Source organism: Paenibacillus sp. FSL R7-0026, assembly GCF_038004485.1.
Lineage (GTDB): Bacteria > Bacillota > Bacilli > Paenibacillales > Paenibacillaceae > Paenibacillus > Paenibacillus xylanexedens_A.
Window position 1 is genome coordinate 230,515 of record NZ_JBBORG010000002.1, and the last position, 57,671, is coordinate 288,185.

50 protein-coding genes and 1 pseudogene (2 of these 51 only partly in view) are annotated in these 57,671 nt (G+C 46.8%); 5 read left to right on the top strand and 46 right to left on the bottom strand.

The features are described 5' to 3' along the window. From MKY44_RS30000 to MKY44_RS30065, 14 genes are all read right to left on the bottom strand, one after another. On the bottom strand, positions 1-553 hold the beginning of the coding sequence (locus MKY44_RS30000) for a lipopolysaccharide biosynthesis protein (protein ID WP_091033833.1). It extends 824 nt beyond the left edge of the window; only the first 553 of its 1,377 coding nucleotides appear in the window; the start codon lies at positions 551-553; its stop codon lies off the left edge, out of view. A gap of 8 nt (positions 554-561) precedes the next feature. Beyond that, a complete protein-coding gene (locus tag MKY44_RS30005) occupies positions 562-1,467 on the bottom strand; it encodes a glycosyltransferase (RefSeq protein WP_341010163.1) in 906 nt (301 codons plus the stop codon). 43 nt (positions 1,468-1,510) lie between these two features. Then, positions 1,511-2,533, bottom strand: coding sequence for a glycosyltransferase (locus tag MKY44_RS30010; protein WP_341010165.1), 1,023 nt, complete (start codon positions 2,531-2,533; stop codon positions 1,511-1,513). Between the two features lie 11 nt (positions 2,534-2,544). Beyond that, the gene (locus MKY44_RS30015; protein WP_341010167.1) at positions 2,545-3,489 is read right to left on the bottom strand and encodes a glycosyltransferase family 2 protein; all 945 of its coding nucleotides are present in this window, start codon (positions 3,487-3,489) and stop codon (positions 2,545-2,547) included. Between the two features lie 21 nt (positions 3,490-3,510). Next, positions 3,511-4,581, bottom strand: a complete 1,071-nt coding sequence (locus MKY44_RS30020) for a glycosyltransferase family 4 protein (protein ID WP_341010169.1) — start codon at positions 4,579-4,581, stop codon at positions 3,511-3,513. A 34-nt stretch (positions 4,582-4,615) separates the two neighbouring features. Next, the gene (gene pssE, locus MKY44_RS30025; RefSeq protein WP_341010170.1) at positions 4,616-5,095 is read right to left on the bottom strand and encodes a PssE/Cps14G family polysaccharide biosynthesis glycosyltransferase; all 480 of its coding nucleotides are present in this window, start codon (positions 5,093-5,095) and stop codon (positions 4,616-4,618) included. Next, positions 5,092-5,550: a PssD/Cps14F family polysaccharide biosynthesis glycosyltransferase gene (pssD, locus tag MKY44_RS30030; RefSeq protein ID WP_341010171.1), complete on the bottom strand. Its 459-nt coding sequence runs from the start codon at positions 5,548-5,550 to the stop codon at positions 5,092-5,094. Before pssD ends, pssE begins: the two co-directional genes overlap by 4 nt. Continuing rightward, the gene (locus tag MKY44_RS30035; protein ID WP_341010172.1) at positions 5,547-6,923 is read right to left on the bottom strand and encodes an O-antigen ligase family protein; all 1,377 of its coding nucleotides are present in this window, start codon (positions 6,921-6,923) and stop codon (positions 5,547-5,549) included. Before MKY44_RS30035 ends, pssD begins: the two co-directional genes overlap by 4 nt. 34 nt (positions 6,924-6,957) lie before the next feature. Next, on the bottom strand, positions 6,958-7,617 hold the full coding sequence (locus MKY44_RS30040; RefSeq protein WP_341010312.1) for a sugar transferase: 660 nt from the start codon (positions 7,615-7,617) through the stop codon (positions 6,958-6,960). Between the two features lie 35 nt (positions 7,618-7,652). Next, on the bottom strand, positions 7,653-8,555 hold the full coding sequence (gene galU / locus MKY44_RS30045) for a UTP--glucose-1-phosphate uridylyltransferase GalU (RefSeq protein ID WP_338591940.1): 903 nt from the start codon (positions 8,553-8,555) through the stop codon (positions 7,653-7,655). Between the two features lie 187 nt (positions 8,556-8,742). Continuing rightward, on the bottom strand, positions 8,743-9,420 hold the full coding sequence (locus MKY44_RS30050) for a CpsD/CapB family tyrosine-protein kinase (protein WP_017690123.1): 678 nt from the start codon (positions 9,418-9,420) through the stop codon (positions 8,743-8,745). Then, positions 9,401-10,150: a YveK family protein gene (locus MKY44_RS30055; protein WP_074093909.1), complete on the bottom strand. Its 750-nt coding sequence runs from the start codon at positions 10,148-10,150 to the stop codon at positions 9,401-9,403. The genes MKY44_RS30050 and MKY44_RS30055 overlap by 20 nt, the downstream gene beginning before the upstream one ends. Positions 10,151-10,188: 38 nt before the next feature. Next, on the bottom strand, positions 10,189-10,947 hold the full coding sequence (locus MKY44_RS30060) for a tyrosine-protein phosphatase (protein ID WP_036611338.1): 759 nt from the start codon (positions 10,945-10,947) through the stop codon (positions 10,189-10,191). Between the two features lie 155 nt (positions 10,948-11,102). Then, complete coding sequence (locus MKY44_RS30065) at positions 11,103-11,507, bottom strand: hypothetical protein (protein WP_341010174.1); 405 nt, start codon at positions 11,505-11,507, stop codon at positions 11,103-11,105. 378 nt (positions 11,508-11,885) lie between these two features. Here MKY44_RS30065 and MKY44_RS30070 point away from each other — a divergent pair, with 378 nt between their 5' ends. Beyond that, entirely contained in the window at positions 11,886-12,254 is a 369-nt protein-coding gene (locus MKY44_RS30070; protein ID WP_047841965.1) for a helix-turn-helix domain-containing protein, read from the top strand. 97 nt (positions 12,255-12,351) lie between these two features. Here the strand turns inward: MKY44_RS30070 and MKY44_RS30075 are convergent, their stop codons facing one another. The 4 genes from MKY44_RS30075 to MKY44_RS30090 form a co-directional block, all read right to left on the bottom strand. Then, complete coding sequence (locus MKY44_RS30075) at positions 12,352-12,507, bottom strand: hypothetical protein (RefSeq protein WP_017690128.1); 156 nt, start codon at positions 12,505-12,507, stop codon at positions 12,352-12,354. Between the two features lie 230 nt (positions 12,508-12,737). Beyond that, on the bottom strand, positions 12,738-17,336 hold the full coding sequence (gene gltB / locus MKY44_RS30080) for a glutamate synthase large subunit (protein ID WP_341010175.1): 4,599 nt from the start codon (positions 17,334-17,336) through the stop codon (positions 12,738-12,740). A 672-nt stretch (positions 17,337-18,008) separates the two neighbouring features. Next, complete coding sequence (locus MKY44_RS30085; protein WP_341010177.1) at positions 18,009-20,291, bottom strand: YhgE/Pip domain-containing protein; 2,283 nt, start codon at positions 20,289-20,291, stop codon at positions 18,009-18,011. Between the two features lie 206 nt (positions 20,292-20,497). After that, positions 20,498-21,079 (bottom strand): TetR/AcrR family transcriptional regulator, encoded by a 582-nt coding sequence (locus MKY44_RS30090; protein WP_036611349.1) that lies wholly within the window; start codon positions 21,077-21,079, stop codon positions 20,498-20,500. Between the two features lie 382 nt (positions 21,080-21,461). Here MKY44_RS30090 and MKY44_RS30095 point away from each other — a divergent pair, with 382 nt between their 5' ends. Next, a complete protein-coding gene (locus MKY44_RS30095) occupies positions 21,462-22,676 on the top strand; it encodes a UDP-N-acetylglucosamine--LPS N-acetylglucosamine transferase (protein WP_036611351.1) in 1,215 nt (404 codons plus the stop codon). 275 nt (positions 22,677-22,951) lie between these two features. Here the strand turns inward: MKY44_RS30095 and MKY44_RS30100 are convergent, their stop codons facing one another. Next, positions 22,952-23,809: a cell wall hydrolase gene (locus MKY44_RS30100; protein ID WP_047841962.1), complete on the bottom strand. Its 858-nt coding sequence runs from the start codon at positions 23,807-23,809 to the stop codon at positions 22,952-22,954. Between the two features lie 130 nt (positions 23,810-23,939). Further along, positions 23,940-24,542 (bottom strand): RNA 2',3'-cyclic phosphodiesterase, encoded by a 603-nt coding sequence (gene thpR, locus MKY44_RS30105; RefSeq protein ID WP_341010179.1) that lies wholly within the window; start codon positions 24,540-24,542, stop codon positions 23,940-23,942. 207 nt (positions 24,543-24,749) lie between these two features. Here thpR and MKY44_RS30110 point away from each other — a divergent pair, with 207 nt between their 5' ends. Next, positions 24,750-25,706 carry a D-2-hydroxyacid dehydrogenase gene (locus MKY44_RS30110; RefSeq protein ID WP_341010181.1) on the top strand — a complete coding sequence of 319 codons (957 nt, stop codon included), beginning with the start codon at positions 24,750-24,752 and terminating at the stop codon, positions 25,704-25,706. A 341-nt stretch (positions 25,707-26,047) separates the two neighbouring features. Here the strand turns inward: MKY44_RS30110 and MKY44_RS30115 are convergent, their stop codons facing one another. The 5 genes from MKY44_RS30115 to htpG form a co-directional block, all read right to left on the bottom strand. Further along, a complete protein-coding gene (locus tag MKY44_RS30115; protein WP_341010184.1) occupies positions 26,048-27,025 on the bottom strand; it encodes a TRM11 family SAM-dependent methyltransferase in 978 nt (325 codons plus the stop codon). Between the two features lie 341 nt (positions 27,026-27,366). Then, positions 27,367-29,079: a methyl-accepting chemotaxis protein gene (locus tag MKY44_RS30120; RefSeq protein WP_253506252.1), complete on the bottom strand. Its 1,713-nt coding sequence runs from the start codon at positions 29,077-29,079 to the stop codon at positions 27,367-27,369. A gap of 285 nt (positions 29,080-29,364) precedes the next feature. Continuing rightward, positions 29,365-30,390, bottom strand: a complete 1,026-nt coding sequence (locus MKY44_RS30125; protein ID WP_436263228.1) for an MsnO8 family LLM class oxidoreductase — start codon at positions 30,388-30,390, stop codon at positions 29,365-29,367. 21 nt (positions 30,391-30,411) lie between these two features. Beyond that, entirely contained in the window at positions 30,412-31,827 is a 1,416-nt protein-coding gene (locus tag MKY44_RS30130) for a deoxyguanosinetriphosphate triphosphohydrolase family protein (RefSeq protein WP_074093901.1), read from the bottom strand. 701 nt (positions 31,828-32,528) lie between these two features. Next, positions 32,529-34,409, bottom strand: coding sequence for a molecular chaperone HtpG (gene htpG / locus MKY44_RS30135; RefSeq protein WP_341010186.1), 1,881 nt, complete (start codon positions 34,407-34,409; stop codon positions 32,529-32,531). A 1,229-nt stretch (positions 34,410-35,638) separates the two neighbouring features. Between htpG and MKY44_RS30140 the strand changes: the two genes are divergently transcribed. Then, a complete protein-coding gene (locus MKY44_RS30140) occupies positions 35,639-36,070 on the top strand; it encodes a hypothetical protein (protein ID WP_341010188.1) in 432 nt (143 codons plus the stop codon). A gap of 24 nt (positions 36,071-36,094) precedes the next feature. Here the strand turns inward: MKY44_RS30140 and nikC are convergent, their stop codons facing one another. From nikC to MKY44_RS30240, 20 genes and pseudogenes are all read right to left on the bottom strand, one after another. Next, the gene (gene nikC, locus MKY44_RS30145) at positions 36,095-36,994 is read right to left on the bottom strand and encodes a nickel transporter permease (protein ID WP_124117053.1); all 900 of its coding nucleotides are present in this window, start codon (positions 36,992-36,994) and stop codon (positions 36,095-36,097) included. Between the two features lie 136 nt (positions 36,995-37,130). Beyond that, positions 37,131-38,135 (bottom strand): ABC transporter permease, encoded by a 1,005-nt coding sequence (locus MKY44_RS30150; protein ID WP_341010190.1) that lies wholly within the window; start codon positions 38,133-38,135, stop codon positions 37,131-37,133. A 208-nt stretch (positions 38,136-38,343) separates the two neighbouring features. Then, on the bottom strand, positions 38,344-39,990 hold the full coding sequence (locus MKY44_RS30155) for an ABC transporter substrate-binding protein (RefSeq protein ID WP_341010313.1): 1,647 nt from the start codon (positions 39,988-39,990) through the stop codon (positions 38,344-38,346). 926 nt (positions 39,991-40,916) lie between these two features. After that, entirely contained in the window at positions 40,917-41,864 is a 948-nt protein-coding gene (locus MKY44_RS30160; protein ID WP_341010191.1) for a glycoside hydrolase family 25 protein, read from the bottom strand. Positions 41,865-42,232: 368 nt separating this feature from the next. Next, positions 42,233-42,721: a phage holin family protein gene (locus tag MKY44_RS30165; RefSeq protein WP_341010192.1), complete on the bottom strand. Its 489-nt coding sequence runs from the start codon at positions 42,719-42,721 to the stop codon at positions 42,233-42,235. Positions 42,722-42,867: 146 nt separating this feature from the next. Beyond that, a complete protein-coding gene (locus MKY44_RS30170) occupies positions 42,868-43,419 on the bottom strand; it encodes a hypothetical protein (protein WP_341010193.1) in 552 nt (183 codons plus the stop codon). 1 nt (position 43,420) lies between these two features. Further along, positions 43,421-44,038, bottom strand: a complete 618-nt coding sequence (locus MKY44_RS30175) for a hypothetical protein (RefSeq protein WP_341010194.1) — start codon at positions 44,036-44,038, stop codon at positions 43,421-43,423. Beyond that, positions 44,039-44,920 carry a tail fiber protein gene (locus MKY44_RS30180; protein ID WP_341010196.1) on the bottom strand — a complete coding sequence of 294 codons (882 nt, stop codon included), beginning with the start codon at positions 44,918-44,920 and terminating at the stop codon, positions 44,039-44,041. Next, positions 44,920-45,510 carry a YmfQ family protein gene (locus MKY44_RS30185; protein ID WP_341010198.1) on the bottom strand — a complete coding sequence of 197 codons (591 nt, stop codon included), beginning with the start codon at positions 45,508-45,510 and terminating at the stop codon, positions 44,920-44,922. Before MKY44_RS30185 ends, MKY44_RS30180 begins: the two co-directional genes overlap by 1 nt. A gap of 137 nt (positions 45,511-45,647) precedes the next feature. Further along, entirely contained in the window at positions 45,648-46,787 is a 1,140-nt protein-coding gene (locus MKY44_RS30190; protein ID WP_341010200.1) for a baseplate J/gp47 family protein, read from the bottom strand. 4 nt (positions 46,788-46,791) lie between these two features. After that, on the bottom strand, positions 46,792-47,247 hold the full coding sequence (locus MKY44_RS30195; protein ID WP_341010202.1) for a DUF2634 domain-containing protein: 456 nt from the start codon (positions 47,245-47,247) through the stop codon (positions 46,792-46,794). Next, positions 47,240-47,650 (bottom strand): hypothetical protein, encoded by a 411-nt coding sequence (locus MKY44_RS30200; protein WP_221819082.1) that lies wholly within the window; start codon positions 47,648-47,650, stop codon positions 47,240-47,242. Before MKY44_RS30200 ends, MKY44_RS30195 begins: the two co-directional genes overlap by 8 nt. After that, a complete protein-coding gene (locus MKY44_RS30205) occupies positions 47,643-48,629 on the bottom strand; it encodes an XkdQ/YqbQ family protein (protein WP_341010203.1) in 987 nt (328 codons plus the stop codon). Before MKY44_RS30205 ends, MKY44_RS30200 begins: the two co-directional genes overlap by 8 nt. Then, positions 48,626-49,259, bottom strand: a pseudogene (locus MKY44_RS30210) (LysM peptidoglycan-binding domain-containing protein). Before MKY44_RS30210 ends, MKY44_RS30205 begins: the two are co-directional and overlap by 4 nt. A gap of 56 nt (positions 49,260-49,315) precedes the next feature. After that, positions 49,316-50,998 (bottom strand): hypothetical protein, encoded by a 1,683-nt coding sequence (locus tag MKY44_RS30215; protein ID WP_341010205.1) that lies wholly within the window; start codon positions 50,996-50,998, stop codon positions 49,316-49,318. A 182-nt stretch (positions 50,999-51,180) separates the two neighbouring features. Continuing rightward, positions 51,181-51,615: a phage tail assembly chaperone gene (locus MKY44_RS30220; protein ID WP_017690174.1), complete on the bottom strand. Its 435-nt coding sequence runs from the start codon at positions 51,613-51,615 to the stop codon at positions 51,181-51,183. 176 nt (positions 51,616-51,791) lie between these two features. Continuing rightward, entirely contained in the window at positions 51,792-52,199 is a 408-nt protein-coding gene (locus tag MKY44_RS30225) for a phage tail tube protein (RefSeq protein WP_036611426.1), read from the bottom strand. Between the two features lie 222 nt (positions 52,200-52,421). Further along, positions 52,422-53,885 (bottom strand): phage tail sheath subtilisin-like domain-containing protein, encoded by a 1,464-nt coding sequence (locus MKY44_RS30230; protein ID WP_341010206.1) that lies wholly within the window; start codon positions 53,883-53,885, stop codon positions 52,422-52,424. Next, entirely contained in the window at positions 53,885-54,085 is a 201-nt protein-coding gene (locus tag MKY44_RS30235; RefSeq protein WP_017690177.1) for a hypothetical protein, read from the bottom strand. The genes MKY44_RS30230 and MKY44_RS30235 overlap by 1 nt, the downstream gene beginning before the upstream one ends. 162 nt (positions 54,086-54,247) lie before the next feature. Then, positions 54,248-55,171, bottom strand: coding sequence for a hypothetical protein (locus MKY44_RS30240; protein WP_341010207.1), 924 nt, complete (start codon positions 55,169-55,171; stop codon positions 54,248-54,250). A 433-nt stretch (positions 55,172-55,604) separates the two neighbouring features. Here MKY44_RS30240 and MKY44_RS30245 point away from each other — a divergent pair, with 433 nt between their 5' ends. Further along, on the top strand, positions 55,605-55,949 hold the full coding sequence (locus tag MKY44_RS30245) for a YfjL-like protein (RefSeq protein WP_341010209.1): 345 nt from the start codon (positions 55,605-55,607) through the stop codon (positions 55,947-55,949). Positions 55,950-55,953: 4 nt separating this feature from the next. Here MKY44_RS30245 and MKY44_RS30250 read toward each other — a convergent pair whose 3' ends face one another. Next, positions 55,954-57,671 carry the 3' portion of a DUF4127 family protein gene (locus tag MKY44_RS30250; protein ID WP_341010211.1) on the bottom strand. Its footprint extends 133 nt past the window's final position, so the window shows 1,718 of its 1,851 coding nt (coding positions 134-1,851); its start codon lies beyond the right edge, outside the window; the stop codon is at positions 55,954-55,956.

Sequence of the window (57,671 nt, forward strand, 5' to 3'; positions counted from 1 at the left end):
GCTGAATGCTCAGCATGCCCAGGCCCCATAACACAAAAAGCCCGCCTACATTAAACAGGGGGATCATTAACCGGATACCATTATATACAGCAAATTTCTCCCGACTCTGCGAGAGGGCTGATATGAGATTGATGACAATGAGTACCGGAACGGTAGCAATCGTATACCATCTGGATATCTGCACGACCTCTGGCGGAAAGCTGGAGAGCCAGAAAGGCAATCCAAACCAGGCCACAATGCCAATGATGATGCACACCGGAACTTGAAAAAGAAAGCTTAACCGAACATACTGTGCACTCTTCTCGGTTGCGCTCTGTTTGATGTTATAAATAATAGAAGTTGGTAGTCCAAATCCGACCAATCCGGTTAAGAGCGCAGGCCAGAATAGAATGGCCGAAAACGCACCCTTTCCCTCTACCCCGAACATGCGTGACGTCAAAATGGAAGACAACATCGTCAGTGTCATGACCAGCAGATTGGTTCCACTTGTCTGGAATATGGCACTCATTAAGCCGTTTCCTCTGAATACTTTGCGAAGTGCAACTTGCGCCATAGCGATCCTCATCCCTTACTGTTTTGACGAAGCGACCCAACAATCATGCCGTTTCTGTAACATACTTTGGCAAGCTGACGTGTGAACCGATCTGCATTATAAATGTAAATCAGTGAGGTTGTGATCCCCTGTGCAAGCTTAATGCCATGTTTGGCCGTACGCACAACACCACGATCCTGATCCCGAATGGCATCACTCACACCCTGCCAATAGATTCGGCGCAGAAACCAGTTCTTTGTCGTTCGCTCTTTGGCTACTTTATGTTGTACCGCGCCGTACGGCGTGTAATATACCTTGAACTTTGTCCGTATTCTTGCAATCAACTCACTCTCTTCACTGGAGAGAAGATTATTCCCCACTCTTCCAAGGTCCTCACGGAAGGGAGCCAGTTGATCAAAGACAGATAAACGAAAAGCCACATTTGCACCAAATGGAATATAAGGACTTTTCATTTCAGTGACTTCATCTGCAAAATCCAGAATGGTGAACAGCGACCTGTTCTCCGGTGGAATCCACATCGGCTCAGGCACTTCCCAGATCGGATCAATCTTGCCACCGACACAACCGATATTTTCATTCATCTCAAACACGCTAACGATCTGGCGAATCCAATCCCTGCAAGCAAAAGCATCATCGTCAAGAAACAGGATATACTCGCCGCGCGCCTCGTGAATGGCCCGGTTACGGGCTACAGACAAGCCTTGCTTTTCTTCCAACACATACCGGATCGAATGGTTCTCATGCTGCAAGATGGTTTGAAGCACGACTTCCCGTGTGTTGTCTTTTGAATTGTTATCAATGAGTATGATCTCATAGTCGCTGCTTGCGTAATTCTGTTGTATTGCACTTCGTATGGCCTCTACCGCATCATGTGCACGGTTATACGTACAGATCGCGACGGTTACCTTCATCATTTCATCCCCATATTTTTCAATTAGGTCCACTCGTTCATCTGCACTAACTGGAGTACAGGGTAAGTGTCCTTTGGGCAATCACTGGCCAATCCAGCCGCTCCAACGCTTTGACAAAACCACTGCCTTCCTGAAACTCCGATTGTTTTAACCGGATCATATTCATCGCTTTAAGCAATCCATCCGGATCAGAAGGTTCGTAGAGTACCGCACAATCTTCCGGCAGGTATTCCTCCAACAAGCCAATCCGTGGTGCCACCACCGGTTTACAGAAGGTCAATGCCAGAATTGCACTGCCTGAAGTTGCAATTTGCTTGTATGGAAGAATGATAGAATCAACTGCATCAAAATAGTCCGAATATTCATCATCTTCGATGAAATGAAAATGGGTATGAATATGTCCACTCTTGAGAAATTCATCTCCAAGATCATAGTCCTTCACCTTTTTACCGGCAATCAACAGATGGGCTTGTTCGGAATCCAGATCCTTGAATGCCTCCAGCAAATCATCCACGCCCTTGTACGGCGACACCTGACCGAAGAACGCATACACGTAACTATCCTCCGGGATGCCAAACCGGGAGCGGATATTCACGCCTTTTCCCTGATACACTCCCTTGTAATGTCCATGCGGAATAACCTCGATCCGGCTGGAATCAATCCCAAACGTCGAACAGATCTCCGAGATCAAGGGTTTACCCATGACAATCAGCTTGGAGCAATTTTGGACCAGTATTTTTCTCATCCAATAATCAAACCGCGTCTTGCCGCTGTTGTGTGGCCAGATGTTGTGCACCGTCCAGAACAATTTGGCCCCGCGCAAGCGTGCAAAACAAATCATCAATACATACAGAATGGATTTGATCACTGTTGTCAGCACGGAAGAACCTCTGTAATAGAAGCTGGGCCAATGAAAATGCAGCACATCATTTTTTTTCAGTTTGATTAGATCTTTTTTGGTAAACTGTTTCACTTCCCATCCCTTGTTCTCAATGGAATCGGATAACAGCTCATTGAATTTATTGTTCTCAATCATCTTGGGCAGCATATACACCGTCGGATTTTCCATCCAGGCACCTCTTACTTTAGTTTCATTCGCACAGGTTCCTCTGTATACGTTCCAACTGCGCGTCTTGCATGAAATCTCATTAGAAATCCTTGCATCATAATTTTGGTATTACGCTTGAGCAGCACCCAATCTTTCCACCAGGGATACAGCGACAGTGCTTTTTTCAAATAAACATTATTGCGAAGTGTATTTCTCGACCATTCGAGCATTCGATAATGGTGTAACTGACGGCGCTTCTGTTCCTTGGACATGTCATTGTAGTATTTCAAAATAATCTTGCGTTGGCCCTTGTACTTGGCCGTTGTAGAGGTTGAAATTCGTGGACCACTATGGATGTTGATATCCACCAGCGGTTCTTTCACATTCACGGCGATGTAGCCTCGTTTCAATATACGCAGATAAAAGTCATAATCCTGAGCGGATGTCAGATTTTCATCAAATCGAACTTCACGGGCCAGTGAGGTAAGTACCATGATTTTGGACGTTTCCCCAATCCAGTTGAATGTAAGCAGATCCTCATACCGAATAACATCGCGAGGTTCCACCGACAATTTCCGTTTGACCACCTGATGCTGCTCATTCGTGTATGCGAGATACTTGCTGCAAAAGGTGAATGATTCCTTTGTTCGTTCCAGCACTTCCGCCTGGGTTTTTATTTTGTCAGGCATCCATTCATCATCATCATCCAGGAAGGCAATGTACTTGCCATTGGCTTGGGATATCCCTACATTCCGTGCATGGTTGGCTCCTTTGGGATATGGAACCCGGATGTACCGAATCCGTGAATCTTCCCGGGTCCAAGCCTGACAGATCTCTGGCGTCTGATCTTCTGAACCATCATCCACAATGAAAATCTCCAGATACGGATGTGTTTGCTCACGTACACTTCTCAACGCATTTTTCAATAAATCGGCCCGGTTATGGGTCGTAATGATGCAAGATACCAAGGGGTTCATTTCATCACCTTTTCCTGTTCACTAGGATACCTTCACTTGAAGTGCATCATATATTCCTGACAATCTGCCTACGAGAAGATTCATATCGAACTTATCCGATATAATCTCTCTGTTATGTGAACCCATTCTCGCTCTAACCTCTTCATCCATGATGAGATATTCCAGCGCTGATGTCAGCCCGTGCACATCTCCCGGCTCGATTAACAGCCCATTATGACCGGATGTAATCACTTCGGGGATGCCTCCGACGGTGGTCGATATAATGGGCAAGCCACAATTCATTGCTTCAAGTATGGCCATAGGTAATCCCTCATGATAAGAAGGCAGGACCAGTAGATCCGCTTCCCGCATCAGCTTTTCCTTTTGCTCTCCGTTAATCCAGCCGAGTACATTGACACGATCCTCTATTCCATACTGCTGCACGATTGCTTTGACTTCTTCGACTTCGCCATCCCCTGCCAGATTAAAGGTAGCTGTAACGCCCAGCGCCTTCAATTGCTGAATGGACTGCAGCAGATCGTAGACTCCTTTTCGCTCACCCAGTCTGCCCATGAAGAGCGCATTAACGGCTGCCTGTTGTTCTTTGGCAAACGGTTCTTTAACAAAGACCCCGTTATAAAGAACCTCAATGGCTGTCTCCGGCACAATCGTAGCAAAGTATTCTTTCCACGTCTGGGACAAGACAATCAACTTGTCTGCCTGATTCAGAATGTAGTGACAATACTTGCGCTGCAGAGCAAATTGATTGTAGAAATCATCAAAGCTGGCCGCATGAATATGCAGAATGACTGACTTTCGAAACAACTTTCGTGCGGTTAGCAGAAATAGAGACTTCCGATAAAAGCTCCCGTTGTTTGCCATATGAATATGCACGATATCCGGCTTAAACGTGTACAGCTTCATCCAGAATTGAATGAATCCCCGTATAAAAATAAGCAGTCGTGAGAACACGCTGCCCGTGATATACGTTTCGACCCGCTGCATGGCGTACATTTCCGAGATGGAGGAATCCTCAATGTTTTTGATGACACTCACAATTCCACCCATATCCTTCAAGGATGATCCAACAACCAATACTTTTGGTTTCATCATAGACTCCTTTTTTCATCGTTAATCTTCAGACCACTTACAGACTATTCACGTAATTTTTAATGGATGAGATCAGATCAGACTGTTTTCTTACATAGGGCTGGAACGTCAGCTCCTCTATGCAAGGAACCAGTTTTTGCAATTCAGCCCGACTCTCCGCGACGGCCACATAGCCGTTATCCTGAAAAACCTTGGAGATCTCAAGCTGATGGTCATCCACATGCTCTCCCCATTCTTTCCGGCGTGGAATGACGATAACCGGCTTGCCCCGTTCGAGTGAATTCGTAATGGAGCCAACACCCGCATGAGAAATAATGCATCTGCTGCGCTCCACATATTCATTCATCTCTTCCTGCGTGAGGAAAGGAATCACAGTGAAATTTCGCGGCTGATACTCGGTATATCCGGATTGGGCAACAACCTCTTCTTCAATTATTCCGGCCTCAATCGCCTCATCAATAAGCTCAAACATCCGATTGAAGGGAAAACGCTGGGTTCCAACGATAGCAAATATCAAAATAAAGCCCCCCTGTACTTCGCATTGGGATAGCTATCCTGCAACGTTTCCCATTGGATGAAGAACTCATCCGAGATTTTGTACATCAATCTCCCGGTTGCGCTGGAGGAATAGATTTTGGCATAACTTTCGATATAAATCAGCTTGGCACCGAAGATTTTACCGATGAGGCAAAAAGGGTAGGTAGCTCCCGCCCCTGTTGTAATGATCACCTTTGGACGCTCACGCAGATATAGAAAGAACGACTTGATAATGTTAGCCACAAAGATTAGTAAGAACATCGCATTTTTACGCTCTTGCTGCATTAAGAAGTAAACTTTGCCCTGTGCCGAATCGACTTTTCTGCTTTTATTCTTCTCGGTAATCAGGAAATAATCATGTTCATCAACCGCAGGAATAATTTTGGTTAATTCATCAAAATGACCGCCTGTAGAACTGATCAAACAGACCTTCATGTTCTAATCTCCTTTGAAAAGGATACGTCCTTGGCTCGCTGTATCTGTATATCCACTTCTGCTTCAGCCCCTGACTTGGAATGGACTTCATTTCCCGTAGCATATAACGCGTTCAGGAAGATACAGAATGGAGCAATCAGATGAACCGTGGACAGGGTATTGTCAAAAAAGGAATAGGTCAGGAAACCGATAATCATACCGGCAAAATACAACCGGATCATACCGCCCAATCGGAAGTAAACAGCCCGGAACACCAGCAGCAGCGATAGAAACAACAGGATGGCTCCAACTAACCCGCCATCGTAATAAAAACGAATGTATTCATTATGCGGAACGACGAATCCAGAAAAAATACTTCCATCATTCGCTACGAGAGTTGAGCCCAGTCCACGTCCAAATATCGGATACTCATTTGCTTTGCCAATAAAATAATTCCAGGCTACATCCCTTCCCGATAAACCCTTGCTCTCTGACCTCATCTCATAATTGTCCCACTGTGCAATCACCATATAGGCCACAGCGACAACAAACAGAATGAGAGGAATAATGGCACTAACTCTGCCTTTGATGAAGGCTTTCAGTTGATCAAAAAGATAGACCAGAATAATCGGAATAAGCGCAATAAGCGGCCCCCTTGTTCCCGTCTGGACCAGAATGACCAGATGTGTCAAGGTAAGCATGTAATACAGAACAACCTGATGGCCTTGCTTGATCTGAATCAGACAGACACAGATCGAGATAAAACACAACATGGCCAGATGCGCGGCGATGTTAGCTCCCTGTAACCGGGTTACTCCCGACATCTCCAGGTTAGTAATGGACAATATGCCGGCGAGTTGCAGAATATAACCACCAGCAAGACTGAACAGCGGCAACCATGCGAGTACACGTATAATTCGTTGACTGATCTCTCTTGAAAAATGGGGCATCAGCAACAAAAAAGGAACAATGACTCCCAGAAAGGCCTTGAATGGATCGAGCGGACTAACCTTACTGGGCAGATCAGATAGAAAATAACTCTCCACAAATAAAAAACCAATCGCCAATGCAGGATATATCAACTCTTTGCGAATACCAAAGCGTAAAAAAAGAGAGACGACAAAACCCAGAATCGCCAGCTTATAGAAGGACAGTGAATCCAGTCCTGCCAGATGAATGCTAAATATTTTATCAATGGACAATGAAAAACTTACGATGAGAATCATAAAAATCCAGCTGGGCTGTTTAATATAAACGCCCAGCAGAATCACAGCTATGAGTGCAACAACCGAGACTAGCGGAAGATAGATTGCTGCGAAGACAATTACCAGCGAAAAAAGAATGATATTAAACGACTTCATATTTAATGCAGCAAGTATACCGGTCTTTTGCATATCTGCTATGCCACCTCAAAGCCAGAATCGTGTTTCAAAACGCATCCTTCGAACCTACCAGCACCTTGAACGTTCTGAAGATAATTTTGATATCCACCATCATGTTGCGCTCACGGGCATACGTCAGATCCAGCTCTACCATTTCCTCAAAACCAACACTATTTCGACCGCTGACTTGCCATAATCCCGTACATCCCGGAATCATCTGAAGGCGTTGTCTGTCATAGGAAGTGTAGTTCTTCACTTCTCTGGGCAGAGCCGGTCTGGGTCCAACGAGACTCATCTCTCCTCTGAACACGTTCCACAACTGAGGCAGCTCATCCAGACTGGTTTTCCGAATGAACTTGCCAATCCGGGTAATGCGGGGATCATTTTTCATTTTGAACATATTCCCGTTCACTTCATTCTGATCAATCAGCTGTTCCAGCAGATCTTCTGCATTCGCAACCATGGACCTGAATTTGTACATATGAAACTCTTTTCCATTCTGTCCTACCCGTACCTGACGAAAAAAAACAGACCCCTGCGGGGCCTCTATTTTGATGAGTAATCCGATGACCGCAAACAAGGGGCACAAAATGATCAAACCTATGAAAGAACCCAGCAAATCGAGCATTCTTTTCATAAATAGATACACTTTATCCGCATTTTGTCCTGACATCGTTGATGCATTGTACCCCAGACTTGGGTCCATAACAATCTCCGCTTCCTTCGTTTGGGGAGATGGACTCATTCAAACTCCCCCCCGGCTACATGTTCTACCGACTCTTTTTCCAGAATCTGTTGCAGAGCTTGCAGCATTGGAATTCTAAGTTCCTGTTTTTGCAGAGCGAAGTCGATGGTTGTCAAAATGAATCCCAGTTTCTCGCCCACGTCATAACGTACTCCCTCGAAATCGTAAGCATACACTCCTTGTGTCTCATTTAAGCGCTGAATCGCATCTGTTAATTGAATCTCTCCCCCTTGACCAATCTCTTGTTGCTCCAGATGATCGAAAATCTCTGGACTCAGTACGTATCTCCCCATAATCGCCAGGTTGGAAGGCGCTGTGCCTTGGGCAGGTTTCTCTACGAACCTGAGAACCTCTGTCAAACGGCCATCCGATTGAAGCGGGTCCACAATGCCGTATCTGTCTGTTTGTTCAGCAAGTACGGTTTGTACGCCAACAATGGAATGTTGAACCTGATCATATTGATCAATCAACTGTTTGGTGCATGGAACTTCCGATACGACGATGTCATCTCCGAGCAACACGGCAAAAGGTTCGTCACCGATAAAGTTACGTGCACACCAGACAGCATGACCAAGTCCTTTGGCCTCTTTTTGTCTTATGTAGTGGATATCCACGTTAGAAGATTTGCGGACCTCTTCAAGCAAGCCCAGTTTCCCTTTTTCCAGCAAGTTGTGCTCCAGTTCAAAAGCGTTGTCGAAATGATCTTCAATTGCCCGTTTCCCTTTACCGGTTACGATGATGATGTCTTCAATTCCAGAGGCAATGGCTTCCTCAACGATATACTGTATAGTTGGTTTGTCCACAATAGGGAGCATTTCTTTGGGCATCGCTTTTGTGGCTGGCAAAAATCGTGTACCTAGTCCAGCTGCAGGAATGATTGCTTTTCTCACTTTTTTCATAAATACCACCCTATCCTCTTTTTTTTTAGTTTGATAAAAGTTGAACCAGGGCATCTAACCCGTCCTCACGTCATACCTTCGACGATTAACGTCTAAGGTTCATTGAACCCACAGCATGACCGAGTGCCTACAGTGATAAAGGTGCAGTAGACATTACCTGTTTACTTGGGAGCATTGGATGGAAGGTTTACTTCTCTCCGTAACCCACCGGAACTGCAACGTTTTTGATATTGTTCAGGATTGCGCCCAGGATTCGTGCATTCACATGCTCCAGAGCAGCCTTGGTCTTCTTCACCAGTTCCTTCTTGACCTTGCCCGAGTTCACGACCAGCAGCACACCATCACACAGCGAACTCACAATGAGTGCATCCGTTACTGCGAGCACCGGCGGTGTATCAAACATGATGACATCATATTGATCCTCTAACTTCTCAATCAGCCTTTTCATCCGGTTGGAACCGATCATCTCGGAAGGGTTCGGTGGAATTGGGCCAGAAGTGAATAATTGGAGATTGTCGATGTAGCTCTCTCTAAGCACTTCTTCTACACTGTACTGATTAGACAGCACACTACTCAGACCGATATGATTCGGTACGGAAAACACCTGGTGCAAGGAAGGATTACGCAGATCCGCATCGATCAGCAGAACTTTTTTGCCTTCCTGGGCATAGGTTACCGCCAGGTTGCTAATGGTTGTGGTCTTGCCTTCGCCGGATTCAGCGGAAGCCACCATGATTTTTTTGATATGACTGTCGATTGAGGAGAACTGGATGTTCGTCCGTAATTTACGGTATCCCTCCGAGATTTGAGATTTGGAGTTAAAATAGGTCACCAGACTGTTATTTTCATTGGTTTGCCGCGACATATTTGCCATCCCCCACTTTCTGTTGAGATACGTAATTTTTCGTATTTTTCAGATCGTCTTTTTTCATTTTGGATATCACGGTAAGCACAGGCAGACCCAGCTCTTTTTCAAGTTCGGCTTCGGATTTGAATGTGTCATCCAGATAATCCATCAGGAATACAAGTGCAATCGCGAGCACAAGACCTGCGAACAGACTGACAATGATGCTTAATGTGGTTTTCATATTGATTGGAGATGCGTTACTATCCACTTTTGCTTCACTGAGGATAGCCACATTATCGATTTTCATGATTAGGGGGATTTGAGATTGGAACACGTTGGAGATGGCATTGACCGTTTTTGCGGCTTTTTCGTAGGTAGTCCCTTGTACAGTTATGCTCATCACTTGGGATTCGCTGGCTGTAGAGACGGAAGTGCTATTCATGAGCTGAGCAGAGGTTAAGCCCAGGTCCGGATACGTGGTAGCGACTTTATCCATAATGGCGGAAGATTTAATAATTTCTCTGTATGAGTTAATGAGTTTGATATTGGTTTGTATCATGCTGAAGTCCATCATCGCCTGGCCTTGAACGTTAGAGGTCTGGTTTACGATAAGCTTGGAACTTGCCTCATAGATCGGTTGGGTGAAGAAAATACTTTTGACCCCTGCACCCACACCCGCTACCAGAGCAATTGCAACAATCAACCAAAGTTTCTTTTGTAAGAGTCGAAAATATCCTTTCAGTTCCACTTTCATTCCTCCTATACGTTGTGATCTATCCTATGTAACTACCAGATGGACAGTAGCCATTTGCGAGGTTTCCAGCGTTCTGTGACCAGACACGAATTCGATAGAATGTGCGACGCATTCTCTGCCAGCCTCTTAACGGCTTCAGCTCCAAATCGACGCTCGATGGCCCGCTCTCCTTCACTTATGGCAAATGTCCTTTTGCACGTATCATGTGCATCTGATGAAATGAAATGAAACCCGTTTTCTTTGCAAAAATGAAAACACCACTGCCGAACTTTCCGTCCGAAAAGCCCAGTGAAAGATTGAGCTGTGAGCTGACATAGTCCGCCTTGACTCAAGTAATCAGCCAACAATTTTGGCTTCTTCAAAATGACACGATTGCGTTCCGGATGAGCAATAATAGGGGTAATTCCCGCTATTCGTAATTCATGCAGTATCCTGGGGAACTGTGAGGGAATATGACCAAAGGGTAGTTCCAGCAACATGTAACGACTTCCGGCGAGTGTGCAGCACTTTCCTGCATATAAGTCTCCAATCAGGTTGTCATGCACCCTGATCTCCTGTCCGGGACGGATCTCCAGGCGAATGTTGCGTTTGCGAAGTTCTGCATGAAGCAGGTTCACGGCCTGATTGACCACCATCGGTTCATTGTTGTATTGCCCGTTCAGGTGATGCGGAGTAGCAATAATGGAGGTAATACCTGAGGCTGCCGCCTTCTCAGCCATCGCAACGGACTGCTCCATTCGAACAGGACCATCATCCAGGCCGGATAATATGTGGCAGTGCATTTCAACCATATCCAAACTTCCTGAAATAGTATGAGCCCCCTCGCCCCTTTATTCATTGCGCAAATGCTTTTGGTGTTAAAGAACTAATGCATAACGCTATGAAATATAGTAAAATGGCGTTAAGTACATGTTTTGTTCAGAAAATGTTAAAAATCGACTTGGAATTATATGGTGAAATCAATGTAATGATAGGGTTCCTGCAGAGCCTTTTGTTCTGTTGCCTTTTCATACTGAAAACGGGAAACCGCGGGAAACTGAACTTCAGTAAGCATTGTGTTTAACTGTCCAGTTATATATAGTTTCTGTTCGTGCTGAATATGCAAGTTTGAATGATACATTGTGAGCTCTCCGAAGGGCTGTTTCCATTGCAACCTTGCGTGAAGTCGTACACATACATGTTGATCTTCAACATCCAAACCAATGAGCATTTCTGATGATACCGGCAATTTCAGGTCGCTCAGGAAGGTAATTGCTTGAGTGTCCATTCCAAGTAACAGAACAGGGCGTCTTTTGCGGTCTACCATTTTCCCATGAAACTCCTGAATGTACATATGGACATTTAATTTCATATCAGCCCATTCCTGAATTATTGAATACATGGTTTCATTCCTTTAGAATGGATTAGCCTACATGGACTGCCTCCACTTCCTTCTCACAGGTATATGGTCCAGGCAACAAGGAGATACTTAAAATATTCCAAATGATACATTTTGTAACTCCATACGTCCAATTTACGATACAATACGTATCATGTCAAGCGGTATTTGGACATGGTTCTTTTGATTTACGACAATTTGAGATGTCCTTAGACAGACCTATTTACAAATGGAAATGGGTTAAAGGAAACACATGAGGAGTTACTCTTTTGCAGGAAAGCTGCCCTGATCAAACACTTGGCTCAGGATTGTTTCAATATATATTTGATGTCGTTCAGGGGGAAATAGCTTATGAGCTACGGAAATCGCATTGCGGAATTACGGGAACAGCGGGGACTTACTCAAGAAGAACTTGCGAGCTCCATTCATATTACAAGAGCTGCTCTCTCCCACTACGAGAAGAACCGACGTAAACCGGATTTCGAAGTGTTAACGAGACTTGCTGACATCTTTGATGTGTCTATTGATTATCTTATAGGACGTACAAAGCAAAGTGATGTTGTGATGGATGAAGACGTACGTGAATTCGTGGATACCTTGGAGTTATCGGACAAAGAAGTGTTAGAACGCTTTGATCTGATGATTGATGGGAAGTCCTTAACCGAAGAAGAGGCACGTCGTTTTATTGCATTTGTCCGGATGGAACGCAGCATGGACTAAACCCGAAAAGAGGACCCAGTTCCCGAGAGATAACCTCTCTGGCTTCTGGGCTTTTTTTGTGTCTTAATTCCCTTTCATTCCATGCTTGTCTATTGTGTCAAGGACGCTTGTTGTTGACGGAGGATACGAAATGGTTCCAACGCTCCGGGTCGATTCCGCATTGCAGTAACACCTTCATGATGTCCATCTGGGTTGCTTCGACTTGTTTACCTGTCGGCCTACGATCGTCCCTGTTTGGATGCTTCATATTCATTCCGCTAACCTCTCTTATCTTTATACTTTCCCTGCCCTCCAAAACTAGCCTTATTATACTTGAGAAAGTTCCTCGATGTTGTCGTCTCATGGCGATAACGTTTTTTGATGGGGTTCTAATTTTGTCGAAAGCAAAATAGGAGCAATATGGTGCCGGAATGGCAACCATATTGCTCCTATTATTCTTAATACAACCTGTTCATGCACTTACACCTTTGAACAAGGAGGTTATTAGCCTCCAGCACGTGCAAGTTCACGCATATTCGCTTCAAACGCTGCAAGCAGTGCTGCTTCTCCAGTCAAACCTGTTGCCTGAATCCGTTCGATCTGTTCTGTCATACGCTTGAAGTCCTTCGGAATAACCCGAACGAACTGATTCAGCGCATCTTGCCAGTTATCCAGAACGCGCTGACCGACAGCACTTCCTGTATTGGCAACATGACGTTGAATCATGCCTCGCAGATCTGCACTTTCGGCCACATCTTCGATACGCTCCAAAAGAACCATTTCCAGATTACAACGTTTCAGGAATGTGCCTTCCGGATCATACACATAGGCAATACCTCCGGACATCCCTGCTGCAAAGTTACGACCTGTATCGCCCAGTACAACGACACGTCCACCTGTCATATACTCACAACCATGGTCGCCTACACCTTCAACGACTACTTTGGCGCCCGAGTTACGTACAGCAAATCGCTCACCCGCAATACCACGGATGTACGCTTCACCGCTTGTTGCTCCGTAGAGAGCCGTGTTACCGATAATGATGTTATCTTCCGCCTCAAACGTTGCTTTCGGAGAAGGCATCACGATCAGTTTACCTCCGGACAATCCTTTACCTACGTAGTCATTGGAATCCCCTTCAACGGTCAAGGTCATACCTTTAGGTACAAAGGCCCCAAAGCTTTGTCCGGCAGAGCCGACAAATTTGAATTTAACCGTATCTTCAGGCAATCCTGCGAGTCCATATTTGCGTGTGATCTCACTACCCAAAATGGTACCTACTGCACGGTTAACGTTTGTAATTGGAAGCACCGCTTCAACCGGTTGACCGGATTCAATAGCAGACTGTGCCAGTGGCAGCAATTGTTGCATATCCAGCGTTTCTTCCAATTGGTGATTCTGATGCTGTGTGCGATAACGTGCAGAGCCTTCCGGCATTTCAGGCACATGCAGCAATACAGACAGATCCACACCTTTTTTCTTCCAGTGATCTACGGCTTCTACCGTTTCGAGGCAATCTGTACGTCCGACCATCTCCTGAATAGTACGGAAACCAAGATCAGCCATGATCTCACGCACATCTTCAGCAACAAATCGCATGAAGTTAACCACATGAGCTGGATCACCCATATAATTTTTACGCAATTCCGGATTCTGTGTCGCTACACCAACCGGACAGGTATCCATCTGACAGACACGCATCATGATACAGCCAAGTGCAACGAGCGGTGCTGTAGAGAATCCATACTCTTCTGCTCCAAGCAAGGCAGCAATCGCCAAGTCACGTCCGTTAAGCATTTTGCCGTCTGTTTCGAGGACAACACGGTCACGCAGATTGTTCAGCATCAACGTTTGATGTGTCTCTGCAAGACCTAGTTCCCAAGGCATACCTGCGTGGCGAATCGAACCTTGCGGTGATGCACCTGTACCACCGTCATAACCGCTGACGAGGATAATATCGGCACGGCCTTTGGCTACACCAGCTGCGATGGTACCCACGCCCACTTCCGAAACCAGCTTCACGTTAATCTCAGCACGCGGATTGGCATTTTTCAAGTCATAGATCAACTCTGCCAGATCTTCGATCGAGTAGATATCGTGATGCGGTGGTGGCGAGATCAGACCTACACCCGGTGTAGATCCACGAACTTCAGCAACCCAAGGATACACTTTACGTCCTGGCAGCTGTCCGCCTTCACCCGGTTTAGCTCCCTGAGCCATTTTAATCTGAATCTCATCGGCATTAACCAAATAGTTGGATGTAACACCAAAACGTCCGGATGCTACCTGTTTAATCGCACTGCGACGGGAATCCCCGTTGCTATCTTTAATGAAGCGAGCCGGATCTTCTCCACCTTCACCAGTATTGGATTTACCTCCAACACGGTTCATAGCGATGGCAAGATCTTCATGCGCCTCTTTACTGATCGAACCAAAGGACATTGCGCCCGTTTTGAAACGACGCATGATATCTTCTACGGATTCAACTTCTTCGAGTGGAATGGAAGCTCCCACCGGCTTCAGCTTCAGCATGGAGCGAATGGTCAACAATTGATCATTCTCACCTTGTACAAGTTTGGAATATTTTTTATACAGCTTGTAATCCCCAGTGCGTACTGCATGTTGCAGGGTATGAATGGTTTGCGGATTGAACAGATGCTCTTCTCCGTCGTTACGCCATTGATAATCCCCACCGGAATCCAATACTTTATCGTTACCGTCTTTTTCCGTAAAGGCACGGCTATGATGTGTCAACGCTTCGGCTGCCACTTCTTCCAACCCAATTCCACCGATACGGGAAGGTGTCCAGGTAAAGTAACGGTCAACGAAGTCTGATTTCAGACCTACCGCTTCGAAGATTTGAGCTCCACGATACGATTGAATCGTAGAAATCCCCATTTTGGACAACACTTTAGTAACGCCTTTGGTAGCTGCTTTAATGTAGTTTTTCACTGCTTTCTCATGCGAGATGCCACGCAGCAACCCTTGCTGAATCATGTCATCCAGCGTTTCGAAGGCCAGATAAGGGTTCACCGCACTTACACCGTAACCCAGCAGCAACGCGTAGTGGTGAATATCACGCGGTTCTGCCGATTCAAGCATAATGCTGACTTTGGTTCTGGTTCCCTGGCGAATCAGATGGTGATGCAGACCTGCTACAGCAAGCAATGCAGGAATGGCAGCATTCTCTGCGTCCACACCGCGGTCAGACAGGATCAGAATGTTATGACCTTTGTCGATGACACGATCCGCAGCTTCGAAGAGCAAATCCATCGCTTTGCGAAGTCCTTCTGCTCCTTCCGCAGCGGTGAAGAAGATTGGAATCGTCATGGAGCGGAAGCCTGGGCGACGCACATGGCGAATCTTCGCAAAGTCTTCATTAGACAATACCGGTGTATCCAGACGGATCTGGCGACAACTCTCCGGTTCAGGGTTCAGCAAGTTGCGCTCAGGACCAATGGTTGTTGCCGTAGACGTTACAATCTCTTCACGGATTGCATCGATCGGCGGGTTGGTTACCTGGGCGAACATCTGTTTAAAGTAGTTGTACAGACGCTGCGGACGATCCGACAGCACAGCCAGTGGTGCATCATAACCCATCGAACCTGTAGCTTCCATACCTGTTGTTGCCATGGGCTCCAGGATTTTACGCAGTTCTTCAAATGTATAACCATATGCCAGCTGAAGCTGGGTCACGTTATCATGTTTTGGATCAGGAAGTTCCGGTGCTTCCGGCAACTCGCTCAGATCCATCAAATGCTCATCAAGCCAATCCTGATACGGATTCTCAGCTGCAATAATTGCTTTTACTTCCTCATCCGCGATGATACGGCCTTCTTGTGTATCCACAAGCAACATCCGACCTGGACGCAGACGATCTTTGTACAGGATCTCTTCCGGCGCGATATCAAGTACCCCAACTTCTGAGGACAGGATAATACGTTCGTCCTTGGTTACATAATAACGAGCTGGACGCAAACCGTTACGGTCAAGTGTTGCACCAATTTGCAAACCATCTGTGAAGGCCATTGCTGCTGGTCCATCCCAAGGCTCCATCATCGTGCTGTGATATTCATAAAATGCTTTTTTGGCAGGGTCCATGCCCTCATCTGTGCTCCAAGGTTCAGGAACCATCATCATCGCCACGTGTGGCAGCGAACGGCCGCTCAGATACAGGAACTCCAGTGTGTTATCAAACATGGCTGTATCCGAACCGTCCGGATTGATGACCGGTTTCACTTTCGCGATGTCGTTACCAAACAACTCGCTCTCGAACAAGGATTGTCTAGCATGCATCCAGTTCACGTTACCACGCATCGTGTTGATCTCACCGTTGTGGATCATGAAGCGATACGGGTGAGCACGTTCCCAGCTTGGGAAGGTGTTTGTACTGAAACGGGAATGCACAAGTCCAATGGCCGATTCCACGAGTTCTTCCTGCAGATCCAGATAGAACCCGCCAACTTGTTCAGTTGTCAGCATGCCTTTATATACAATTTTGCGACAAGACATGCTCGGAAGGTAGAACGAACCACCTTCTGCTTCATCTGCCGAATAACGAATAGCCAGCTCAGCGCGTCTGCGAATAACATACAGCTTACGCTCGAATCCAAGCTCATCCTTCACATCTGCGGATCTTCCAATGAACACCTGACGTACATAAGGTTTCGCTGCAAGCGCAGAACGGCCAAGCATTTCATCAAAAGTAGGAACATCCCGGAAACCCAGGAACGTCTGACCTTCTTCTTCAATAATCTTCTTAAGGCTCTCTTCATGTGCACTGCGAATGGCAGGGTCCTGGGAAAGGAACAACATCCCTACGCCATAGAATCCCTGTTCAGGCAATGCAAAACCAAGGCGTTTCGCTTCCTCTGCAAAAAAGCGATGTGGAATCTGAATCAGGATACCTGCTCCGTCACCGGAATTCGGCTCACTTCCCTGTCCTCCACGGTGCTCCATGTTACTGAGCATGGTCAGTGCCTGACTAACGATATCGTGTGAAGGTACTCCTTTGATGTTGGCAACAAAACCCATTCCGCATGCGTCTTTTTCGAACTGCGGGTCATACAGACCCTGTTTTGGAGGTAATCCGATGTGTCTCATGGAACGCAACCTTTCTATAATGAAGTATTTCGGAAAGATCAAGAACATAGGCAACAGGCAACAATGAAACGGGAGGAGCTGGCCTTTCGCTTGCGATAGAGCCTGCTAGATAGAAGAGGTGACAGCATGAGACTGTCAAAAATAATGCCTGCTATTGGGCAGAAGCCATTAAATGAGATGAGCTGATCCGGACGATCCGGCAAACAGCCTGTATAAATCAACACGCAGCCGCTGGCACGGCTACTGAAATGGAGCGACGTTTTTTTGATATAGTTCTATTATTTTAACACCGACCTAACATCAGCGCAATTTAAACTTTTTAATACCTCTGATAAGAAATGTTTTGCAGTACAGCTTTACAGTAGTGACGTTTAAATTCATCTCTTTTTCGAATAATTATACACTTTTTAAGCCAGAGTACAACTGAATTAAATTGCTGACAGAAGAAAATCGTTCCATGTGCAGCCTAGGTTTATCCATAATTCCACCAAATTTTCACTGCTTAAGCCAGCGAAACTTTACTTCTCTATGCATTTGTATACAAAATAGCCTGCAACCCCTTTTTGGGGTTGCAGGCTATTTGCACTATTTGACTACTATATTGCATAATTTCACTACAAGAAAATAAAGTTTTTTTTCAAAAATATGACCCTGCTGAAGATCAGGTTCGACTTATGCCGTCACAACTTGACCGGAATCAGCCTGTTCGACTTCTTTTTTCGGACGTCTTCCATTCCAGAGGAAGTAAGCAAGCGTCAGCAGAATGGATACACCTGCATAGATGCTAAGAATACCTGCCTGATGCCACATCACATCCAGATTACCACTTGATACCACGGCTTTGAAGCCCATAATGCTATGTGTCATTGGTAACCAAGGACTAAACGCCTGAAGCCATGATGGAATCAGTTCTACCGGGAAGGTTCCTGCACTCGCCGCAAGCTGGAAGACCAGAAGCAGAATGACAACATAACGTCCAGGCAGATCCAGCCAGGTTACAAGTGCCTGAACGATCAACATGAAGGTCAGCCCCGTAATAATGGTAAACAGGTAGAACAGCCCTACGCTGTGCGTCTCCAGTCCAAGACCATATAACATGAAACTTGCCACGATAACCGATTGGAAAATACTCACGGACCCAAATACCAGTGTCCGGCTGACAAAACGATTCCAGCCTGTTGCACCAGGTACGGACGTTTCCCGCATTTTCAATACAATCGTGGAAATCAACGATCCCACAAACAGACCGATCGACAGGAAGAACGGTGTCAATCCTGTACCATAATTGCTCACGTTCTCTGCTGTGTTCTCCGAAGAATTCACAGGTTCAGCGAACATGTTCACTACATCATCCGTTTTCTTAACTTCGGATGTTTTCTGTGCGGCATCATTCAGCTTGGTTTCCAGTTCACTTGAGCCATCTTTTAGCTCAGTAAGGCCGTCAGCCAGTTTGCCCGCGCCATCACCCAATTGCTTGGAACCATCGGTTAGTGAACTAACGCCACCACTGAGTTTACCTACACCCGTTTGCAAAGCTGTAGTCCCTGAGCCCAGCTGCTTGGCACCATCTGCAAGCAATGTACCGCCACTTGCAGCATCACCCAGTTTGCCGCTGAACTGCTTCAGACCATCGGAGAGCTTAACGCCTCCTTGACTGAGCTGCCCTGCACCAGCCAGCAATTGCTTCTGACCATCCACCAGTTGGTTCGCACCAGCCAGAAGTTGCTCCTGACCTCCATGAAGCTCGGCTGCACCCGCAGCCAGTTGCTGGTTACCCTGATGCAGCTGATCTGCACCTTGTGCCAGCTTCTGCTCGCTCTCATGCAATTGTGCACTGCCGTCAGCAACAGCCTCACTTGCCGCAAGCAGCTTCTGTACATCCGCATTTTCAGCCAGTTCGGGGTTTGATGCAGCAAGCTGTTTCAATCCGGCGGCTACGCCCTGTGCACCATCAGCAACCTTGGAACTGCCATCTACAGCCGATTGCAGGCCTGTTGCCAGTGTACCGCTGCCCTGAACAGCACTTTGCAGACCATCCGACAGCTTTGCACTGCCCTGTTCTGATGATTTCAGACCAGCCTGCAACTTACTTGTGCCATCCAGTGAAGACTGGAGTCCAGTTTCCAACTTGGCGCTACCATCCTTCAACTGATCTGCTCCGCTCTGAAGCTGGCTCGATGCGGCTGCCTGAAGCTGTTGCAGACCGGATACAAGATTTGATGTTCCACTTTCAAGCTTGGTTGCCCCTGTGTGTAGCGCGTTAACACCATCACTTAATGGAGAAAGTCCTTCCTGAAGTTCAAGCGTTCCTGATGCAAGCTTCGCCAGGTTATCCTTGAGCTTAACAGCACCATCATCCAGTTTGCCTGCGCCGGTATTCAGTTCACCCGCCCCATCGCCTGCCTCAGCCAAGCCATCCGATACTTCGGAGAACTTGTCGAGCAATGTTTCTGCATAGGATTCCGTTACTTTGGCTGAGACTTTTGCTTTCAGGTCCTTAATAGCGGTCTTACCGATCTGAGCACCGACAAAACTGTAATTGCCATTCGGTTCATAGATCAGATCAGCCGGCTCCGGCTTGTCATCGAGCAATGTTGTTGCTTGGGATGAGAAGTTCTCCGGAATCGTAATTTGCATATAATATTTGTCATTACTCATGCCTTCTTTAGCTTGACTCGCACTGACAAAATCCCATTTAAAATCGGCATTTTTCTTCAACTCATCCACCAGATCACTACCTACATGGAGGGATTTGCCCTCCAGCTCAGCGCCTTTGTCCAGATTAACAACGGCAACCGGCATCTCATCCACATGACCATACGGGTCCCAATAGGCTGCCAGATAGATGCCACTATACAGGATCGGTATAAACATAATTGCAATAACAGGGATCAACACCTTCGGGTTTCTCACGGCCGATCCCACATCCTTGAAAAACACGGATAAAGATTTCATGTCATTTTCTCCCCTTAATCTCTCTGCTCCATGAGCAGGAATAACCATAATGAAATACAATGTCGCATTCCAGAAAACATACTGAAACACGAAGTGACCACTTTCCTCAAACGGTCAATTTAGGACAAAAAAACAACCTGTCTTCCGACAAGCCTCCCTGCTTGATACGCGTGAAAATCCTTATATTATAGTAGATTAAATTTGGATTACGTTACAGCAGCAATTCCTTCCATTAAGAAAAGGCGAAAGTAAGTCTTAATTTCCTCTTTGCTCAGCGGTTGATGTTGTTTGCTCCAGTCTGAGGTGAGTGCAATATACAGGCGAATCATCATAAATGCGACGACTTGCGGATCACAATCTCGAATCTCTCCATTGTCTTTTGCTTTCTCAAGCTCCTTAGCCAGAAAGTCGGAGATTACTTTCTCCACCTTGTCCAATCCTTCCTTGGCCTGCAGCGTTCCAAAGTCCTTCAGCTCCTGAGATAACTTAACGAGCAGATCGTGATCACGACGAAACTCTAACAAGGCATCCAGTACCCGAAACAGATTATCGAAAAATGCACTTTCCTGATGCACTTCACGATGCGCGATGTTCTTCATTTCCTGAATCACTTCTACCAGGATCTGATCAAACAATTGTTCCTTATTGGTGAAAAACGTATAGATCGTTCCTTTGCCAACGTTCGCAATCTTGGCGACCTGATCCATCGTCGTTGCTTTGTATCCAAACATGGCAAACGACTGGGCTGCCGCATGAATAACCTGCTGTCTCCTGTCAATCGGAGCCATCGTATCCCTCCTTTAATCACATTCATTGTTCAATCGCTCTACATAAATGACCAAAAATACAATTCAGTCATTCGGTCAAAACCTACAATACCACCTTAGAAATCAGATTGCAACCCTAACATTTAAAAAATTGTGTTAATATTTTTTAACCTAAATGCAGTGGAAACTCCTTCTGTCGTCGTCTATAGTGTAAGATGACTCAGATAATACGTATATATAATGAAGTTTAAGTTGTCTCATTGTAAGATATATGGTGTAAATATTCATAGAAGAAACATGATTTTGTGTTTCAATGTATATTCATGTAGTAACGCATTCCCTAGCTAGAATAAACAATGAATATCTTCATTTTGAATTAAAACTTATGAATAAAGGTGAACTCATGCGAAAACCAAGAGTGCTCTTATTATCGGAAGGTTTCGGTACCGGTCACACTCAGGCCGCTCATGCGCTGGCACATGGCATCAAAAAAGTCAGTCCACATGTTCACAGTCGTGTCATTGAACTAGGCAAATTTTTGAACCCAACGGTAGCTCCACTAATTTTCTCTGCATATCGAAAGACACTATCGGTTCAACCCAAACTGGTCAGCCTGTTGTACCGCACACAGTACAATAAATCCTTAAATGGTTTTACCAAGCTGGCGTTGCACCGAATTTTCTATACACAGACGGCACAGGTCGTATCCCAACTGAAACCCGATGCGGTGATCTGTACCCATCCTTTTCCGAATGCTGTCATCTCCCGGCTCAAACGCCAGGGTCTGAATATCCCACTCTATACCGTTGTGACGGATTATGACGTGCACGGAACATGGATTAATCCGGAAGTGAACAAATATCTGGTCTCTACCCCTCAGGTCAAAGCATTGCTTGAGATCCGGGGTGTTGATCCCTCCCATATTCAGATCACGGGAATCCCTGTGCATCCAGACTTCTGGGAAGCAGGAGATAAGGTGAAGCTACGGGAAGAGATGGGGCTTCAGAACATGCCTACGGCGCTACTTATGGGTGGCGGATGGGGACTTTCGTTTGATGAGGATCATATGAAAGCTCTCACGTCCTGGGCAGATCGTGTTCAATTGGTCTTCTGTCTAGGAAGCAATGAAAAAATGATTGCAAAAATGAAGGAAATGCCTTGCTTCCAGCACCCGAATATTCGTATTTTGGGATATACACGGGAAGTAAGCAAACTGATGGATGTATCCGATGTGCTGATTACGAAGCCAGGTGGCATGACATGCACTGAAGCGCTGGCCAAGGGTCTACCGATGTTGTTCATTCCTCCGATTGCAGGTCAAGAGGAAGAGAACTGTGAATACTTTGTACAAGCCGGATACGGCCAGGTTATTCACTCTGCCGACGTGATTACCAATCGTTTCAGACAACTAGTGGAGCAGGCATCTACTCAAACTGAAAGCCCGCTGAACGTAGCGCATCATTCAGGTAACCATTCGGTCTATGATCCGAAGTGCTGTGCCCAAGCTGTTCATGACTTATTGTTTCCGACGACAGCCGAAGTCACAACAACCTCCTTGGAGCGCTTCACAGCCGGAATTACTGCCACGTCCTTGTCAGGTACCAGAATACCATTCTGACGCCTCTACGGACCTATAGAACAGCTCTCACGAGGTGTTATTGGGGACAAGACAATTGCTCACGATATACAAAGAAGGTTCCCTTCCGAATTTTTGGAAGGGAACCTTCTTTTATTTTCACTCATTCCACCGTATGATTTGGCAGAAAAAAGGGTAATTTAGAGTATAACGATATTTTTAAATAACGAAATAAAACTACGATTCAGGCTTTTTCAAGGGCCGTGTGAAGCACACACAGTTAACTACCCTGCCTGTTTGCAGAATTTACGGGTCGATTACTTGTAAAAAGTATGATGACCGATCGTTTTTACTTTTTTCTGCGAGCGGGCAACTGTCAGATCGTCAGCAAGCGTCAATGATAAGAAATAATACGTATCATCGGCAACTTCCTTCTTCCCGTTCAACGCAGCATTCACTGCTTTGATGCTGTCCTCGTTGGGAACCACACGTTTCATACGTCCGTTCGCTACAGGACTAAACTGGGATTTTTGATGGATGACCTTGTAAATGGTATCGGGAAAATTGGCTGACCGCAGCCGGTTTAAGACAACATTGGCAACTGCCACTTTGCCTTCGTACGGTTCACCTTCCGCTTCTGCCATGACGATTTTTTGCAGCAGATGCAGTTCTTTATCGGACACACTGTATGACCAGGTTGCAAGTTTCGAGTCTTCCTGGTTCAGAAGTTTGGTCCGTGTAAAGTATAGTTTTTGGGGGGGAGTTGTTACAGCAGCAACTTCTTTGGCACGTTTCACTTTGGCCAATTTCAGTGCAGCTTCTTTTTTGGCTTTGGCCGCAGCTACCGCTCTAGCTTTGTTCTTGGCCTTGGCTTCTTGCAATTCCTGCTCTTCTTGAGCAGTCGTCAACCAGTTCTTCGCTGGCAGAGATTCAGTCCACGCTACGGTTTGGGCAGACAGATTAGAGGACAGACTTGTCCCATCTTCCATCATGCGCCTCTCTTCTTGCGTAGATGTTTGGTTATTTTGCCCAGAAGCCGCAAGTTCGGTCATCTGTTTACTATCACTAGCTTCATTCCACTTCCCCGTCGCCTGAACGACATTTACCCCCACTATACATACAAGCAGCACTGATAACATCGGTGCTACCCAACGATTTTTGCTTATAATGTTCATTCGAAGATTCCTCCTGTCGAAACAATTCCCTTAACTAAGTAACCCAAAAAAAAGAATTTGAATAACGATGGCTAATATTACATAGGGATAAACGTTATGTCAATGTGATTTTATGGCATAAAAATGATTATCAGGAAAAAGTGAACGTATCCACGACCTCATACATTGGCGATTGTCCCAGCCTTGTCACATAAAGTACAATGTCCTCCACCATCCATGAATTAACACCTGTGGAATGTTCCGGAAGCACTCCAGATATCCCTTTATTTTCATTACCTGGAAGCTGTCCCAGATATTTTCTGGCAATGGTAATGTGGGGAGCATAAGGTCTTAATTCAGCTTCATACCCCAGGGGCGAAGTTGCCTGCACGATTTGTTTTTGCAATGAAAACAAGTGCTCTATCTCTCCGCTAACACCTTTCCAAAGCACCTTAGGTGCTTCTTCAAGTCCAAATGTGCCCCAGTCGGAAAGCTGAAGTTCAAACGGCTGTAATCCGCTTGTTGCTGAGCGCAATGCTTTTCGCAGGTGCCCGATGTCACTAACTAATGTATCCCCCAGAAATTGCAAGGTAATATGATAATCTCTATGATCTGTCCATTTACGAAAATCTAGCTTGTTCTGTACAAGCCTCGAATCCATCTGAAGAGACTGCTGAACAGCAACAGGAAGACGAATTGCTACAAACAATCTTTCCCGTCGGGATGAATGATCCTGATGTGATTGGTTATTCATTGCATACACCTCTCTAAAGTTCGCTCTATTATTTCATAACTATACATATCGTTTCAAGTTGGTTAAGTATAGAGTGACACAAATATAACCATTTGCAAATAAGGCTAGATTCCTGCATTTCCCACCTTAATGCACATCCAACACCAAATCTGATACACTTTAATCATCAAACTCATCAAACTATTTATCTCAGGAGGACCACACATTATGGGTAAAATTGTATGTTTTCCATCTCTATCCGAAGAACAGCAACAACGCATTCAGAAAGCTGCACCGGGATACACCCTGAAATTCGGAAAAGCCAAGGAATTGGACCCCGCTGAGTTGAAAGAAGCTGAGATTATTCTCGGCTGGTCCCCACTCGTCACAGAACATGCATTGAAACAGGACGGCCTGTTGAAGTGGGTTCAGGTCTGGTCTGCTGGTGTGGACAATCTCCCCTTCGCAGATTTGCAACAAAAGAACGTTCAGGTCACCAGTGCAAATGGAGTTCACGCGATTCCAATCACCGAAATTATTCTGGGCATGATGTTATCCCACAGTCGCTGGCTGAGACAAGCTATGCTGCATCAACAGCAGGCCGAATGGAAAGCTCCTGCCAAACCACTGCCGGAACTGCATGGCAAAGCAGCGGTCATCGTTGGTGTAGGTGAGATTGGCACGGAAACAGCCCGTATTCTCAAAGCCCTCGGCATGCGTACGATCGGAGTTCGCCGCTCAGGTAAGGATGTCCCCAATGTGGACCAAATGTACGACATGACCGGTTTACATGAAGCCTTGAGCCAGGGCGATTATGTAATTAACATTTTACCGCTAACCGATGAAACCAAACATATATATGATCAAACTGCATTTGAGCAGTTCCGATCCGGTGCCTGCTTCGTCAATGTGGGCCGTGGCCCCAGTGTGAAAACGGAAGCGTTGCTGAATGCACTCCAAAACGGCAAAGTTGCCTTCGCCGCACTGGACGTGTTCGAAGAAGAACCTCTTCCGGCAGACCACCCGCTATGGGGCATGGATAACGTGTTAATTACGCCTCATATCGCCGGAAGTACAGAGCAATACGCGGATCGAGCAGTCGATATTTTCATCAAAAATCTGGAAGCTTACGTCGCTGGCGATACCCTGCCGTTGAACCTTGTGGATTATAGTCATAAATATTAACACAAACACCCGTTCCCATGCAATATTGTGCAAATCAACATCACGATATCAATGGAACTAAAGAATACTTACACTTGCAACTTCGATGACAGAACAACCTTCCGATCACTGTTATTCCCAGTTTTTTTCAATTCACTTTTATAAGGTGAAAATCTGTGAATAAAGGCGAAGAGTATGCTTCCGATGCAGCTTTCTTACAGAAAGCTTTTAGCTCCACTTCTTCAGGTTATTTCTGTCCTCTACGTTCTTGTGTAAACGGTTAGTTCAATGGATATTGCAAGCAATAAAAAAATCTACCTCTGGAAATTTCCCTAGAGGTAGATTTTTTTTGTTTTTTACGCTTACATACACAGCCAAATATGACGTTTAAACGTGCCTTTGTGTACTGTTCGGTACTCTTTTACAGTCCATCCCGCTTCCAACAAGTGCTCTTCTACCCACTCTGTGGAAACAATCACTGCCCGTTTTGCCAATTTGCGCAAACTCTCCAGCATGGCTCGTTGCTCAGCATCCGGAAGTACAGAGCAGAGGTTATAGGGCATGTCCAGAATTGCTGCATCATACAAATCTTGCAGTTCATTCATATCCCCCAGTGTGATTCGATCCGAATCATATCCATAATGCGGCAGATTGATACGTGCACCTCGGACAGCCAGTGGATTGAGATCGTTACCTTTTGCATCAATTCCCATGGATAAAGCCTCAATCACAACCGTTCCCATACCGCAGCACGGATCAAGCAACCGATGGTTTTCCACTCTCGGAACGGCAATATTCACCAGTGCTCTGGCAAGCGTGATGCCAAATCCAGTTGAGTAATTTTGCGGCTTCTGCCGATGAATCTGCCATGATCGATCCGCTTCTGTCCACTGGCCCAAGATCCATTTTTCTCCTGTTTGGATTAGGCCGAAAGTCACCTTAGGTCGTTTCATCTGTGCCTTGCCTTTAATGCACATGCCAACTTCTTTTTCCAGTTGGCGAGACTGTTCATAATCAGGTGTATGATCCCCTTCTTTCAGACAAACCACCTTAAATGTCTCTTCTGGCAACAAATGAATATCTCTGGCAAAAGGAAGCAGATCAGTCATGCTGCTCCCTTCGCCGATCACGTCCAGTCTCCCATGGATAAAAGGACTGCGTCCAGGTGGAATACATCGGTCAGACCACACATACGACCCCATATCCATACGGATCTCCAAACTCGGTTCAAGCAGTGTACTCAGCTCCAGCATGCATAATTCGCGCTCGTTCTCGTGGCAAGCAAAGGTGTAGAGGTATTTCCCAGAAGTAGCGTAAATACCAAATGTTTCATCAGGCAAAATTCCCCTCTCCTTCCTTCATTAATCATGTTTCTTCTATATAAATAGTAAGCTCATTGAAGACATATCAAATACGACTCATACGTTTGCTTTCAGGTAGTCATTGTATACAATGTTAGGCTCCTAGACAACTATCCATTTCCTTGCACGTATCTATTTGGAAAGAAAAAAATAAGGTGTTCCCATTGTTGAGGAACGCCTTACTTTATTTTGAGATTATAACATTGGAAATCTAATCGTTCTTGCCAGTATACGTTATAGGCCAACAGCTCATATATCATACTGATTTCTCACCATTAGCCGCCTGCGTGATTCCAGCTTCTTCTATTATAAGAAGAAGGTTATATTTTTAATTTTTCAATGGATGTAAGCAAATCTTCCGATAATTCTTTCAGACTTTGAATGTTGCCGCTAATCGTTTCCATGGAACTTACTTGCTCTTCCGCCGATGCAGAAACTTCTTCCACACTCGCTGCCGATTGTTCCGAAACAGCGGAAATCTGCTGACTGAAATCATTCATTCGTCCGCTTGCTTCCTGCATGCCTGCGAGACCATCTGTCATCGTGCCGATGACACCAACCATGCCTTCCACCGATTCATTAATTGTACGGAAGAGTTGACCTGAAGTAAGCACATGTTCCTGACCCAGTTCGGTCTCCTGAACGTTCGTACGTAATTCCGCAACCACCCCTTGTGACTCCTGTTGAATATCCTCGGTAATCGCCGTGATCTCTTCAACCGAAGTCTGCACAGCCTCAGATAACTTCCTCACTTCTGATGCCACTACGGCGAATCCGCGTCCACTCTCTCCCGCACGCGCTGCCTCAATGGAGGCATTTAATGCCAGCAGATTGGTTTGGCGTGCAATGTCATGAATGACCTGAACCAGCTTGGAAATATCTTCATTTTTACGATTCAATCGTTCCATCTTGTTCATGGAAGCAGAGACCGAACCGGAAATCTGTTGCATCTGCTGCACGGATTGTTCCATCACCTTGCGACCATTCAACCCCTGCTCCAGTACAAGATCCGACATGACGCGCAACTGGCTGCCTTGTTCCGTATGATTCTGAATGTGATCATTCAAAGCTTCAACCGTACGGGCTGATTCCACGGCTGTCTCTGCCTGGCTCTCTGCGGCCTTGGCTGACTCTTCCATGGTCACAGCAATCTGGCGACTACCAATCTTAACCTCTTCTGAGGATATTGCCAGTTCCCCACTTTGTAGATTAACAGCTTCCGCAATTCGTCTGACGCTCAGAACCATGGAAGTCAGGTTACCTTTCATGTCATTCACCGCTTTGGCCAGAACACCAACTTCATCCTCATGTTTGGTATGTATGTCCTGAACATTCAATTGTCCTTCTGCAATCAGTTTCACCGCACTAATGACACGTAGCAGTGGTTTCACGACCTGTGAACGAATAATCGGAATGCTGATCGCTGTAATGGCAATCATGACAAGAACACCGATAATGATGATTAATCTACCATCCTGTACCGATCTGATCGTTTGGGCCGCCGCAAGATTGGACTGTTCCTGATTGTATTCCACGAGATAATCAAGATCGACTTGCATGGTGTCGAAGGAATCAGCACCTTTATCAGCTACTTCCTTCGCCAGCTGTGTCTGACCCTCATCACTCAGCTTAATTGATTGCGTATTAATCTTGAGATACGCTTCCCATTTGTTCTTGAACGCATTCCAGTGTTCGAGCTCTTCCGCAGACTTCTCCTGCTGATCATAGATTTTAATCGCCTGCGTCGTTTCACGAATATACTTGGTACGCTCTTCTGACAAAAATGCCTTGTCTGTTTCATCCGCGTCAAAGTGACGATAACTTAGTGACAGAACATGTTCTGTGGTATAGTTTAACCGGTTAATTTGCTGGATTGATGGCATCCAATTGTTCGTAATTTCATTAGTGTTGGTTTCAATTGAATTCATCCGGGTGACAATTGTGACACTCAAAATAATTAAACAGAGGATTAACAAGTAGAACGCGATGCTGATACGCAGACCGATACTCTTGATCTTGAATCTGCTGAACATATGATTTCCCCCTTGACCTCTTCGGTCATCCCGAATTCAGGTGCTTATGTCATTGTTTTCCCCTTCTTTTGACCTCTTGTCAAAAGAACTTCTCTATATTATATCGATAGGAAAATAGACGTAAAGTATTATAACATTATTTTGTCATTAAGATGCTTGGTTTTGTAAAAGATTGTTGAATCTTGACAAAGTCCAAACCGAAGAGCTGCAGCATACGGTAAAATCCCGATCTGCAGCTCTTCGGTTTGTTCGGATTTCAACGGCTAACATCATAAAATGATCAGCCTAGTTCAGTATTGCCGTCTTATGCTCAGCCAGCAATCGATATGAATCCAACCTGCGCTCATAATCTGGTCCTGCCGTAACCAGAAGCAACCTCTCCGTATCCAGCCTGCGACTCACCTGTTGCAATCGCGCCCATACCTGCTCAGCTGTACCTGCATAATGCCGCACCGATTCATTTTGATCACTAACGGCTTCATCATTCGTGTTAGAGACCGCGATACCACTTGAATTCGACTCGGTTGAACGTTCTTTTCCATCCAGCTTGCGCCTCTCCGCCATGTCACGACTCCAGTCTAAAGCATCCGTCTCTGACTTGGCACACAATACGCTGACTGCCACCATAACCTCAGGCTCCTTCATCGTTGCACTAGGAATAAATCCTTCTCGGTATCGCCTTACAGCCTCTGTACCATCGGCATCACTCATGAATTGACCAAAGACATATCCCATGCCAAACCGTGCCGCAAATTCTGCACTCTTCACGTTAGTTCCCAACATCCAGAGTGATAACGGAAGCTTGGGAATCGGACGAGCTGTCACGGGATGATCCTCGTACAGGTAGCGGTCTTCTAGTAGTTCTGTGAGTGCTGCGAGTGATTCAGGCAGCTTGGACACATGCTGCAAGTAATTGCCACTGAGTGCCATCGTGGCATGAGGTCCACCGCCAGGAGCACGTCCGAGCCCAAGCTCAATGCGCCCCGGATAGAGCGCAGCCAGCAGGCGGAACGACTCCGCAACCTTGAGCGGGCTATAGTGTGGCAGCAAGACCGCACCAGAGCCAAGTTGGATCGTTGTTGTCCTTGCTCCGATGTGCGATAACAGTACTTCGGGAGAGGCCGATGCCAGTTCAGCCATATCATGATGCTCTGACGTCCAGTATCGGGCGTATCCCCAAGCCTCGGCATGTTGCGCAAGTGTCACCGATTGTTGAAGCGCCTGTTCCGCTGTGGCATCGTTCAACCTTGGAACAAGGTCAAGTACGCCCAGACTGAACGTCTCACTCATTCGCTTAGCCACGCGTCTCATCTCCCTTTATATCGGTTAATTTTAATCCAAATCGTAGATCGAACCCACCTTCAGACCGTAGAGTTCATTATATATTTTCTCGGCAAATGCATCCGTCATTCCTGCGATATAATCAATCACCATGTGTTCCCAGGTCCAAATCGGCTGAGCTTTGGCTTGATCCTTCTCATACCGCTGCAGCCAGTCGGATGGAATAATGGATTTGGACGTTTCGGGATCGAGGAATGCATCCCATAATCGCTTAATCATCCACTCACTGCGCTTCTGTAGCCGCTGCACACGCAGGTCACGAATCATGGTCACCCAGGCAAAACTCTTGAGCACACTCACCGTACGCAGCATATCGAGGTCTTCAGCCCCTTCACGGACAAAGGTTACCTTCTTCCAGTCACCGTCGTCAATAACGCCCAGACTGCCTACAAAAAAGCTCACCCAGTAGGCTTTCACCTCACGGCGGGTACGCGAGTAATCATGCTCGCAGAACGGCATCTTCTCATTCCAGATGCGCAGGAACGAAGCGAGTACCTCTTCTACCTTTTGCCCAATCGATTCTCGGGTCCATCCGTTCCAGAACAGATCCTCCAGCGTTGTAATCTTATCCACAATCAGTCGATTCACATGCGGATCTTGCAGGAAATGCTCATGTACTTCAATTTTTCCTGCTTTGATGCCATCCTCCAGGTCATGTGAGGAGTACGCAATATCGTCGCAAAGGTCCATCAGCTGTGCTTCCAGCGTCTTCTTGCCTGCTGGTACGTTCCAGCGATCACGGATCTCCCGAATATATTGCCACTCATGATGATACATGCCTTTTTTACTCTCTGTCCCAGGGTATGGATACTTGTTTATCCCTAGTAATACCGCATCAGACAGATTCAGTCCGTCGATATCTTCACGTTTCTCCAAGTGCATAATGAGACGGAAATTGTGCGCATTGCCTTCAAAATGCTCGTATTTCCGTTTTAACTCGGCACGTACTTCAGACTCGACCTTGGGAACTTTGGCGCTGCGGCTTTTCTTCATGATTTTCTTAGCCTCGGTGTTAATGAGGTCATCCAGAATGCCATCCAATACTTCTTCACCTTTATGTCCAAACGGTGGGTGACCGAAGTCATGTGCGATTGCAGCGCACTCCACCACTTCTGAATCAATAATAAGGCCGGGGTTGTCCGCGCGGTCCCAGTCCACCTCAGGAAAACGGCGAATCAAACTTCGGGCAGCCTCTCGGGCAATCTGTGCCACCTCCAGGGAATGGGTCAAGCGAGTACGATAATAATCACCCGTTCCTGCGCCAAACACCTGCGATTTGCCCTGTAACCGACGGAAGGTCGGTGAATGAATGAGTCTCGAATAGTCCCGTTCATACGCTGCACGAGATCCATCCAATTTGGTTAATTCAGGATATTGTCTATGTTCTCTCAGATCGTTCCATTGCATGGGGATCACTCCTAGCCGACTGTCTCTATTTTGAGTGATTATACACAACATCTGTGGTTTCGAAAAGTAAAACCTGTCTGCGATTGTCATCTCTTCTTACATCAACTTGTAATGAACAGTCATCTTCTCTTATTATACCCTGCCAGACTATCATCCGTGCATCTAAATGACAATGATTCATATTGAACTCACACTATCGTGACTTATGATGAAAAAAAGTGCCTTATACAGTTTGTGTGGCCGTTCCGGTTACGGATCGTTCTTATGATCGCTGTTGTCTCCAGGTTTTCTGAATTCCCTTTACAAAGGGAAAAACCCGGAGACAAAGGCGAACGCTTCGCTTCTTCAGAATCGATTCCGTCCCCTTCACTACTTTTTGCTGTTTTCACACCAAATCTAAATGACACCACATTCCCTATAAGGGGGAATTCTTCAAAACTTTGAAAAGCTAAAGAATTTCATTACGATTTTCATCCATCGCTGCAATGATGGTCTGCCTCCCCCGCTCCTACCCGTTGTGGGTAAAAACAAAAAAACCGACAGGACTGAAACGCCCTGTCGGGGTGGAGATGGTGAATTAAAAGGTATTTTGTAGTTTCAGGCTGTATAAGCTCTGAGCCTGTCACCCGGAAACTGCATGGAACGTTCCATCGCTTTTGATTCAGTGCACCGTTATTACATCACTGCGATATTGCGTAAGTTTACACCATAACCTTACAGATATCGTTGGTGAACTCTACTGGATCTTGAATTGGCAATCCCTCGATCAGCAAAGCCTGGTGGTACAAGAGGCTAGTGTAGAGGTTCAGCTTTTCCTGATCTTGCGCGAAAGCATCTTTCAACGATTTGAAGACATCGTGATTTACGTTGATTTCCAGCACTTTGTCGGCTTGTACGTTTTCGCTGTTCGGCATAGCTTTCAGGATTTTCTCCATTTCAATCGTCAGCTCACCTTCGGTGGACAAACATACCGGGTGGCTTCTGAGGCGTTTGGAAGCTTTAACGGCTTTGACTTTACCCGCCAATTGAGCTTGCATCGCTTCAAACAACTCTTTGTTGTCGTTGTCCTGAGCGTCCGTTTCTTCTTTGTCCGCGCTATCTTCGATGCCCAGGTCACCACTGGAGATGGATTTGAATTCTTTCTCCTTGTAGTTCGTGATCATCTTGATTGCAAACTCGTCGATGTCATCAGTAAAGTACAATACTTCGTACCCTTTCTCAAGAACACCCTCGATCTGTGGCAGCTTCTCAATACGGCTAATGGACTCACCAGATGCATAGTAGATGTACTTCTGATCTTCCGGCATTCTGGAGACGTATTCGTCCAGGCTCACGAGTTTGCTCTCTTTGGAAGACGTGAACAACAGCAGATCCTGCAATGTATCCTTGTTCACACCATAGTCGCTGTATACGCCATATTTCAATTGACGGCCAAACGCTTGATAGAACTTCTCATAGTTCTCACGCTCGTCCTTCAGCAGGCTTTGCAGTTGGCTCTTGATTTTGTTCTTAATGTTCTTCGCGATCAGGCTAAGCTGACGGTCATGTTGCAACATCTCACGCGAAATGTTCAGGGACAGGTCTTCCGAATCCACCATACCTTTAACAAATCCAAAGTAATCTGGCAACAGATCCCCACATTTATCCATGATCAATACACCGTTGGAGTAAAGCTCGAGGCCTTTTTCATACTCTTTGGTATAGTAGTCAAACGGTGTGTTCTCCGGAATAAACAGGATCGCATTGTATACCACTGCGCCATCTGCGCTGATGTGCAGGTGTTTGAGCGGTTTGTCAAAACCGTAGCGTTTTTCCATATAGAAGTTATTGTAGTCTTCTTCGGTCAGTTCGCTTTTATTTTTACGCCAGATCGGCACCATGCTGTTCACGGTTTGTTCTTCTTGGAATTCCTCGAATTCGTTCTCCGTGCCCTCTTTTGGACGTTGACCCGTTACATCCATCTTGATCGGGTAGCGAATGAAGTCGGAGTATTTCTTGATGATGGATCTCAGGCGGTACTCTTCCAAAAATTCGTCATACGAATCTTCTTCGGTATTTTCTTTGATCGTCAGAATGATTTCCGTACCTACGGAATCTTTCTCTGCTGGTGTGATTGTGTAACCATCCGCGCCTTCGGACTCCCATTTCCAAGCCTCGTCGCTGCCCAGCGTTTTACTCGTTACGGTCAGCTTGTCCGCCACCATAAATGCCGAGTAGAAACCAACCCCGAATTGTCCGATGATGTTGTGGCCGTCTTTTGCTTCATTTTCTTTCTTGAACGCCAGGGAACCACTCTTCGCGATAACCCCCAAGTTGTTCTCCAGCTCTTCCTGCGTCATCCCGATTCCGGTATCTGTCAGGGTGAGCGTGCGGTTTTCTTTGTCAATCGTGAGCTTGATGAAGTAGTCCTCTTTGTTGAAAACGAGCGAATCGTCAGTAAGTGCTCTGTAATAAATTTTATCAATGGCGTCACTGGAGTTGGAGATCAATTCTCTCAAAAAGATTTCTCTTTGGGTGTAAATGGAGTTGATCATCATATCCAGCAAACGTTTGGATTCTGCCTGGAATTCTTTTTTAGCCATGAGTGGTTGGACTCCTTTCAAATTGGGATATCGAATGAGTTGATTGAAAATAGAAAGTAACTGAGATAATCCTGCGGCCATTAGTAGACTCAAAAACCTTTGATCGCTCTAGTCCACAGATATTGTGCTTCACTTCTAACTGGCTCATTGTAAAAATAAGTGCACGACGTTCTGCAATGTAGCCGTTCCGGTTACGAATCGTTTTTCGGATCGCTGTTATCCCCAGATTTCTTTGATTCCCTTTTTTAATAGGGAGAAATCCGGTGATAAAGGCGAACGCTTTGCTTCCTGCAAATCGATTTCGTCCCCTGCACTACTTTTGCATCTGATCAGCGACTGATTTTTAGGATAGAGAATATCAATGAAGTGATATCTCCTAGACATGGGATGCAGCTTCAAGCCTGTTGCTCACCTTGGCTTCGCATGTTCTACTCAGGTTCAATATCTATTTTCAAAAACAGAATCATTCCATATGTAAGCCTATAGTAAAAACATCATCTGTTAGCACTCTAATGATCGGAGTGCTAAACCCTTCCTTTTATATAACATATGGGAAAATTGGGTGTCAATACGTAGGCGGTTATTTTAACTAAAAGATCGAATAACTCTTTAACTTTTGCACATCACCAATTATTTTACCGTAATCCCGCGGGTAAAACAAAAGCCGCCTCGAACCAAAGTTCGAACCGGCATGGTCAAAGATTGTGATGTGTCTGTTACTGTAGTAGATAGCGTTAAAATATATCCATCTAATGTACCTTGGAGTATCCTCGGGCTTACTGTGTTGAGACTGATGTAGGTTATATGGGTACTTTGGTACTTTGGTACTTTGGTATGTTGGTATCTTGGTATTGTGGTTGCTTGAATGTCTTGAGCAGCATGACAGTCACGCGCTAACGAATCTCAGAGGCGTTAATTGGCCTTTTTGGGATGACTTCATAATTTAACGAATCGTAGACACGCTACTTCTCGACTTTAGTCAACCTTTCGAGACTTTCGGCAGGTTTTCGCAAAATAGAGTGTGTGAGGTTCGTTAGACTGGGAAATTGGCTGGAAATCGTAAAATACGGTCTCTCTGGTTCGTTAGAGTTGGAGCAGAGGTTAGCGTTACAGCTTCAGATAGGATTGTGATAAAAATTAGTGCTTACGGTTTCTGTTAACGTTGCCTTTGGCACGCATGCTGCGTTACAGAAAAAGTTATGGTTGCAGAGCTAGGGTTTCAATCAAAGTTGCAGTTTGAGTTCGAGCTTGGGTTACAAGTTACAAGTTACGGTTTCGGTTTCGGTTTCGGTTTCGGTTTCGGTTTCGGTTTCGGTTTCGGTTTCGGTTTGGGTTTGGGTTTGGGTTTGGGTCTGGGTCTGGGTCTGGGTCTGGGTCTGGGTCTGGGTCTGGGTCTGGGTCTGGGTCTGGGTCTGGGTCTGGGTCTGGGTCTGGGTCTGGGTCTGGGTCTGGGTCTGGGTCTGGGTCTGGGTCTGGGTCTGGGTCTGGGTCTGGGTCTGGGTCTGGGTCTGGGTCTGGGTCTGGGTCTGGGTCTGGGTCTGGGTCTGGGTCTGGGTCTGGGTCTGGGTCTGGGTCTGGGTCTGGGTCTGGGTCTGGGTCTGGGTCTGGGTCTGGGTCTGGGTCTGGGTCTGGGTCTGATTTTAAGTTTAAGCAGAATTTAGCGTTACGGTTTGTTTTTGTGAATTCTACTTTTTGGCCATTTTCGGATCAAGGGTGTCGCGCAGGCCGTCGCCCATTAGGTTGAAGCCGAGAACGGTCAACATGATGGAAACACCGGGGAAGATCAGTGTCCACGGTGCTTTTTGTATAAACTGACGGGAGTCTGACAGCATTTTACCCCATTCGGGATCGGGTGGTTGCGCGCCCATGCCTAGAAATCCGAGCGCAGCAGCCTCTATGATTGCCGTTCCAATTCCCAATGTACCTTGCACGATCAGTGGAGTAAGGCTGTTGGGCAAGATGTGGCGAAACAAGATTCGCCCATTACCCGCTCCAAGTGTCCGTGCCGACGTAATGAATTCCTCCTGTCTCAAGCTGAGTACCCGTGAACGCACCAATCTTCCGTAGGTCGGGATGTTCACGATGGCGATGGCGAGCAGTGCATTTTGCAACGACGGGCCCAATATCGCCACAATGGCGATGGCCAGCAAAATCCCGGGAAATGCGAGCAAAATATCAAATAATCGCGAGATGAGCATGTCCGCCCATTTTCCATAAAATCCTGCAATTAAACCAAGCAACGTGCCCGCGATAATAGATCCAATGACGGAGAAAAAGCCCACCCACAAGGAAATACGCGCCCCATGCAGCACTCTGGAAAACACATCACGCCCCAGATCATCGGTACCAAACCAATGCTCTGCCGAAGGGGCCTGAAGCCGATCCACCAGAACCTGTTCCTTGTAATCATAGGGTGCAATGTATGGCGCGAGGAAGGCCAACAGGATAAAAAATACGATAATAATCAGACCTGCAAGCGCAAGCCGATTTTTCCGAAACGTTCTCCACGCTTCCCGCCATGGACCGGATGTGCTCGCCGACGCAGCGTCAATGGATGGTCCGGTATTGGTCGATAATTTGGCCATGTGGCGTCTCCTTTCTTGAACATGAATATAGCAAAAGATCAACGAATTCTATTACACTCAAGCACTACGATTGCAGTACCCTCTTCCGATCGCTGTTATCCCCAGATTTTATTGATCCACCTTATTAAGGGAGTCCCTATTTATAACTAATCCGCGGATCAAACACGGCGTAGAGTAAGTCCACAATTAGATTGATCACCACGAAAAAGAACGCCACGATCAGAATGCCACTCTGGATCACCGGATAGTCCCGAGAACTAATCGCTTCATATATATAACGTCCCACGCCCGGCCAAGCAAAGATCGTTTCGGTCAACACCGCACCCCCAAGCAACGATCCGGTCTGGATACCGATAACCGTGAGCACGGGAATAAACGCATTTTTGAGTGCATGTCCATATATAACAAAAAACGGACCCAGTCCCTTCGCCTTTGCAGTACGAATGTAATCGGAACTCATCACTTCCAGCATGCTGGAACGAGTCATCCGGGCAATAACAGCCATTGGAATCGTTCCCAGTGCAACACTTGGCAGAATCAAATGTTTCGTTACAGTCCACAACTGATTCCATTGTCCAGCAATCATCGTATCCAGCACATACAAGCCCGTAATGGCTTCCACCGGATCACGCGCATTCATGCGTCCAATGGATGGCAACCACTGTAACTTGTTCGCAAACAGCCATTGTTCCATCAGACCGAGCCAGAAGATCGGCATCGATACACCCACCAAAGCAATGACCATACAGCAATAATCAAACCAAGAGTTGTGCTTCCATGCACTCACAATCCCGGCATTCACCCCAATAATGACAGCAAACAACATACTCGCCATCGTTAATTCAAGGGTTGCTGTCAGATAAGGCACAATTTCCTGGGCAATAGGCACCTTGGTGCGGATGGATGTTCCCAGGTCTCCTTTGAGCAAATCGCCCAAGTAGGCGAAATACTGCTGGAACCAGGGTTTATCCAGACCGAGCTGGTCACGAAGGGCCTGCTTGGATTGTTCGGTTGCCTTTTGCCCAAGTATGGTCTCGGCCGGGTCACCCGGAATGGCGTGGATGATGGAAAAGACAATCAGGGTCATGCCCAGCAGCACAGGCAGCAACACAAGCACACGTTTGACAATATAGCTGTTCATTCCTGTTCACCTGCCTTCGACATATCGTGCAAAAATAAAAAGCGCCGGCAGAAACGCATGCTTTGGATAGTTACGTCCGGATGTGGGTTCTGCCAAGCATTTCGTCTAACCAGCGCTTTGTAAGAAAGAATTAAAACGTAATCACTCCGAACTGTAGTGCCATCTTCAGATCACAGTTATCCTGAGATCGATAAGTTCAGCTTACAGCTTACTCGAAATAAGCACCGGCATAGGATTCGGTGCCCAGTGGAGAAGGGACGAAACCTTTCAGGTTGGCTTTACCCGCCAGAATTGGCGTCGTGTGTACCAGAGGAATCCATGGTGCGTCTTCCTTGATCATCTCCTGCGCTTGTTTGTACAGTTCAGCACGCTTATCCTGATCGGTTTCTTTCTGTGCACCCGTCAGCAATGTGTGTAATTCTTCGTTTACATAATAACTGCGGTTGTTGCTTGGAATGGCATCTTTATCCAGCAGTGTATACAGGAAGTTATCCGGGTCACCATTGTCACCTGTCCAGCCGAGCATGTAAATGTCGTCCTTCTCCCCGGCCTTTGTATCTTCGAGATACGTTGCCCACTCCGGTGATTCGATGGTGACGTTCACTCCGATTTTCTCAAAATCAGCTTGGATCGCTTCCGCTACCTTCTTGCCATCAGGCATATACGGGCGGGATACCGGCATCGCATAGAAGGTTAACGGATCAGGCAACCCGTCAGGGAAGCCTGCTTCGGCCAGTAGAGCTTTTGCTTTTTCCAGATCATATGGGTAATCCTCAATGGTATCGTTGTATCCCCACAGCGTTGGCGGCATAGGGTTGACAGCAGGCTCAGCTTGTCCAGCAAAGAATGCATCAATCAGGGCCTGCTTGTTCACCGCATGGTTGAGGGCTTGTCTGACTTTGACATTATCAAATGGTTTCTTCTTGAAGTTAAAGCCGATATAGGCCACGTTGAACGGTGGACGCTCGATCTTCTGCAACTCGCTGTTGCCTTCAAGAATGGACAGATCGTCCGGGTTCAGGTCTTCCATAACATCAATCTCGCCGTTTTGCAGTGCATTGAAGCGAGCGGTATTATCCGGAATGGATCGCACGATCACTTTGTTCAGCTTCGGCAGTCCTTCTTTCCAGTAGTCCGCGTTTTTCTCCAGGGTGATGGAGTCGTTACGCTTCCACTCTTTGAATACAAATGGGCCGGTGCCCACAGGCTCGCTCTTGAAATTTTCTTTTTTCTCCTGAATCGCGGTTGGACTGGCAATGCCAAATGGCGTCATCGCAATATTTTGCAGGAAAGGCGCTTGTGGTTGGTTCAATGTGAACTCCACCGTCGTCTCGTCAGTTGCCGTCACTTCCTTGATCACACGTCCATCCTCTGGACCAAACATGGAATCGTAATAATCGAAGGAATCTCCTTCAAATTTATATTCACTCGCCGGATCGCCCCAGCGGTTGAAGTTGAACACAACAGCCTCGGCATTAAAATCAGTTCCATCATGAAATTTCACACCGGACTTCAGCTTAAACACATACTTGAGTCCATCCGCCGAAATCTCCCAGCTCTCCGCTAGCCCAGGAATGACCTCTGTTCCGCCTTCCTTGTAGTCCAGCAATGAATCAAACACCTGATGCCCAATCTTCAGTGACTCCCCATCGGTTACAATCGCCGGGTCGAGTGCTACGGAATCCCCACCACGGCCCATAATCATCGTATCCTGTGCTACCGTTTCGGTTGGAGGGTCGGTTCCTTCCGCCGGAGCAGGCGTATTCTCTCCACTCTCGTTACTGGAGCAACCGGACAACACCAATACGGTACTTAAGGCCATCGTTAGAACACCGGACATCCATTTTTTTCTCATTCGCATACGTACAACACCCTTCCCTGTCTCATAATGTGTGTGATGCTGGCATGAAAGATCTCCAATGTTGGCAATCGGTTTGGTGCTATGTATCATATAAAAGGCTTTAGATGCCTGCGATACCTGGATTAATGTTCTGGGAAAAGTACGGCATGGATGAAATATAAAAATAGCATGGGACACGTATGGAATACAGGTAAATTTCAGATCGTGCACATGGATTGAGGACGTCGTTTGATTACTTTTATAGAAAATGAAAAAGGTTCAACAACGGATCTTGTGAGATGAATCTATGAAATTGAATGAGATTGTTGCGATTTATTTGAACTAAGGTCAATAAGCAACAGTGAACGGTTATGGACTGGTAAGAGCAAGTTCAAGTCAGTAGATTAGAAATAACAGATGGGCATATGAATACTACGCTGCTGGGTACCAATAAAGTCTGTTCCTTGAGCGGGTCGCGGGTCGTCTTGAGTATGCAGTGTGGGAGCTGGACTAGGTATCGTTTGCAATACGACGAAAGAAACTCAACATAGGCTAGGTTGTTTAGATCGTGTAAGTTTTTTTAACCGGTGGTTTTCTCTTGCAGATTGGATGTGTATAACGTATGAACGAGTCATCTTGAGATGTTGGATAGTACAACAGGGAGACATTACAATAACTTCTTATGTTATGGTTTTGTCATGATGAGGAGGATTGTGTAAATAAACCGTAGTGAAAAACAATTTCGTGTAACTTACTTTACATCACATTAATCAATTAGACAAGAGATTTACAGACATAAGTCTTCAACTTTATTATATGCGTCAATATTACTTACACAAAACACAAAAAAGGAACACAGTTCGACAAAAAGCGTCTTGTGTCCCTTCTCCATTTCATCCCTCTTCAGATAAGATCAACATTTTAATTTGCTAAGAATCAGCTCACTTTTTAAACAAACCTCTGCGATGCATCACGGTAATAAAACGGTAAAAATCATAACTCGCCCCATTATCGATGCTGAACAATGGATTTTTGGTGTCATATGCCAGCGCTGCATCCACAGCAGCTTTTGCCCATACTGGAACTTCCATTTGCTGACGCGCCTGCAGTTTATCAACCTGGGATTTGAGCGCATCAAACGCTGCTTTCTCTTCGGCTGTCATCGGTTCGCCCCCTTTCGGTGGTTCGGTTGGCGGATTCGGATTACTTGGATTCGTTGGATTGGATGGCTCCGGTGGTTTCGGAGTGGCAGCTGCGTACCTTGCTCTGAGTTGTGCCGCTGTTCCCTCGAATTCATTCATATCCACGTTGCCACTAATGCCATTCACCTTGCCTGAATCCGTATACTGCCAGAACGTCCAACGCTTCCATGCCGGCTGGTCTTCCGGTACACGGGTGTTGCTGTAACGTGCGATCCACAGATCGTATGAGCTGAGTGATGTATCAAAATTCCCGGCAAATGAATTGCCCGTGTATATGATCGGTTTCACACCTGTCAGACGTTGTAATTCGGTTAAAAAAGCTTTGGCAACTGTATTCATCTGTGCTTTGCTCAGGTTGCCAGGGTTGTTCTCGTAGTCCATGACGGGTGGCAGTTGTAACGCTTTGGCGCCTCCCACTTTGTTAAGTGTATTAGCATAATGCGTCGCTTCTGCTTTGGCACCATCTGTAGATGTCGCGCGGAAGAAATGGTACGTTCCGACCAGCATGCCCGCCGCCAGTGCGCCTGTTACATTTTTCTGATAATTTGGATCGGTATATGTCTGCCCCTCAGTCGCCTTGATGAAAACAAATGTCATGCCACTTGCCTTCACTTTCGCCCAGTCAATATTGCCCTGGTATCGAGAGACGTCAATGCCCTGTGTGTTGCCCGAACTTCTCGTTTGCATGTTTCTCACACCCTTTATGCGGCAAATTGCCGTTTGTATATAGTTAATGCGGTTGGATCAGGGGCTGCTTGTGTGCGTGTCCCTTGTTGATGGTAATAGCTATGTTCAATGAGTATCTATCATCTTAGGAAGAAATATCAAGCCGGTGCGCGACCGTTCCAGATACGGATCGTTCTTATGATCGCTGTTGTCTCCAAATTTTTATGATTTATTATTCTAATGGTTAAAATTTAGAGACAAAGGCGACCGCTCCGCTTCTTCAGAATCGATTCCGTCTCTTTCACTACTTGTAGGCTAATGATGCAGAATTTCGACTCTGTAGTGCTCTATATCTTGCCACAGGACAATTTTGAATGAATGCTGAGCCTTTACTTCGTTTCATCTCTAATCTGTTGATCAACGTCCTCATGATCTGACTGTACAAAAGATTCTCTGGAATCAGGAGTATAGTTACCTGAGATCCCCCCGGATCCCCCTTTTCCTTTAAGCACTTCAATGGCTTGCCGAATCACAGGCGGAATTGGAGCGCCCAACTTGCCCCCATTTTCAATAATGGACAATAACTCATTTGCGATATAAAAAAAGGCGACCGCATCCCTGAACAAATGTCCGTCTCCCAGAACACCGTCCACCAGATGAGCCACCGATACCATAGCAAATATAAATACCTTTCGTGCGATGCCGAACATGCCAACATTACTCTCTAACTTTCCACTCATACCCGCAGCCACGATGCCGGTTAGGTAGTCAAGGATGACGAATACGAGTAGTACGCCCAACATTCCAGACCAACCCCCAAATAAATAAGACACCAGCCAGCTACCTACGGCCAAAGTCCATTTCCCCACGTTCTCCAACTTCTTATCCCCACCTCTTTAAAATATATCCTCTGACCACTCCAGGCACAACAAATAAACACGATCCACTATCGGACGTGCTACGTCAACATATACATTCAATTGATTCGCATCCTCTCCCAAGACTGAGTTTTCTATTTATCGTGTTAAGCAGAAGTAACTTTAAATGATGACATGTACAAGCTTCCGCTCGCTGTACTTGTGTTACCAAATACATAAAAAACTAAATTCATTTGTCCGGCGTTCGGATCGAAAGACGGTGGTTTGGAAAAAGTGGAAACTTGCCACGACATAGTACCGCTTACATTGGTCGAAGTTAGACAGTAGGTTGCGTATGCAACTTCGTCCGTTTTTATACTTACACTAATAAAACTGACATTAGGATATGAGGCATACGCGGGCATGCTGTGCAAAGGCCAAATAACCCCATTGCTATCTTGTAGGCCTAATAAAAATTGGGTTCCGCTTGGACCTGATGCAAAGGAAACAGTCATTTTAGCAGAAACGGAAGTTGGAATCAGGCTAATATTCCTAGTTCCCGCAGGGAAGTTTGCCATTGTCCATCCTACACCATTAGCCCCATTACTAAATGTCGCTGGATTATTATTATAAAATGGTGTTGTAACAGTTGTTTCCACGCCGGAACTTGGACCATCAATCGAATAATTATCTAAAGTGAAACTATCAATTTTTGGCATATCACGTCAGCTCCTGACCTGTAATGTAATAATTTACCCCACTGCCCATACCCGTTATGATCTCTCCTGCCGGGAGTATGTGGTCCATGCAAGGGACAAGAATAGCGTTATACGATTTTATTACGTGTGATTGTAAAATTTTGAATGTACCAAATTCGATGGTGACCGCCCGATCCACGCTGGTAGTGCTGCACAAAATCATGCCCTTAATTATTCTATCTTTTGTGGATGATGTCACGAGTGTTTTAGATGTGGGATCCATGTAGTTTGCTCCCATGCGCTTCACGCTCGCGTAATCAACATCGGTAATGGTTGCTTCTATTCCACAAATATAATAACTAATTGCGTTGCCCATACTCACATTTATCGTTACCATCTCAGTTGGGCCTAACCATTGATCCATAACCGGGATTAAGATTGTATCGTATGGTTTGATGAAGTAGTTATACAATATTTCAACTCCGGCTATTCTAATAATGACCGTGACGCTCGAATTTGATGTGTTGCAAATAGTGAATGATTTTAAGATTGCGACTCTATTCGATTGGACAGTGTACGCCGTTTGGGTACCTGGTGATGGTATAATACCAGCACCCAACCTCTTAGTTATAAAAGCCAATTACAACGCCCCCCAAACATTCTGTCTTTTTGTGTACTCGAATAGCGCCAGGTCGTCAGCTTCGGCTGTATAAGGCAAGTCATAACCGTATTGACTGTGTGCAAACTTAATTCTTGTAATAGCTTTTATGCTTCCCGGCAACAACGCGCCACTTGTGGATACCACTAAACGAATTTTAACGTTTGTCACTCCCGCTGGGATGGATATATTTGATGATTTCCTATGCCATCCGGTATTTAGGTTTGCTAAAAGCGATCCAACATTCACGTCATCAGCAGCATTTTTAACTTCAAGAAATAAATTGCCTGCAGTCATTCCTGTTGTATAGAACATCGCTTGTAAATTGTATAATCCAGTGCCTACCGCGAATACAGCAGAATCTAGAATTGCAAACTGATTAGCTGCCACTGAACCATTCACCGCAAAATATTTTAGCCCTTTATAGTTTATAGTTGGAATTACTGACCAAGGGGAAGAACCGATATCAGACCATCCATAAAGCCCCATGTTTGCTGCTGAATTTTGAACAGTATTAGATGAGTCAGCACCTACAACAGAAGCTATCGCCGCATTAGCCTTTGTTGTTGCATCTGTAGCTGCTGCATTAATCGCTTCCTGCAGGGCATCATTTACTGCCTTTTCAGTTGCTGCATCAGTTTGGGATGTTCCGTTTGTTTTATTAGACAATTTCACCTTACCTTTTACCATAAGGGATGCATCCGGTATGTCCATCTCGCCCATCATTCGGCGTAATGCTTCCACTTCCTCCTGCGTCGCCACACCTGCATCAATCTTTTCAAAAATTCCATTAATACTCTCCCGAGTCACATTCTCGTTCCCCAAGGGAAGAGGTAATTTCAGTCGATCGGTTTCTTTTGGCATTACGCCCACACCTCCAGTTCATTCCACGTCAAGGACGCGGTATCGAGTTCGTCCCATGTCATCTGTTTGTCGTCCAGATCATCCCAGACCAGATAACGATACTCATACTCCACGGCCATGTGGGCCGGTTTCAGTTCATCAATTGCACGTTTGAGATCATCGATATTGGGTGGAATACCCATCGTATCCACAAAGCTCACCGTAAAACTCCACGCTTCCGGTTGAAAAGTTACATCCACCTTGCCCCCGGCATAAGCCTCAGCCACATTCGTAACCAGCCTGCCCGAGAACTTTCCTGCCCCGCGCAGCTTCGACTCCACCACGGCACGCCTTTGTTCCACAGGTTTGAGACGATCCGTCTCAATGCCAAGCTCTTCTTCCCAGAAGTCCAGCCCCCACGTCGCCGTGCGGACAAAAAACTGCTCCAGCGTCTCATCCAGCGCCTTGTACAGCAGATCCATTTCACTGCCTTTGGCCTGCATATCGGCCTGCATAACGCGCGAAGTCTCATAATACCTTGGCAAATACGAGAATAATTCCCGCCCTTTCTCACTCGTCAGTCCAACATCTGCAATAGAAGGAGCACTCATGCCCTGTCCCCTCCCTTCCTTTCACATCAACAGGGAGCGTTTCGCTCACTAGATCCAACCCAGATCGACGTATTTCTCCCAATCTTTCTTGGTCTCCGCACTCCAAAACTACTTCCTCATCCACCATCTGCCCAACACTACTCATTCACATCCACCGTCCCCAGCACCGCCACCTGACTCGCGGTCATCTCGATATTCTGGTCGCTCACACCGTTCACGGTAAGCTCCGAATAGTCGATAATCGGCGGAATATCCAATAGAATCGCGGCAATGCGAGTGTAACGAACGAGTGGATCGGCAAAAGCCAACTGTTTCAAATACGCGGTCACCCCGCGTTCGATCAATGCCCGTACATCGGCCAGTGTCGCATCACTTGCCAACGTCAGCTTCACCTGAATGTTCATCGGCACTTCTTCGGCTGGCATCACGGACACCACTGGCCCCGCCGGTGCAACGCCTTCACCCTGTCCATCCTGCGTTGGGTCAACATACTTCTGCACCGCAGTAACTAAATCGGTGCCCGCAGCGCGCTTGTCCGTGTCCAACAAATACAATCCCACCGTGCCAGGCCCTTGCCATAAAGGAATGACACGCGTTGCACCAACGCCTGGTACTTCACTGGCCCATTGCACATATTGCGATTTGTTGCCGCTTGTCCCTTGGTTGCGGACTTTGGCATAAAAACGTTCCAGCAGTGCTGTATCTGCCTCAATATCTGCACCGCCTTTAATCACTTCAACGTTCGTGACAGAGGTCACGCCACTTACAGGTGTAGACAGCACAGTTACCGTGCCCGCAGGTACATTGCTTTCTTTTCCGGCAACAAGCGCTCGCACACCTACCACCCCGGAGCCCTCTGCATCCAGTTCCAAACGTCCCACTGTCTCATATTCGAGCGAAGCTTCAGCAGATACTTCATCCGCGAGTGTAGCCACGACCGTTCCCGCAGGAATCACCTTGCCCGGCGTACCCGTAAACCTCACCGCACCTTGTGCCGCCACCGCAGCCCGCCGAGTAATGCCGTGCTCTCCCGCCCGCAGATCCAGCTCTTCCGAACGAAAATTCGGATCACTGCTCGCAGCCGTACTTGCAAACCCTCGCCGCAGTAATTCCTGCGCCCACAAAGCCGCTTCAGACATCATAAACGCAACCGAAGCCTCCGCATCCCACAGAAACGAACCCTCCGACTTATCCAGATCCGCGGGCAGACGATCCAGCATGCGCTGCATAATCTGTTCCTCCGTCTGGTCCTCCAAATAACGCGGAATCTCAGCCATCCCGTCAGATCACCTCACTTTCCAGAATAAACATCTCTTCCTGCACACTCGCCACCCGACACGAGAACATACACTGCTCCCGATTCCAATCAAACGTGAACTGGTCTACCGATTCCGTGCGCGGATCAGCCAGCAACGTCTCCGTCACCATCCGGGTAATCTCACTTTCCATCACTCCCCGGCTGTCACCCTGCCCCACCAGATCCTCTAGCTCCGAACCATAGTTTCTAGAATAGATCACATGTCTGTACCGCGGGGTTTTCACCGCCTTGATGCACCACTGTATCCAGGCTTCGTGTGCACCCGCCACAGCTACTTTGCCACTTGGGGTTAGCACAAAATCCCCTGCATCATAATCGAATCGCCAGCTCCGCCCAAAGCGTACCTCTTCCGAAGCCACCCCCGACAGATCCTCCTCATCCCCCCATACCACACCCATTTCAGGGAACAAACTAGGCATTCGCACTCACCACCTTACACAGCACCACAATGTCGTTACCACCATTCACCCGCATCGCCAGTACGCGATCTCCCGCTTTTAATCCCTTACCAAGAGACCACACCGCTTCTTCCACTTCCTCTTCTTGCAAAAGAAACCGTCCCGTGCCCGTTGTTCCGCCGTTTGCCACGTCAGGTATACCGGAAATCGCGCCAGCAGCCTCGCGCTCCGGTAGTCCAAGCGTGCCCGGCAACTCGGCCACGAGATAATCCTGCACTTCGTGCTTGAAATCATCCAGCTTCACGCCGGATGAGGTCATCGTACCCAGTACCGCGCCCAGCCCGCTCACGGCCTGACGAGAATGTGTACTCATCGCACCCCGCATGACGTCGGCAAAATGCCCATACGGATCATCTTTATTCAAGGTAATACCTCCTTTTCACCAGCTCAGCCGTCCCCAGCTCTAACGTCATCGTTCCAGATCCGGCAGACAGATCACGGCTTACCGACATGACGATTAGCTTCAGTCCTTTCAACAACACCGCGTCCCCGGCGCGAATCGTATTCACATCCGGTGCGGATATCGTGAAGGTCTCCTGAATCCCCGTCAGATGACTTTTCGCCAGTTTTTTCGCCGCGGTTGTCGATTTCACCTGATCGTCTTCGATCAGCTTTTGTAATGTGCCCAGTTCTTCCACACCATTCTGCTCAATCGCGAGCACTTTGGAAGGAACTTCTTTGCCACTCGTAGACTCCGACGCTGCCATGACTTTAACTTTGGTAACCGCTCCTTCGAGCGTACGCATCTGGGTCAGATCAATAAGTCGATCCAGCTCATACACCTTCGCATTACTGCCCACCTTGAATAGCTGCAGCCCACCAGGTGTCATCCGTGGATGGTACATGTCCCCACCAGACTTGGCCGTTTCCTTCAGATCGGCAAAGATCATCGAAAAAATCGTCTGTGATCGATACACGGCTTTGCCCAGCTTGGTCTTGGTTTCCGGCAGTGCAGCGTATGGAATCTTCCACTCTTTGGCGTAGGTTTTAAGTCTCTGCGTAGCAGTCTGATCTTTCGGCAGCAGGAACTCGTCCTCCGACTTTTCCAGATAAATCATCCGGTCGTACACCGTGAGGGACAGCCGCTTGGTGCCGCTGTTGGAGCTTTCCACCTCCCAGATGACCGCGGGATACAACAGATGAACCATTGATTTTTCGCCAAAAGGAACCCCGCTAATCCGCACCGCCATGCCCGGTGAGATCGAAGGCAGACCGGAAGACGCAGACACCGCCAGCCGGATGTTGGCCTGATAAGCAATCTGGTCGAGCGAGTCCTTCAGCGTAATCGTCTCCACGAGCTTGGTGATGTCATATTTGTCGTCGACAATGACCTTGTAGGTCATGGCATCACCAGCTTTTGTCCGGGCTTGATCCGGTTCGGATCACTCCCGATGATCTTTGCGTTAAGCTTGTAGATCTCGTTCCATTTGGAACTGCTGCCCAGCTCCAGCTTTGCTATTTTGGACAGGGAGTCACCAGATTTGACAGTGTAGGTCTTGCTGGTTTTTTTCAAATCGGTACGAGAACCTGACTTGCTCCCCGATGCCGCAGAGCCCACCTTTTCCACCTTGGAATCACGCCATGTTCGCAGGGTAAGGTCGAAGTAAATATCCCCTGTCTCCCCCCCCACGAAAGCTCGAATTAAGCGAAACAATAAAAACAGGCACGTTCACACCCGTCTCTGAAATGATGAAACGCAGCGGCTTTTTGGAGATCAGGAAGGTGTTCAGCACATTCATCGCCACACGTGGATCCAGAAAAGATTTTTCATCCATGCAATAGGACGGATCAAATCTTTTGGGAAAAAAAGAAGAGAAGGTGATCTCCTTCACCTTCTCCCCTTGTGCAAAATCAAACTCGCCATGCTCCAACATATTGACCGTTTCATATCCCTTAGACCTGGAAATATTAACTTCTTCAGGGTTCACTGGGAATTGAAATGGAGTGTTGCCGTCCTTCAACGTAAATGACATTTTGTTAGGACCAACTTTATCTTCAAGTACTGACATATCTGCGGCCTCCTTTCTGCTTAGGCCATAATTGTTTTGCGATTTTGCATCGCACGGCGGAACTCGTTAGAGATCCGTTGCCCCACCTGGTGAGAAACTGCGTCATAATCAATAGCGTTCTCCCGAACGGTCACTTGTACCGTACCCGGTGCAATATTCACAGCAATCTGGTTCGTCGTTTCCGTTTTGAAATCCTTAAGGTAACCTGCCAGACTGCTCATCTGTTCTTCGGAAATACGCACTGTGAGCGGCGAAGCTTTCTCATTGGGTTGACCCGCGTTATTCATTGCTACCGCTTGGGATTGCATCACACTTGTTCCCATAAGACCCGCAGCCGTCGGTGAACCAAATCGATTGTTCATGTAGGCTTCTGGACCGGTGATCGATAGAACTGCCGGCCTGTTTGGAGGCGGCATCTGAGGTGCTATCGGTGGAGGGGGTGGTGTCTGCGTTGCTACAGGTGTTGAGGGTGACGTTATGACCGCTGCGGCTGGGGCGGTCTGCTCTTCCTTTTTAGAACCGAAACCAAAAAAACCTGCAACCCCATTGAACAAATTCGTCGTTTTCTCCGCCACGTAACTCGCTCCCTCAGAAGCAAATTTTGCTACTTTTGAGATGTCTTCCGCGTTGTTTTTTAGGAATCCACCTACCTTGTCACCCAGCCAACCGCCTGCCTTTTCACCCAGCCAACCGCCTATTGAACCGCCCAGCATGTTCCCAACCACCGGAATTGGAATTACACTGCCAAGTACGGTACCAATAGCTGTTCCTACTGCATTACCAGCAACCGAACCCACAGCACGGGCACGATCCTCAGGTGGGGCGCTTGCAAGTTCTTTAATATTGTTATACATACGGAGTGGTGCGAACAATTTTCCCGCTCCTTTAACGAGGTTGCCACCAAGCTTGCTTATGATGCCAGACCCACCACTGCCTCCTGCCCCACTTCCACTTCCACTTCCACCGCCACCAAAGAGACCTTTTACATCGCCCCACAATCCATCGAATCCACCGATCAAATCGGACCCTGCGGACGAGAAATCGTTCACAAAAGCAGCTCCGCGTTTCGTAACTTTCATAGCCTTCTTCCACTTTTTACCTGGGGTAGATGGCCTTTTGATTTCGTTCCACAGCTTTTTCCCACTACTCCTGGCAGCAAACCCCTTTTGCACTCCAGATGAAATCGATTTACCTCGATCAAACATACCTTTCATCTTTTGCATAAAGGTTTTAGGTTTTGCTTCGGTCGCTGGTGCCGCTCCAATATTGATAGAGTCTATCTTGGTACTCAGCATATTAATAGATTGGGTATTAGTATTCAAAGCATCGATCAGTGGCTGTGAATTCACATTAACGGATACACCTGAAATCTGGTGGCTGACTTTGAGTTGCACACTAGCTGTAGCATTCAACATCTTAGATCGGATTTGCTTCATTTTTCTCAACAAACCATTTAATGCTGGAGTAGCACGGTCAACCAAATCAACCGTCGGTGTAATTCGCAGCCTGCTGATTCGCACAGCCATACTATAAATATGCTCCAACCTGCGTCCTGTCGTTCTCAGCTCATTGTTCACCTTGATCAGACTCTGGTAACGAACTCTGCCCAGACGTTCGGTTGAGCGTTGGATCTGATCCAGATAACGAAGGGTTGTCCGCATTTCCGCATTAGATTTAGACAAACCTACAATCATTTCTGCCATTTTTTCACCTCCTGCCCTATTTCGTTATCGATTCATTTGCGAAGTTATCGCTGACATCTCCTCTTCCGAGAACGCAATTAACAGCGAGCGCTCCCCGCGTGGCAAAGACCAGAACTCTCCGGGCCGGAGATGATGACGCACCCACATGTGATATAGGAACGTGGTCATCCCGCCGGAGTGAATCAGTTTTTTAGGTCTTCAATCTCCACACCGAAGCCGGACAGCTCCAGCACTTTATCACCTACGGCATCCAATTCACCAGCCAGCAACATACGACGTACTGCCTGTTCGCCACCGGACAACTTCATGCGGCCGGTAATGCGTGTGTCACCCCAGCCGGACAATTCCAGGCTGCGGACTTTCAATTTCACCGTTGCTTCAGAGATGAGCAGCGCGTTAAACGTTTCGGTATCCACCTTTTCCTCGGTGCGGCCTTTGGTCGTTTTCCGAATCGTACAGCGTTCGCGAATGTGATCCACTTTGGAAGACGTCAGTCCACGCAAGGTCAACAGCAGATCCAGACGCTGAATGCGCACATTCTCCTCTGGCAAACGTTCTGCTGCTTCAAACAACTGATCCAAAATCTGTTCTTCGGACATATTTTCATTCATACTCATTGGGCGTTATCTCCTTCTTATTTCACTAATGGGTTCATCTATGACAGCTTCCAAGCCTGTAGAGACAACAAAGAGACCGAGATCATCTCGGTCTACAATGGTGCCCTTATTATTAATGAAGTAACTATACAATCACGCTTGAGCAAACTAGCTCAATCACTTGCCTATTTGAAAGTTTAGTTCGCCACAATCGGATTCAGCAATTCAAATCCTTCAAACGTAAAGCCCGTTTCCTCCGGTACTTCCTCACCCGCTGTCCAGTTGGCAAGCTGAATTTTATCCACCATGCAACCTCTCAGCAAAACACTCTCATGTCCATACGATTCAGGGTCGTTCAGCTTGGAAATAATCTCGAATTTGGTGAAGCCGCGCTGGATCATATCCGAAGTGACTTTGTAGCCCGTCATCGTGCCTGTTCCTTTTTTTGCGCCATTTTTGTGCACCTTCCAGTCGTTACCGACCAGATTCAGCTCACGCTTTTCAATCTCCACACTCGCTTCCAACTTGTTAATGTTTGTCTGCCACACACCATCGATATGCAACTGACCATGGGTACCGAGAATTACTCTTGACGCATCCAACATATATTTTCCTCCTTGGGTTCGTTGAACTAATAAATATTACACGGTATAACTCCGCAGTCAGAACAATCTTCCGATCGCTGTTATCCCCAGATTTTTTTGATTCCTTTTCAAAAAGGGAAAATCCGGTGATAAAGGCGAGCGCTTCGCTTCTTCAGATTTTTTCTGCCCTCTCCGTTATCGTGTAAACCATCAGTTCAACGTATAGTAATTATTTTAGAAACCTTATTGCACGTAAAATGTACCAAACAACTGCTCCATTACATCCGTCAGCTTCACATTCCATTGCAGGAATACCTGATCCGCTTCCGGTTTGAGAACTGGTGCCGTGCCATAATACGCCGGGTCAAGAATGACATCATAACCGTCAGCTTCAATCACATTGCTCTGTGCGAGCAGCGACAAATAGGCCTTCATGGCACTAATCAGTGCTTGACGACCCTCTTCGGTATTGTTTACTTTACCGATATACGTATCTTCCGCGGAACGTTGCAGATCCGTGTTAATGGCGTCCAACACACGAATGGAACGGATTTTTTTCCACGCATTATTCTGTCCAGCGGCTGGCGTTACCAGTGTGTTTACACCGCGAAGTGCTTTCACCTGACGTCCATCATGGAAGAAAATAAATACACCATTCTGTACCGCTTGCTCCTGTTCTGCCCGCGTCCAGCGACGTGTCACATCATCGAACGGAGTAGCTGCATAGGTTGTGGATTGGTTCAGACGTTGTCCGGCGATCAGTCCTGCAACATAGGCGGACGTTTCCGCCGAGCTGTAGAATGCATCTCCAAGGCGTACGCCTGTACCGACATTAATCACACCTTCATGGTTAAGCGCAAGCGAACGTGCTGCCGCTTTTTGTGCTGCTGTAGCAGAGGTATCATCTGCTGCGGAACCGCCAAATACAGCCACCACAGGTTTACCTTCACTGCGTACACGTTTCACCCATGCCGCAAAACTCGCAAGCAGAGGTGCATCAGCCGCCTGATCCAAAGCCAAGACGTCGAATTGCTCCCCTTCCAGCGCACCCTGTACAGCAATGTACTCTGCATTGGTCAGGTCATCGTTGCCACTTACGCCACCTTTGAATGCCGCACCCGCAACGGCAGCAACCACGCCAGTACCATCGCCAATCGCCTGAGCCGTTACCCAGACATTTTGTTCATCCGCGTTAATCTCTTTTGCCAGAGAAGCTGCTGTAATATCCGCTGTCAGGAGCGCATACAACATCCGGTTCCCTTCGAAGAGACGCACTTCATGTTTCGTATTATCAATCACGCCTGGCTGGATGGTGACGTAGAATCCATTCGCACGATCCCCCGGATACTTCGCATCCAGCTGCAGCACATTGGCATCACTGCTGTCTTTCAAGGTAAGCGTAGCTGCTTTGGCCGCTGCACTTGCTACCCGATAAGCGAGCAACTTCTTCGGCCCACCCAACAGGGCGAGCTTCAAGGACGTATAAGCTGTACCGTTATCCAGCACATTCGCCGCATAAATACGTTCAATCGCCGTTTCGCTCCCTACCTCAACAAAAGCCCCTACAGGACCCCAGTTTGCCTTGATTGGCACAACGACCGTTCCCCGCGTACCTGCTTGAATGGCCGAAGATGCTGCCGCCTGAAAATTCATATATAATCCCGGAAGGACCGGACGATTCGTTTGCTCCCAAGTTCCACCTGCCATTATCCCTTCACCTTCGCTTTCATAAATTGGTTAATTCGTTCTTGCGTTTCTTCAATGGAAAACGTCTCTTGCGCCGCTTCATACAGCGCACCGTACAGCACCTCTGCCTTAACGGCAAAGAGGGCTTCTGCATGATTCATCAGCTCGGCCCGTGTATACCGCGGGGCTGTCTGTTTACTTTTTTTCACTGAGCTTGCCATCGCCATCTCACCTCATTTGTTGGACTACTAATTTCGTGAACATTGATCTTTAAGCGTAACCTATGAATTTTCGACCCTATAAACCTATGAATTTGAAGCTATATCAATCTACTCAAAGCTATAATCTGGAACTCTCTAATAGAGGCTCCTCTCGACTAACGTTTACTCCATGCCTTTGCTATGGTGAATCTCACGAATCAAAGGTACATTTGTACCCGGACGACGAATCCGCTGTTGCAACGTCAGGCGAATCTGTCCGTTCAGATAGGCATCTGCCTGTAAATCTGCCGTGACTTCATCCACTGTGATATATCGCGTGTTACCTTCCTGCTCTTCGCCACCCGTTTCATTGACGGCGAGACGAGCTTGGACCGCAAGTTGCTCTACCAACCGAGTAACGGTCTGGCGTGTTAACACCGAATGATCGGTGAGCACATGCCCAATCCACTGTTGTCGAACCTCCAATGCCGAAGTGCCCGCCACAGACGTGCTGCATCCGGCCAATCGCCATAACACAGACGGCATCTCATATCCTCCAGGCCAGACATCACCATATACCGACCAGTTCGAGCCAAGCTCTTGCTGTGTCCAGTCTTGAAGCGCAGCTAGCCACGCGTCACCTGTTTCAGCGAGGACAGCTCCCGAGTCTTTGGGAACATACACCCCGAACCGCAGACTGCGCGTAAGCATACCAGACCCGGCATCCACCCGGTCAATATCTGAAGAACCCAGATAGATACAGGTGAATGCCCCATCTGCTTCATCCACCAGCCTTACCTGGTGTAACCCTTCGATTAGATGGGCTGACCATGCTTCCACTTGTTCAGCGCCTCCATCTTCCGGACGAGCGTATGGTGAGATTTTGATGATCCGTCGATATCCCGCCCAAGCAGACTTCGGCACTTCTTCGGCAAACGCAACCACTGCACAAGGCCCGGTTAACACTGCGCCTGACGCAGGTACATCCAGTACATGACCGTCCCAATCTGGAACAAGTACCGCGAGTTTCTGTTTCAGCGTTTTTTTAATGAGCGTACTCATTTTACTGGTACTCACGGTAGTGCTAATTTCATTTCTCATAGACACATTCATTTCGCCCCCTTTGGCTGCAAGTTTGAGATCTGCCCACACCATGCAGCGTCAATGCAGCAGCAGTAGGCTCCCCCTTTTAACTCAGAGTCTGTATTCCGACCTAACCAGTACCGGGACTAATTCACCGCATCAAAAAGACCGGCCACTTGGCCGGTCTGTACATTAGCGTATGTGCTTTCGGTGCGTCCCTTGTTATTGATCCGATAATACAATCTTATACCCTTTTATTCCTAGCGCGGATGGTGTTCCGTACGACTTCGGTGCGATTAAGGGCGTCGTTCGGGTGGAAAAAAGACGATTCTGGAAGCATCATTTTAAAGAATAAATAATTAAGCATTAAGATCAAAAAATTGATAAATTTATCCAAATATATTAATATTTCATTATCAAATTCGTTGTCGCTTACGTAAAAGAAGGAGAAATACCTATGAGTAAAACTTTCAAGATCACTTCACTTGTCATCTTATCATTTTTACTCGGGATATCCTGCTGGGCTTACATCGGACTGCTTGGTAATCCGCTCAAGAAAAATGATGCTGAACAACAGGTAACCACTTACCTGATTGAACAGAAAGGTTACTCACCCGAACAGCTTATCGAAGTACAAGGTACTTACTCCTCAAAAAGTTCTGAAGCACCTTACGGTGCCTCAGTAACATTCGCGGATGAACTCGAAGCGAAGTATCAATATATCATTTTTAACAACGGAGAGATTAAGCAGTACAGTCATACCAGTGATGATCCCAAACATGAGGAGCCCATGGTGAGATAACCGTTTAGTTCAGCGTAACTTGCGGGTTCAACGTAATCTCAAATGCACGCCCCCAAATGAAATCGGGATTCGCATATTCCAGCAGCGCACTAGCATACGTCGCGTAGGACAATTCGTCATTACAGATCTGCTTAATCGCCACATTTCCTGTCTGGAAGGCTGTCTTATTCCCGAGTGCCGTTGTGTAAGTTTGCATCAAGTCACGGAGCAATGTTTGCAAATGGGCATAGTCTTCCTCTGAGTTGAACAGCAACATATTTTGATCCGAAAGTGTAGCCACGTTGGTATACAGCGCATGGGCTCGGGAATACGTGCGGATGTCCGCAATCGCTACCGCTTTGTAGTAATAATCCTTCAGGAATCGCTTAAACAACAGCGAGCCATGCGCATTCATAGCATCTCGCAACTTATGCTCATGCTTCTCTGTTGTGATTAACGCGTACCTCGACTGCCCCATACCTACAGCAATACCGATCTTGTTACCTGGTGTATTCCAGGCACTATAACCCAGAACCCGCCCGGTATATGGACTGTTTAGCAACGCTTCGGCAACATCAACATTGGCTGGTCCTTTACCCACAAAATCAATCAATACCGAAGGCAGACCTTGCTCACTATTCAGCGTCAGTTGCTCCAACGCAGCTTGCACCTGATCCAGAGCGGTAATGGCAATAATCTCGATGTCGATGCCCGTGTTCTCTCCGGAATTACCCGGGTGCCCCTTCGTCATACGATCCAGTTCGGAGGCCATGTCAAACGGGACAACTTGATCGGCTGCTACAGCCACCAGCTGTTCATTTTCCAAGCCAGCACCCACATCCGTCACCACCTCAGGTTCAGGATATGCCGAATCCGCTACAAGGACACCACCTACAATATCCACATGACGAACCACATTCTCGTGTACATCCATGTATTCATACGTGTTAATGATGGTATTGCCGTGAGGACCAAAATATTTCACTGCGTAACGTGTCCTCGCCCCACCTCGGAACAACTGGTTAGCCATGCGAGCAACCAAAGCGTGCCCCAGACCATCCGCATCCGGCAAGATGATAGCACGATCCGGATTTTGTCCATTGGTTCCACCCAACCATTCATTGATCCGCGCTTCTACATATTTGATTTCATTGATCTGAACACCCTGCGTGTTGGCATCGTCGACTCCAACTGCAAGGAAATCGATATAACCTGTGCGAGCCAGCTGATCCAGAATGTACAGATTTGTTTTGAATTTATGCTGTCTTGTATTGTAATACTGTTCTTTATCAAAATAGGTCGTTGTCCCATATTCCACTCCATCCGGGGACAGGTTATAACCTTCGATAATATCCTCAAACTCAGTGTATGTCTGACGTGGCTGCTGCATCAACGCACGGGACTCATTATAGGCATCAAGCGCCAAGCCATCTGCAAACGAGGTCGTAGCCAAACGCATGATGGTGTCCATTACAAATACGGGTTTGCGTGGGTATTTCTGCTTGATCACACGAATCACATCCAGCAAACGATTGGTTTCCTCATCGTACTCAGGATAGGCGCCTCCTCCATCTTCGCGGAGCTGACGACTGCCAATCAGACCGCCATAAGCGAGCATATCGGATGAGATAATGAATCCGTCGACCTTGGCAGCATGTTTCAGAATAAAGTCGTGAATCTTGGACGATTTGCCATAAACCGGCGTGGAGGTGCCGAGCAGCGTTGTGCCATCTACAGTTTTCT

Bases quoted from the DNA above. Each gene is read 5' to 3' on its own strand.
- MKY44_RS30040 (WP_341010312.1), bottom strand. From the start codon at position 7,617: ATGGACCCAAGTCTGGGGTACAATGCATCAACGATGTCAGGACAAAAT.
- MKY44_RS30205 (WP_341010203.1), bottom strand. From the start codon at position 48,629: ATGACCTACAAGGTCATTGTCGACGACAAATATGACATCACCAAGCTC.
- MKY44_RS30095 (WP_036611351.1), top strand. From the start codon at position 21,462: ATGCGAAAACCAAGAGTGCTCTTATTATCGGAAGGTTTCGGTACCGGT.
- MKY44_RS30065 (WP_341010174.1), bottom strand. From the start codon at position 11,507: ATGAAATTAAATGTCCATATGTACATTCAGGAGTTTCATGGGAAAATG.
- nikC (WP_124117053.1), bottom strand. From the start codon at position 36,994: ATGGCCAAATTATCGACCAATACCGGACCATCCATTGACGCTGCGTCG.
- MKY44_RS30100 (WP_047841962.1), bottom strand. From the start codon at position 23,809: ATGAACATTATAAGCAAAAATCGTTGGGTAGCACCGATGTTATCAGTG.
- thpR (WP_341010179.1), bottom strand. From the start codon at position 24,542: ATGAATAACCAATCACATCAGGATCATTCATCCCGACGGGAAAGATTG.
- MKY44_RS30060 (WP_036611338.1), bottom strand. From the start codon at position 10,947: ATGGTTGAAATGCACTGCCACATATTATCCGGCCTGGATGATGGTCCT.
- MKY44_RS30215 (WP_341010205.1), bottom strand. From the start codon at position 50,998: ATGGCAGAAATGATTGTAGGTTTGTCTAAATCTAATGCGGAAATGCGG.
- MKY44_RS30180 (WP_341010196.1), bottom strand. From the start codon at position 44,920: ATGCCAAAAGAAACCGATCGACTGAAATTACCTCTTCCCTTGGGGAAC.
- MKY44_RS30075 (WP_017690128.1), bottom strand. From the start codon at position 12,507: ATGAATATGAAGCATCCAAACAGGGACGATCGTAGGCCGACAGGTAAA.
- gltB (WP_341010175.1), bottom strand. From the start codon at position 17,336: ATGAGACACATCGGATTACCTCCAAAACAGGGTCTGTATGACCCGCAG.
- MKY44_RS30110 (WP_341010181.1), top strand. From the start codon at position 24,750: ATGGGTAAAATTGTATGTTTTCCATCTCTATCCGAAGAACAGCAACAA.
- pssD (WP_341010171.1), bottom strand. From the start codon at position 5,550: ATGAAGGTCTGTTTGATCAGTTCTACAGGCGGTCATTTTGATGAATTA.
- MKY44_RS30220 (WP_017690174.1), bottom strand. From the start codon at position 51,615: ATGAGTATGAATGAAAATATGTCCGAAGAACAGATTTTGGATCAGTTG.
- MKY44_RS30230 (WP_341010206.1), bottom strand. From the start codon at position 53,885: ATGGCAGGTGGAACTTGGGAGCAAACGAATCGTCCGGTCCTTCCGGGA.
- MKY44_RS30170 (WP_341010193.1), bottom strand. From the start codon at position 43,419: ATGCCAAAAATTGATAGTTTCACTTTAGATAATTATTCGATTGATGGT.
- MKY44_RS30035 (WP_341010172.1), bottom strand. From the start codon at position 6,923: ATGCAAAAGACCGGTATACTTGCTGCATTAAATATGAAGTCGTTTAAT.
- galU (WP_338591940.1), bottom strand. From the start codon at position 8,555: ATGAAAAAAGTGAGAAAAGCAATCATTCCTGCAGCTGGACTAGGTACA.
- MKY44_RS30015 (WP_341010167.1), bottom strand. From the start codon at position 3,489: ATGAACCCCTTGGTATCTTGCATCATTACGACCCATAACCGGGCCGAT.
- MKY44_RS30130 (WP_074093901.1), bottom strand. From the start codon at position 31,827: ATGCAATGGAACGATCTGAGAGAACATAGACAATATCCTGAATTAACC.
- MKY44_RS30185 (WP_341010198.1), bottom strand. From the start codon at position 45,510: ATGAGTGCTCCTTCTATTGCAGATGTTGGACTGACGAGTGAGAAAGGG.
- MKY44_RS30150 (WP_341010190.1), bottom strand. From the start codon at position 38,135: ATGAACAGCTATATTGTCAAACGTGTGCTTGTGTTGCTGCCTGTGCTG.
- MKY44_RS30070 (WP_047841965.1), top strand. From the start codon at position 11,886: ATGAGCTACGGAAATCGCATTGCGGAATTACGGGAACAGCGGGGACTT.
- MKY44_RS30235 (WP_017690177.1), bottom strand. From the start codon at position 54,085: ATGGCAAGCTCAGTGAAAAAAAGTAAACAGACAGCCCCGCGGTATACA.
- MKY44_RS30085 (WP_341010177.1), bottom strand. From the start codon at position 20,291: ATGAAATCTTTATCCGTGTTTTTCAAGGATGTGGGATCGGCCGTGAGA.
- MKY44_RS30090 (WP_036611349.1), bottom strand. From the start codon at position 21,079: ATGGCTCCGATTGACAGGAGACAGCAGGTTATTCATGCGGCAGCCCAG.
- MKY44_RS30125 (WP_436263228.1), bottom strand. From the start codon at position 30,390: ATGAGACGCGTGGCTAAGCGAATGAGTGAGACGTTCAGTCTGGGCGTA.
- MKY44_RS30245 (WP_341010209.1), top strand. From the start codon at position 55,605: ATGAGTAAAACTTTCAAGATCACTTCACTTGTCATCTTATCATTTTTA.
- MKY44_RS30190 (WP_341010200.1), bottom strand. From the start codon at position 46,787: ATGGCTGAGATTCCGCGTTATTTGGAGGACCAGACGGAGGAACAGATT.
- MKY44_RS30120 (WP_253506252.1), bottom strand. From the start codon at position 29,079: ATGTTCAGCAGATTCAAGATCAAGAGTATCGGTCTGCGTATCAGCATC.
- MKY44_RS30195 (WP_341010202.1), bottom strand. From the start codon at position 47,247: ATGCCTAGTTTGTTCCCTGAAATGGGTGTGGTATGGGGGGATGAGGAG.
- MKY44_RS30020 (WP_341010169.1), bottom strand. From the start codon at position 4,581: ATGATGAAACCAAAAGTATTGGTTGTTGGATCATCCTTGAAGGATATG.
- MKY44_RS30050 (WP_017690123.1), bottom strand. From the start codon at position 9,420: ATGTCGCGGCAAACCAATGAAAATAACAGTCTGGTGACCTATTTTAAC.
- MKY44_RS30005 (WP_341010163.1), bottom strand. From the start codon at position 1,467: ATGATGAAGGTAACCGTCGCGATCTGTACGTATAACCGTGCACATGAT.
- MKY44_RS30010 (WP_341010165.1), bottom strand. From the start codon at position 2,533: ATGGAAAATCCGACGGTGTATATGCTGCCCAAGATGATTGAGAACAAT.
- htpG (WP_341010186.1), bottom strand. From the start codon at position 34,409: ATGGCTAAAAAAGAATTCCAGGCAGAATCCAAACGTTTGCTGGATATG.
- MKY44_RS30160 (WP_341010191.1), bottom strand. From the start codon at position 41,864: ATGCAAACGAGAAGTTCGGGCAACACACAGGGCATTGACGTCTCTCGA.
- MKY44_RS30155 (WP_341010313.1), bottom strand. From the start codon at position 39,990: ATGAGAAAAAAATGGATGTCCGGTGTTCTAACGATGGCCTTAAGTACC.
- MKY44_RS30225 (WP_036611426.1), bottom strand. From the start codon at position 52,199: ATGTTGGATGCGTCAAGAGTAATTCTCGGTACCCATGGTCAGTTGCAT.